This window comes from Streptomyces sp. NPDC058872 (assembly GCF_042743065.1).
GTDB lineage: Bacteria > Actinomycetota > Actinomycetes > Streptomycetales > Streptomycetaceae > Streptomyces.
This window is the reverse complement of record NZ_JBHYMK010000001.1, coordinates 237,531-289,332: the sequence shown is the minus strand read 5'-3', so window position 1 is coordinate 289,332 and position 51,802 is coordinate 237,531. Positions and strand designations below refer to the sequence as shown.

48 protein-coding genes and 1 pseudogene (1 of these 49 running past the window's edge) are annotated in these 51,802 nt (G+C 71.9%); 21 read left to right on the top strand and 28 right to left on the bottom strand.

The features are described 5' to 3' along the window. Nucleotides 1–62: 62 nt before the first annotated feature. From ACFW22_RS01310 to ACFW22_RS01300, 3 genes are all read right to left on the bottom strand, one after another. Nucleotides 63–1,049: an SCO1860 family LAETG-anchored protein gene (locus tag ACFW22_RS01310; RefSeq protein WP_386397063.1), complete on the bottom strand. Its 987-nt coding sequence runs from the start codon at nt 1,047–1,049 to the stop codon at nt 63–65. 347 nt (nt 1,050–1,396) lie between these two features. Then, on the bottom strand, nt 1,397–1,978 hold the full coding sequence (locus tag ACFW22_RS01305) for a TetR/AcrR family transcriptional regulator (protein WP_386397061.1): 582 nt from the start codon (nt 1,976–1,978) through the stop codon (nt 1,397–1,399). After that, complete coding sequence (locus ACFW22_RS01300) at nt 1,971–2,318, bottom strand: darcynin family protein (RefSeq protein WP_386397058.1); 348 nt, start codon at nt 2,316–2,318, stop codon at nt 1,971–1,973. Before ACFW22_RS01300 ends, ACFW22_RS01305 begins: the two co-directional genes overlap by 8 nt. Before the next feature lie 90 nt (nt 2,319–2,408). Between ACFW22_RS01300 and ACFW22_RS01295 the strand changes: the two genes are divergently transcribed. After that, on the top strand, nt 2,409–3,149 hold the full coding sequence (locus ACFW22_RS01295) for an SDR family oxidoreductase (RefSeq protein ID WP_386397055.1): 741 nt from the start codon (nt 2,409–2,411) through the stop codon (nt 3,147–3,149). A gap of 438 nt (nt 3,150–3,587) precedes the next feature. Here the strand turns inward: ACFW22_RS01295 and ACFW22_RS01290 are convergent, their stop codons facing one another. After that, a complete protein-coding gene (locus ACFW22_RS01290) occupies nt 3,588–3,899 on the bottom strand; it encodes a calcium-binding protein (protein WP_386397053.1) in 312 nt (103 codons plus the stop codon). Nucleotides 3,900–3,999: 100 nt separating this feature from the next. On the opposite strand from ACFW22_RS01290, the pseudogene ACFW22_RS01285 reads away from it, so the two are divergent. Continuing rightward, nucleotides 4,000–4,242: pseudogene (locus ACFW22_RS01285) on the top strand (LLM class flavin-dependent oxidoreductase); the annotation flags it as partial. Nucleotides 4,243–4,292: 50 nt separating this feature from the next. Here the strand turns inward: ACFW22_RS01285 and ACFW22_RS01280 are convergent. Next, nucleotides 4,293–4,694 carry a DNA-binding protein gene (locus ACFW22_RS01280; RefSeq protein ID WP_386397051.1) on the bottom strand — a complete coding sequence of 134 codons (402 nt, stop codon included), beginning with the start codon at nt 4,692–4,694 and terminating at the stop codon, nt 4,293–4,295. After that, complete coding sequence (locus tag ACFW22_RS01275) at nt 4,691–4,939, bottom strand: hypothetical protein (RefSeq protein ID WP_360220940.1); 249 nt, start codon at nt 4,937–4,939, stop codon at nt 4,691–4,693. Before ACFW22_RS01275 ends, ACFW22_RS01280 begins: the two co-directional genes overlap by 4 nt. A 223-nt stretch (nt 4,940–5,162) precedes the next feature. On the opposite strand from ACFW22_RS01275, the gene ACFW22_RS01270 reads away from it, so the two are divergent. The 4 genes from ACFW22_RS01270 to ACFW22_RS01255 all read left to right on the top strand — a co-directional run bounded on the left by ACFW22_RS01270 (nt 5,163) and on the right by ACFW22_RS01255 (nt 10,545). After that, nucleotides 5,163–6,656, top strand: coding sequence for a hypothetical protein (locus tag ACFW22_RS01270; RefSeq protein ID WP_386397047.1), 1,494 nt, complete (start codon nt 5,163–5,165; stop codon nt 6,654–6,656). 136 nt (nt 6,657–6,792) lie between these two features. Then, nucleotides 6,793–7,689, top strand: a complete 897-nt coding sequence (locus ACFW22_RS01265) for an LLM class flavin-dependent oxidoreductase (RefSeq protein WP_386397044.1) — start codon at nt 6,793–6,795, stop codon at nt 7,687–7,689. A 181-nt stretch (nt 7,690–7,870) separates the two neighbouring features. Next, nucleotides 7,871–9,988: a penicillin acylase family protein gene (locus tag ACFW22_RS01260; protein WP_386397042.1), complete on the top strand. Its 2,118-nt coding sequence runs from the start codon at nt 7,871–7,873 to the stop codon at nt 9,986–9,988. After that, nucleotides 9,985–10,545 (top strand): GNAT family N-acetyltransferase, encoded by a 561-nt coding sequence (locus tag ACFW22_RS01255; RefSeq protein ID WP_386397039.1) that lies wholly within the window; start codon nt 9,985–9,987, stop codon nt 10,543–10,545. Before ACFW22_RS01260 ends, ACFW22_RS01255 begins: the two co-directional genes overlap by 4 nt. Nucleotides 10,546–10,557: 12 nt before the next feature. Here the strand turns inward: ACFW22_RS01255 and ACFW22_RS01250 are convergent, their stop codons facing one another. Next, entirely contained in the window at nt 10,558–11,643 is a 1,086-nt protein-coding gene (locus ACFW22_RS01250; RefSeq protein ID WP_386397037.1) for an amidohydrolase family protein, read from the bottom strand. 208 nt (nt 11,644–11,851) lie between these two features. Between ACFW22_RS01250 and ACFW22_RS01245 the strand changes: the two genes are divergently transcribed. Next, the gene (locus tag ACFW22_RS01245; protein ID WP_386397104.1) at nt 11,852–12,952 is read left to right on the top strand and encodes a pyridoxal-phosphate-dependent aminotransferase family protein; all 1,101 of its coding nucleotides are present in this window, start codon (nt 11,852–11,854) and stop codon (nt 12,950–12,952) included. 48 nt (nt 12,953–13,000) lie between these two features. Here the strand turns inward: ACFW22_RS01245 and ACFW22_RS01240 are convergent, their stop codons facing one another. After that, complete coding sequence (locus ACFW22_RS01240) at nt 13,001–14,059, bottom strand: aminotransferase class V-fold PLP-dependent enzyme (protein ID WP_386397034.1); 1,059 nt, start codon at nt 14,057–14,059, stop codon at nt 13,001–13,003. 106 nt (nt 14,060–14,165) lie between these two features. After that, entirely contained in the window at nt 14,166–14,873 is a 708-nt protein-coding gene (locus ACFW22_RS01235; RefSeq protein WP_386397032.1) for a DsbA family oxidoreductase, read from the bottom strand. 240 nt (nt 14,874–15,113) lie between these two features. On the opposite strand from ACFW22_RS01235, the gene ACFW22_RS01230 reads away from it, so the two are divergent. The 5 genes from ACFW22_RS01230 to ACFW22_RS01210 all read left to right on the top strand — a co-directional run bounded on the left by ACFW22_RS01230 (nt 15,114) and on the right by ACFW22_RS01210 (nt 22,922). Beyond that, nucleotides 15,114–16,562: a peptidoglycan D,D-transpeptidase FtsI family protein gene (locus ACFW22_RS01230; RefSeq protein WP_386397029.1), complete on the top strand. Its 1,449-nt coding sequence runs from the start codon at nt 15,114–15,116 to the stop codon at nt 16,560–16,562. A 147-nt stretch (nt 16,563–16,709) separates the two neighbouring features. Next, a complete protein-coding gene (locus ACFW22_RS01225) occupies nt 16,710–17,093 on the top strand; it encodes a hypothetical protein (protein ID WP_386397101.1) in 384 nt (127 codons plus the stop codon). Nucleotides 17,094–17,344: 251 nt separating this feature from the next. After that, a complete protein-coding gene (locus tag ACFW22_RS01220) occupies nt 17,345–18,007 on the top strand; it encodes an MFS transporter (RefSeq protein WP_386397027.1) in 663 nt (220 codons plus the stop codon). A 50-nt stretch (nt 18,008–18,057) separates the two neighbouring features. Beyond that, nucleotides 18,058–20,124 (top strand): SpoIIE family protein phosphatase, encoded by a 2,067-nt coding sequence (locus ACFW22_RS01215; RefSeq protein WP_386397025.1) that lies wholly within the window; start codon nt 18,058–18,060, stop codon nt 20,122–20,124. Then, a complete protein-coding gene (locus ACFW22_RS01210) occupies nt 20,121–22,922 on the top strand; it encodes a SpoIIE family protein phosphatase (protein ID WP_386397023.1) in 2,802 nt (933 codons plus the stop codon). Before ACFW22_RS01215 ends, ACFW22_RS01210 begins: the two co-directional genes overlap by 4 nt. Nucleotides 22,923–23,202: 280 nt before the next feature. Here ACFW22_RS01210 and ACFW22_RS01205 read toward each other — a convergent pair whose 3' ends face one another. Then, nucleotides 23,203–24,207, bottom strand: coding sequence for an AraC family transcriptional regulator (locus tag ACFW22_RS01205; RefSeq protein WP_386397020.1), 1,005 nt, complete (start codon nt 24,205–24,207; stop codon nt 23,203–23,205). Between the two features lie 163 nt (nt 24,208–24,370). On the opposite strand from ACFW22_RS01205, the gene ACFW22_RS01200 reads away from it, so the two are divergent. Continuing rightward, nucleotides 24,371–25,582, top strand: a complete 1,212-nt coding sequence (locus ACFW22_RS01200; RefSeq protein WP_386397018.1) for a TerD family protein — start codon at nt 24,371–24,373, stop codon at nt 25,580–25,582. 125 nt (nt 25,583–25,707) lie between these two features. Here the strand turns inward: ACFW22_RS01200 and ACFW22_RS01195 are convergent, their stop codons facing one another. From ACFW22_RS01195 to ACFW22_RS01185, 3 genes are all read right to left on the bottom strand, one after another. Further along, the gene (locus ACFW22_RS01195; RefSeq protein ID WP_386397015.1) at nt 25,708–26,430 is read right to left on the bottom strand and encodes a GntR family transcriptional regulator; all 723 of its coding nucleotides are present in this window, start codon (nt 26,428–26,430) and stop codon (nt 25,708–25,710) included. A gap of 52 nt (nt 26,431–26,482) precedes the next feature. After that, the gene (locus tag ACFW22_RS01190; protein WP_386397013.1) at nt 26,483–27,907 is read right to left on the bottom strand and encodes an alkaline phosphatase PhoX; all 1,425 of its coding nucleotides are present in this window, start codon (nt 27,905–27,907) and stop codon (nt 26,483–26,485) included. Between the two features lie 275 nt (nt 27,908–28,182). Then, entirely contained in the window at nt 28,183–29,634 is a 1,452-nt protein-coding gene (locus tag ACFW22_RS01185; protein ID WP_386397010.1) for a hypothetical protein, read from the bottom strand. Nucleotides 29,635–29,845: 211 nt separating this feature from the next. Between ACFW22_RS01185 and ACFW22_RS01180 the strand changes: the two genes are divergently transcribed. Further along, a complete protein-coding gene (locus ACFW22_RS01180) occupies nt 29,846–31,681 on the top strand; it encodes an endonuclease/exonuclease/phosphatase family protein (RefSeq protein ID WP_386397007.1) in 1,836 nt (611 codons plus the stop codon). Between the two features lie 19 nt (nt 31,682–31,700). On the opposite strand, the gene ACFW22_RS01175 is transcribed toward ACFW22_RS01180, so the two are convergent. Then, the gene (locus ACFW22_RS01175) at nt 31,701–32,414 is read right to left on the bottom strand and encodes an antibiotic biosynthesis monooxygenase (RefSeq protein ID WP_386397005.1); all 714 of its coding nucleotides are present in this window, start codon (nt 32,412–32,414) and stop codon (nt 31,701–31,703) included. Nucleotides 32,415–32,517: 103 nt separating this feature from the next. On the opposite strand from ACFW22_RS01175, the gene ACFW22_RS01170 reads away from it, so the two are divergent. Together ACFW22_RS01170 and dapA are read left to right on the top strand one after the other, a co-directional pair. Beyond that, nucleotides 32,518–32,961, top strand: coding sequence for a GNAT family N-acetyltransferase (locus ACFW22_RS01170; protein WP_386397002.1), 444 nt, complete (start codon nt 32,518–32,520; stop codon nt 32,959–32,961). A 161-nt stretch (nt 32,962–33,122) separates the two neighbouring features. Next, entirely contained in the window at nt 33,123–34,013 is an 891-nt protein-coding gene (gene dapA / locus ACFW22_RS01165) for a 4-hydroxy-tetrahydrodipicolinate synthase (RefSeq protein ID WP_386396999.1), read from the top strand. A gap of 333 nt (nt 34,014–34,346) precedes the next feature. Here dapA and dapD read toward each other — a convergent pair whose 3' ends face one another. Genes dapD through ACFW22_RS01150 form a run of 3 tightly spaced genes read right to left on the bottom strand, consistent with a single transcriptional unit; the run spans nt 34,347 to nt 36,333 of the window. Continuing rightward, nucleotides 34,347–35,330, bottom strand: coding sequence for a 2,3,4,5-tetrahydropyridine-2,6-dicarboxylate N-succinyltransferase (gene dapD / locus ACFW22_RS01160; RefSeq protein WP_386396996.1), 984 nt, complete (start codon nt 35,328–35,330; stop codon nt 34,347–34,349). A 44-nt stretch (nt 35,331–35,374) separates the two neighbouring features. Then, nucleotides 35,375–36,013 (bottom strand): TetR/AcrR family transcriptional regulator, encoded by a 639-nt coding sequence (locus ACFW22_RS01155; RefSeq protein ID WP_386396993.1) that lies wholly within the window; start codon nt 36,011–36,013, stop codon nt 35,375–35,377. Beyond that, nucleotides 36,013–36,333, bottom strand: a complete 321-nt coding sequence (locus tag ACFW22_RS01150; RefSeq protein ID WP_386396991.1) for a DMT family transporter — start codon at nt 36,331–36,333, stop codon at nt 36,013–36,015. The genes ACFW22_RS01155 and ACFW22_RS01150 overlap by 1 nt, the downstream gene beginning before the upstream one ends. Nucleotides 36,334–36,395: 62 nt before the next feature. Between ACFW22_RS01150 and ACFW22_RS01145 the strand changes: the two genes are divergently transcribed. After that, nucleotides 36,396–37,475: an oxidoreductase gene (locus ACFW22_RS01145; RefSeq protein WP_386396988.1), complete on the top strand. Its 1,080-nt coding sequence runs from the start codon at nt 36,396–36,398 to the stop codon at nt 37,473–37,475. A gap of 68 nt (nt 37,476–37,543) precedes the next feature. Here ACFW22_RS01145 and ACFW22_RS01140 read toward each other — a convergent pair whose 3' ends face one another. The 8 genes from ACFW22_RS01140 to ACFW22_RS01105 all read right to left on the bottom strand — a co-directional run bounded on the left by ACFW22_RS01140 (nt 37,544) and on the right by ACFW22_RS01105 (nt 44,095). Further along, nucleotides 37,544–37,882 carry a metal-sulfur cluster assembly factor gene (locus ACFW22_RS01140; RefSeq protein WP_017238620.1) on the bottom strand — a complete coding sequence of 113 codons (339 nt, stop codon included), beginning with the start codon at nt 37,880–37,882 and terminating at the stop codon, nt 37,544–37,546. Then, on the bottom strand, nt 37,879–38,340 hold the full coding sequence (gene sufU / locus ACFW22_RS01135) for a Fe-S cluster assembly sulfur transfer protein SufU (RefSeq protein WP_386396985.1): 462 nt from the start codon (nt 38,338–38,340) through the stop codon (nt 37,879–37,881). Before sufU ends, ACFW22_RS01140 begins: the two co-directional genes overlap by 4 nt. A gap of 10 nt (nt 38,341–38,350) precedes the next feature. Then, nucleotides 38,351–39,619, bottom strand: a complete 1,269-nt coding sequence (locus tag ACFW22_RS01130) for a cysteine desulfurase (RefSeq protein WP_386396983.1) — start codon at nt 39,617–39,619, stop codon at nt 38,351–38,353. Next, nucleotides 39,616–40,380, bottom strand: a complete 765-nt coding sequence (gene sufC, locus ACFW22_RS01125; RefSeq protein WP_041128637.1) for a Fe-S cluster assembly ATPase SufC — start codon at nt 40,378–40,380, stop codon at nt 39,616–39,618. The genes ACFW22_RS01130 and sufC overlap by 4 nt, the downstream gene beginning before the upstream one ends. Before the next feature lie 7 nt (nt 40,381–40,387). After that, nucleotides 40,388–40,705, bottom strand: a complete 318-nt coding sequence (locus ACFW22_RS01120) for a bifunctional 3-phenylpropionate/cinnamic acid dioxygenase ferredoxin subunit (RefSeq protein WP_030692512.1) — start codon at nt 40,703–40,705, stop codon at nt 40,388–40,390. Next, on the bottom strand, nt 40,705–41,886 hold the full coding sequence (gene sufD / locus ACFW22_RS01115) for a Fe-S cluster assembly protein SufD (protein WP_386396979.1): 1,182 nt from the start codon (nt 41,884–41,886) through the stop codon (nt 40,705–40,707). The genes ACFW22_RS01120 and sufD overlap by 1 nt, the downstream gene beginning before the upstream one ends. Nucleotides 41,887–41,957: 71 nt before the next feature. Continuing rightward, nucleotides 41,958–43,373 (bottom strand): Fe-S cluster assembly protein SufB, encoded by a 1,416-nt coding sequence (gene sufB / locus ACFW22_RS01110; RefSeq protein ID WP_386396977.1) that lies wholly within the window; start codon nt 43,371–43,373, stop codon nt 41,958–41,960. Next, the gene (locus ACFW22_RS01105) at nt 43,370–44,095 is read right to left on the bottom strand and encodes a helix-turn-helix transcriptional regulator (protein ID WP_386396975.1); all 726 of its coding nucleotides are present in this window, start codon (nt 44,093–44,095) and stop codon (nt 43,370–43,372) included. Before ACFW22_RS01105 ends, sufB begins: the two co-directional genes overlap by 4 nt. 170 nt (nt 44,096–44,265) lie before the next feature. On the opposite strand from ACFW22_RS01105, the gene ACFW22_RS01100 reads away from it, so the two are divergent. From ACFW22_RS01100 to ACFW22_RS01090, 3 genes are all read left to right on the top strand, one after another. Continuing rightward, a complete protein-coding gene (locus ACFW22_RS01100; protein ID WP_386396972.1) occupies nt 44,266–45,192 on the top strand; it encodes an ABC transporter ATP-binding protein in 927 nt (308 codons plus the stop codon). Then, nucleotides 45,189–45,953: an ABC transporter permease gene (locus tag ACFW22_RS01095; protein WP_386396969.1), complete on the top strand. Its 765-nt coding sequence runs from the start codon at nt 45,189–45,191 to the stop codon at nt 45,951–45,953. The genes ACFW22_RS01100 and ACFW22_RS01095 overlap by 4 nt, the downstream gene beginning before the upstream one ends. 63 nt (nt 45,954–46,016) lie before the next feature. Next, nucleotides 46,017–46,988: a heme A synthase gene (locus ACFW22_RS01090; RefSeq protein WP_386397099.1), complete on the top strand. Its 972-nt coding sequence runs from the start codon at nt 46,017–46,019 to the stop codon at nt 46,986–46,988. Between the two features lie 52 nt (nt 46,989–47,040). Here the strand turns inward: ACFW22_RS01090 and ACFW22_RS01085 are convergent, their stop codons facing one another. From ACFW22_RS01085 to ACFW22_RS01075, 3 genes are all read right to left on the bottom strand, one after another. Further along, nucleotides 47,041–48,135, bottom strand: coding sequence for an amidohydrolase family protein (locus tag ACFW22_RS01085; RefSeq protein ID WP_386396966.1), 1,095 nt, complete (start codon nt 48,133–48,135; stop codon nt 47,041–47,043). Nucleotides 48,136–48,207: 72 nt separating this feature from the next. Then, nucleotides 48,208–48,528, bottom strand: coding sequence for a hypothetical protein (locus tag ACFW22_RS01080; protein ID WP_386396964.1), 321 nt, complete (start codon nt 48,526–48,528; stop codon nt 48,208–48,210). Nucleotides 48,529–48,638: 110 nt separating this feature from the next. Continuing rightward, nucleotides 48,639–49,586, bottom strand: a complete 948-nt coding sequence (locus ACFW22_RS01075) for a heme o synthase (RefSeq protein WP_386396961.1) — start codon at nt 49,584–49,586, stop codon at nt 48,639–48,641. 347 nt (nt 49,587–49,933) lie between these two features. Here ACFW22_RS01075 and tkt point away from each other — a divergent pair, with 347 nt between their 5' ends. Beyond that, nucleotides 49,934–51,802: the 5' portion of a transketolase gene (gene tkt / locus ACFW22_RS01070; protein ID WP_386396958.1), read on the top strand. 219 nt of this gene lie beyond the right edge of the window; the window shows 1,869 of its 2,088 coding nt (coding positions 1–1,869); its start codon is at nt 49,934–49,936; its stop codon lies beyond the right edge, outside the window.

The following is a 51,802-nucleotide window of genomic DNA, read 5'->3' as shown; positions in this document are numbered from 1 at the left end:
CCGTCGCCCTCCCCGGCCCCCGTTTCCGCCCCGGCACCCCCCGGCGCCTCCCCCTCGGGCCGTCAGCTGCGGGAACGGGCTCGCGAGCGGGTCAACGCGAGGGCGCCGCCGCCCGCCAGCAGGAGGGCGAGCGCCCCGGCCGCGATGTACGGGGTGGCGGAGCTGCCACCGGTCTCGGCGAGGTGCTCGGTGGGGGTGACGCCGGCGTTGTTGGTCTTGATGCCACCGGCGTCGCTCGGCTTGGCCGAGGGCTGCTCCGAAGGCCGTTCGCTGGGCTGCCCGGTCGGCTCGTCCGTCGGCTCGTCCGTCGGCTCGTCCGTCGGAACCGTGCCCCCGGGCGTCTCGCAGGCGGCTTCGGCGAGGGTGACCGTGCCGTTGACCTCGGCGACACCGAGCTTCAGCGGGTCGACCTCCACGTGCAGTTCGAGGGCCGTCGCCGCGGCGCTGCGACTGGCGGTGGAGGTACGGGAGAGGTCCAGGGTGACCTGCCCGACGCCCGGCACCCTGACCTGGGTCCGACCACCGGCCGACAGGGTCGTCTTCTTCCCGAAGACGGTCACGTGGCCGAGGACGTTGGACGTGGCGACCGGCTGCTTCCCCACCTCGCACAGCGCCCTGGACGTCACCTCCTCGACCTCGACGAGGGAGAGCAGCGGGATGCCGGGGACGTGGACCCGGGCCCTGACCAGGTTGACGTGCCCCTCTGCCTTCCCTTCGTCCACGGTCGCGTCCGAGGTGGCGACGTCGGCCCTCAGGAGGTCGATCGGCTTCCCGCCCTCGGCCCCCTGCACCTTCACGGAGAGCGCGGTCTCGTCGTCGCTCTCCGGCGCCTCGACCTCGTTGAGGGAGGCCCGCACCGGTACTTCCACGGCCTTGCCCAGGAGGGAGACGTCGAGGCCGGCCCGCAGCACTGAGGCGGTGGCACGCCCTTCGCCGCCCGAGGCGTGCGCCACCGGAGCCGCCAGGAGCACGGGGCCGACGGCCAGGGCGGCGACGGTCACGGCAGCGGCAGTACGGCGCACCGGCATGCGGAAGGTGTTGCTGTTCACGATGGTGGAACCCCCACGGAAGACATGGCGTCGCCGACCGCTCACCTCGGGGACGGTGGGTCGCTGCGGCTCCGGCGACTTGAGACACCGAAATCTTTACGCACGGAGAGTGAACCGACAGTCGCCTGGGGTGAGTTCACCCCAACGGGGGGTTTCCGTGTTCATTTTCGATTCTTTTCGGCACAACCGTTCCCGCCCCCCCCGCACGCCTCGTACGGGGCGGCCCACACGGCTTGGGTGGAAACGATCCACGATGCGGTCGGGTCACGGAACGTCAACCCGGCGCGCACGCACGGAGAGAGGGGTCACCGCGCCGAAATCGTCAGCGGCACCGCACCCCTCGACGCTCACCGATCCGGAAGGACCACCACTTCGACGAGTTCCCGAACGAGCCCTTCGGAGACGGGATCGCCGGTGACGAGCAGTCTGAGGTAGACCGGGCCGAGCAGCAGGTCGACGGCCAACTCCACATCGGGAAGATGCAGCCGCCCCTGTTCCTCGGCCCGCCGCAGCACCTGCCGGAGGATGGTGCGCCGTTCCCGCTCCACCTCGTGCAGCGCCGCGGCGAGTTCGGGGGATCGGGGTCGCTCGCTGACCAGCCCGGCGATGACGCGGCCGAGTTCGGTGCCGGTGAGCAGGCGGACGGTGTTGGACAGCACGGTGACGAGGTCCGCCCGCACGTCGGCGGTGTGCGGGGCTTCGGGATTGGCCAACGCGAAGGAGTGCCGCACCGCGGCGGCGATCAGCTCGGTGCGGCCCTTCCACCGCCGGTAGACCGTGGGCCGGGAGACGCCCGCGCGAACCGCCACCGCGTCGACCGACACCCCCGCCGCCCCGCCCTCCGCCAGCAGTTCGACCGCGGCCCGCAGGATGCGCGCCGAGGCCTCGTCGCTGCGCGGTCGCCCCGCCGCGGACGCCCGCTCAGCCACCGGCCACCGCCCCCCGGGCGGCAACGGCCCCGTCGTACGCGACGAAGCCGTCTTCGATCCCCATGGCGACCTGCTTCACCACGACGTACGGGACCGAGAAGAGCTCGGTGTCCCGGACCGCCTCCCAGAACATGTAGTAGGCGGAGAGGTCTTCGGTCTCGACGAAGAGGATGTCGCTGTAGTCGGCGCAGAAGGCCTCCGAGTCGAACCAACGGAGACGGACCCCGTCGGCCCGGGCGGCGAGGGCCCTGACCGCCTCCCAGGTACGGGCCCGCTCGCTGCGCTCCAGACGGAGCCAGGCGGGCTGGAACTGCAGCATGTTCATCACCACGTACGTCACGACGCTCCTCGCGCTGGATGGGACCCCTGGGGTCGTGGAATTAGATTACACTACTGCTCTGTAATTTAATTTCCACACGAGGAGGTCGGCATGTCCGGTACGGATCGCACGGGAATCGCCGTGATCACCGGTGGCACCGCGGGCGTGGGCCTGGCACTGGCCCGAAGGCTCGCGGAGCGCGGCGAGCGGGTCGTCGTCTGCGGCCGCGACCGGGACCGCCTGGCCGCCGCCGACGCCCTTCCGGGGATCGAGGCCGTCCGGTGCGACCTCTCGGTGGAGAGCGAGGTGGTCTCCCTGACCGAGCAGTTGCGCACCAGAGGGGGCATCAGGCTCCTGGTCAACAACGCGGCGGTCCAGTTCGAGTACCGGCTGACCGCACACGACCCCGCCGACCTGCTCCGCACCATGGACACGGAGATCGGGACCAATCTGGCCGGCCCGGTCAAGCTCACCGCGCTCGCCCTGCCCCTGGTGCTGCCGGGGGGCCTGATCGTCAACGTCACTTCGGCGCTGGCCCTGTCCCCGAAGCGCAGCGCTCCCCTGTACTGCGCCACCAAGGCCGCGCTGCGCAGTTACACCACCGCCCTGCGCCACCAACTCGCCGAGGACGAGCGGGGCATCCGGGTCACGGAGGCCGTGCTGCCCCTCGTCGACACGGCCATGACGGCCGGCCGGGGCAGCGGCAAGATCAGCCCGGAACGGGCGGCCGCGGAACTGCTGCGGGGCATGGACCGCGCCCGACCCGTCATCCGCGTGGGCAAGGTGCGCGCCCTGACCGTGCTGCACCGGTTGTCGCCCGCGCTGGTGGCACGTCTGCTCCGGGACGGCTGACCGCACCACCGGAAGTCGGCCCGCCCCCGCACGGTGCGGCACGCGCTCCGCCCACCGGCTCGACCGGGTCACGCCAGCCGAGCAGCACCTCCCGGTCGGCCGTGGTCACGTCCTTCCGGCCGGCGGCGAACCGGTCCACCACGGTCGACCCGTCCGGCAGGCGTGATCGAAGGATGAACTGATCGGCGACCCGGATCGCCTCGCCCTCGTCCAACAGCCCTTCAGGCCCGGCGGCCTCCAGCAGGAGGTGCGTCAACCAGCGGTCGAAGCGGGCGCTCTGCGCGAAGGTGACCAGCCGCCCCTTACGATTCGGCGCTGCGCTCGACGAGATCGCCCCATGAAGGTTCGTGGGCACCCCGATGCGCGCCCCGTGCGGCCTCAGCCACGTTCAACCCTTTCGTACGAGCCGGTTCCGCATGAAGTGATAGGTGTCCGGCCTCAACCGGCCCAGTGGCGGTACGCCTCGATCCACTCCGCCCCCTCGGGAGCGGGGCTGGGCAACGGCAGATCCAGGATCCCGATCGACTGCCGGACGCGACCGCGAGAGCACGAGGCGACGATCCTGCCGTCGGGCGTGAGGTCGAAGCCGCGCACCGTCACCTCGACGCCGAGAACCGTGGTGGTGAAGGGCAGAGCGAGGTGTTCCTCAAGCATGGTGAACAGACCGGTCCGCTGCTCGTCCTCGCCGTAGGCGTCCACCGTGACCTCGTCGATCATGGCCTCAAGCTCGGCCCTGTCCAGCATGCCCATGACGCCACGGTAGCGGCCCGCATCGCGACGTCAGCGTGGCTTCCCCATCTGCTCCGTCGGCACATCCGTGACAGCGGGAGGTCCGCGTATCGTCGGGGTCATGCGTCTGAGCACAGTGATCCTCCCCATCCACCGGTGGGCCGAAGGACAGAAGATCTGGCGGCGGGCCGAAGACCTCGGCTTCCACGCCGCGTACGCGTACGACCACCTGTCCTGGCGGTCGTTCCGGGACGGGCCGTGGTTCGGCGCCCTCCCCACCCTCACCGCCGCGGCGACCGCCACCGGGCGGATGCGCCTCGGCACCCTCGTGACCTCAGTCAAGCCTTGTCCACCCATCACGGTCTGACCTGGGAAGACGTGCGTCAGGGGCGTCTTGGTCCCGCCCGGAGCAGATCAGATCGCGATGAGTCGGACGCGGTTACCGCACAGCTTGGCCATGTCGTCGACGTCCGACGTGAGCATGGCCACCGGGCCTGGCCGGCGGAGCGCCAGCTCGGCGACAGTGGCATCGATCGCGTACTTGTGGCCGTGCAGTCCGGCCTCTTTCAGCAGCCCGGCGGCGGCCCTGGCCGCCTGCTCGGTCACCGCTTCGACCTTGACCTGGGAGAGGATCCAGTTCAGTCGGGCGGTGTTCACCCGGGCGTGCATGACCTCCACGACGGTGTTGGCGCAGACAACGAGATCGGCAGCCATCGAATGGAAGGACCGGATCATCGCGAGCACGGCCCGGTCCTGCGAGATCCAGGCGGACAGCCCTTGGGAGTCCAGTACGACGGTCTCGATGCGGTGGTTCACGCGGCGCTCGCCGGCTCCTCGTGCTCGGCCGGGCCGAAGATCCTGGCCTGGGCCGCGGCCAGCTCCTCGTCGGTGAACGCGCCGTGCTCCTCCTCGTAGCGGCGCAGCTCCTCACCGAGCAGCTGGTGTCTGATCTGGCGGGCGACCGCCTCCGCGACGTAGCCGGAGACGTTGTCCGTGAGCCTCTTCAGCTCCGCCACCTGTTCGGTGGGCAGAGTGACCGTGATGCGGGTCGTATCAGCCATGGAGTCAGCATACTGCGGTATGCGCGCCATCTCCCGGGCTTCTCCGCATCGGCACGCGATCCCGACACGCCGTGCCAGAGACCGCAGTTTGCCGGGTACCGGCAGCCTGGGGCCGCCGTAGCGGCAAGGAGCGGTCCTACCCCGCCCGGCACGGGAGACGGATCATGGCAGCGGGCGGAGAGTGCTTCGGGCCGATCTCCGTCCGTCGGCAGGAGGGGAGCCTGTGTCACGCACACGCAACGTCGTCCGTCCTTCGGTGGCGATACCGCCTTGGCCGGTGGCCGGACCGGTCGCGGCCGTCATCGCCCTGCCGGGCGGGGCGGCGGCAGGAGCGCTTCTGGCCGGAGGCGTGATGTGGTTGCTGGGCCTCGGTGACGGTAGTGAGACGGCGTACACCATCGGAGGTGCCCTCGGCCTGTGGATCACCTGGTGGCCGTTGCTCCGCGCCGTGCGGGCCCATCGCCTCTGGGCCTGGGCCGGTGCTCTCGTCGCGGCCGTCCTGGTCGCGTTGGCCGCCGTCTCCTCATCGGGAGAGTTCGTCCGGCCCGTATGGTCGGCCCCGCATGACACCCAGGCCGGTGCGTTGGCTGTGGGCAGCTGGCACGATGCCGACGTCGTCGTTCGGGTACGGGAAGACAGAGCAACCGCGTTCCGGGTCGACGACGGCAGTGTCGCGTGGAGTTGGAGCCCTCCAGGCCGGGAGACGATCTGCACACTGAGCCGTCGGACCTCAAGAGGTATCGGTGTCATCGGACACACCACGGACGGCCCGTCCTGCTCGGCCGCGACCGCCCTGGACGTGGGCACGGGGCGGGAGATCTGGCGCTCCTCCATGGCACCGGTGGGCCGCATCCTGGAAGAGCCGGTGCCCGACCTGCTCGCGGTCACCAGTGAGACCGTGGTCCTGCCCGAGGAGCGGGGGTGGCGGGCCGTCCGACTGTCGGACGGGAGCGACCGCTGGCGCGCCGCGAGCAAGGAGGGCTGCTCCCCTCTTCTTTCCGACAGCGACGACAGCACCGTGGTCACCGTCGATGAGTGCGGTGAGCGCGCCGCACCCACCCTGGCCACGTACGCGGGTCACGACGGCCGACGACTCAGCAGCGGCCACGTGCCCGCTGTCGGCACCCCGCGGTTCCTGATGGTCCTGGCGGTCACCCCCCTGACCCTCTGGGCGCACGAGGGAGATCTGCGCGGTACCCGCGCGGTGCTCCGCTACGACGAACGGGGAGACGTCCGTGTCACGCTGCCGACGGACGGACCCACGGGGGAGATCCGGATCCTGCCCGGATACTCCGGCGCCTACCTCGACGTGCTGAAGGCCCGGCCGGTCCGCTCAGCCGCTGTGATGGGCGACACCTTGGTGGCCGCCGAGGTGCGACCCGGTGACCGGCGGTGGGTGTCCAGCGGAAACAAGCCGGGATACCAGGCGACACGGGGCCGGATATCCGGGTTCTCCCTGACCAGCGGCACCCGGCTCTGGAGCATCGACACCGACGACGAGATCGAAGGGGTGATCCGCCACAAGGACGAGATCTGGGCGATCGGCGGCAGCGAGCTGACGGCCGTCTCCCCCGGTACCGGTCTGCGGACCCACCAGATCGCAACGCGGGACACCCGCAGCGGGTTCCCCGCTGACCTGTGGATCCTCGAATCGGGCGGGTACGCCTTGGTTCACGCGGACGGAGGCAGCGCGGCACCCGTCACCGTTCTGCGCTGAACGCCACCCGGCCGCCCCCTCAAGGACGCCACGCCGTCGGCAGTGCAGGCGTCATCGCTCTGCTCGTGGTCCGGCCCGGCGGCTCTTGGGGATCGGACCCCTGGCGCTCAGGTCTCCTGGGCTTAGGGTCGTCACCATGCGACTGAGTACTGTGATTCTGCCCATCGACCGCTGGCACGAGGGAGGCGGCGAGAAGTGGCGGCGTGCCGAGGAGCTCGGCTTCCACGCCGCGTACACGTACGACCACCTGTCCTGGCGTTCCTTCCGGGACGGACCGTGGTTCGGCGCGATCCCCACGCTCACGGCCGCGGCGACCGCCACCGGGCGGATGCGCCTCGGCACCCTCGTGACCTCCCCCAACTTCCGGCACCCGGTGACCTTGGCCAAGGAACTGATCACGCTGGACGACGTCTCCGGCGGGCGGGTCACGCTCGGTATCGGGGCCGGGGGGAACGGCTTCGACGCCACCGCGCTCGGCCAGGAGGCGTGGACGCCGAAGGAGCGGGCGGACCGGTTCGGCGAGTTCGTGCCGTTGCTCGACCGGCTCCTCACCGAGGGGGCGGTCTCGCACGAGGGCGACTTCTACTCGGCACAGGAGGCGCGGAACGTCCCGGGCTGCGTCCAGCGGCCCCGGCTCCCCTTCGCCGTGGCGGCCACCGGGCCGCGCGGGCTGAAGCTGGCCGCCCGGTACGGGCAGGCATGGGTGACGACCGGCGACCCGAAGCTGTACGAGACGGGCACCCCGGAGCAGTCGGTGGCGGCCCTGCGCGGGCAGGTCGAGAGGCTCGGCAAGGCGTGCGCGGAGTTGGGTCGGGACGTGGCCGGGCTGGACAAGGTCCTGCTCCACGGCTTCACCCCGGACCGGAACGGACCGCTGGAGTCCGTGGACGCCTTCGTCGACTTCGCGGGACGCCACCGCGAGCTCGGCTTCACCGAGATCGTGGTCCACTGGCCGATCCCCGACTCGGACTTCGCCACCGACCCGGCGGCCTTCGAACGGATCGCCACCGAAGCGGTCGCCCAGCTCGACTGAGCGCCCGAGCCGTTCGCCGCCCCGCACCCCGTGGGGCGGCGGGGCACGTGCGGGCGGCTCACCCCCGCGTCCACCCCACTGCTTCGGCCCTCCCGGACTCCTGTAGTTTAATTTAGGCCAGCCTAACCTAACAAGGACTGGTCGTACGGGTACGACGGACAGGAACGGGATCGGGGTCTCCGTGAGCATCGAGGTCTACCGGGACGCCTGGGGCGTTCCCCATCTGCGCGCCGCGGACCCGGACGAACTCGCCTTCGCCCAGGGGCGGACCACCGCCCACGACCGGGCCTGGCAGTTGGAGGTCGAGCGGCACCGGGCCCGGGGCACCACCGCCGCCTTCCTCGGCCCCGCGGAGCTCGGCTGGGACGTCTTCGCCCGGCAGGCCCGGCTCGCCGACACCGCCCGCCGCTGCTTCGAGCGGCTCGAAGCGACCGATGCACCCACGGCCTCTTGGGTCCGCGCCTACGTGTCCGGGGTCAACGACGGGCTCCCGGAAGGGGCGGGCCGTGCACCCGAGTTCGCGGAAGCCGGACTGGCTCCCGGTCGCTGGGAACCTTGGACCCCGCTCGCCGTATGGCTCTCCACCCACGTCCTCTTCGCCGGCTTCCCCACCAAGCTGTGGCGGGAGGAGGTGGCCCGACGGCTCGGCGAGGAGTGGACGGAACTCTTCGCCACGGACGGCCCCGGCACCGCCGGTTCCAACGGCTGGATCGTGTCGGGCGACCGGACCGCCACCGGGGCCGCCCTGGTGGCCGGCGATCCGCACCGGTTCATCGAGGCCCCCGGCGTCTACCAGCAGGTCCGACTCGCCTGTCCCGCGTACGACGTGGTGGGCCTCGCCGTGCCGGGCGTCCCCGGCATCGCCCACTTCGGTCACACCGGGCCGGTGGCCTGGGCCATCACCAACGCGATGGCGGACTACCAGGACCTGTACCGGGAGCGGTTGCGCCGGCTCCCCGACGGGAGCACGGTGGCCCTCGGCCCGGACGGTTGGGCCCCGGCCGCCGCACACACGGAGACGATCGAGGTCGCGGGTGCCGAGCCGGTCGTGATCGAGGTGGTCGAGACCGCGCGGGGTCCGGTGATCATCGGCCTGGACGGAGAGCCCGACCCCACCGATCCGACCGGCACCCGGGAGGCCATCAGCCTGCGGCATCCGCCACGGGTCACCGGCGAGCTGGGCTTCGGGACGCTGCCCGCACTGCTGCGCGCCCGGACCGTCGCCGATGTGGACGCGGCCCTCGACGGCTGGGTCGAGCCGGTGAACGTCGTCCAGGCCGCCGACACCCGGGGCGGCCTGCTCCATCGGGTCGCCGGCCACGTGCCCGTCCGGGGCCGTGCCAACTCCCTGCGGGTCGTGCCCGCCTGGGACCCGGCGCACGCCTGGGACGAACGGCCCGCGTCGCTCCCCCGCGCCGAGGTGCACGGCCACGCCGTCATGGCCAACGCCCGGGACCTGGCCGCCCCCCTGGGCGTGGAGTTCGCCCCGCCGCACCGGGCGACGCGGATCGACGGGCTGCTCGGTGCCTCGGCGTCCTGGACCGCAGGGGCGATGGCCGCGATCCACACGGACACCGACAACCCCTCCGCGGCCCCCCTCCTGGAGGCGGTGCGACGCGCGGGGCAGGACCCGACGGCCGTCGCCGACCGCCTCTCCCCCGCCGGCGCGAACGTGCGGGAGCAACTGCTCGGCTGGAACCGGCGGATGGACGCGGACAGCCAGGACGCCGGACTCTACGCAGCCGTGCGCGGGGCCGTCGTGCGCCGGCTGGCCGGGCACCGGGCCTTCGCGGCACTGCGCGAACCCGCCCCGTACCCCGAGCTGTTCCGCCCCTGGCTGGCGCTCGGGCCCCGGGTCGCCTTCGCCCTGGAAACACTGCTCGTGACCGGCCCCGTGCCCGCCGGGGACGTCGACCGGATCGTGGGCGAGGCGCTCGACGAGGTCGGCTCCGGCGGACCGCCCGCGGCCTGGGGCGTGACGCACCGGCTCGCCCCCTGGCAGGCGCTGCCCGATCCGGACGACGAGCGGTGGCCGGGGCTCGGCGGGGACCACGACTGCGTGCTCTCCACGTCCAGTGTGCCGGGGTGGACCGATCGCAGCGCCCGCGCCTCCGCCGCCCGGTACGTGTGGGACCTCTCCGACCGCCGGCGGAGCCGCTGGATCGTGCCGTTCGGCGCATCGGGCGTTCCCGGCGACCCGCACCACCAGGACCAATTCCCCCTGTGGTTGCGGGGCGAGCTCGCCCCCGTCACCACCGACTGGCAGCACCTCACCGAGGAACCAAGGAGCAGGGCATGACCGCCGCCGCACACGTCCAGGCCGTCGAGGGCTTCGGGACCGTCACCATCCGCCCCGTCGACCCCGAGGGCGACGCCCCGCTCATCCACGGCTGGGTGAACGAGGAGCGGGCCCGGTTCTGGGGCATGCTCGGGACCACCCTCGAACAGGTCCGGGAGGTCTACGGGCACCTCGACTCGCTGACCACCCACCACGGCTACCTCGTCGACCGGGACGGGGAGCCGGTCGCGCTCCTCCAGACGTACGACCCCGCGGCCGACCGGGTCGGCGAGTGCTACCCGGTGCGACCGGGGGACATCGGCCTCCACCTGCTCATCGCGCCGGGCCTGGCCCCCGAGCCCGGCTTCACGGGCCGGTTGCTCATCGCGATCGTCGCCTTCTCCTTCAAGGACCACCACCGGATCGTGGTCGAACCCGACGCGGCCAACGAGAAGGCCGTCGCCCGCATGCGACGGGCCGGCTTCGAACTGGGCCCCGAGGTGGTGCTCCCCGAGGTGGACCTGCCCGAGGTCTTCATCCCGGAGAAGCGGGCGCGGCTCGCGTTCCTGAGCCGCTGATCCCGCCGGGGGTCAGGCCAGGACCCGGCCGTTGACGACGACCCGGCGCGGCGCGGCGAGGACGCGCACGTCCGCACGGGGGTCTTCGCCGTAGACGACCAGGTCGGCCGGGGCGCCCTCCTCCAACGAGGGCCGGCCGAGCCAGGCCCTGGCCCCCCACGTGGTGGCGGCGAGCGCCTCGATCGGCGGGATCCCCGCCTTGGTGAGCTCCTCGACCTCCTCCGCGACCAGGCCGTGGGCGAGGGAGCCGCCCGCATCGGTGCCGACGAAGACGGGCACGCCCGCGTCGAAGGCCGCGCCGACGGTGTCGTAACGGCGCTCGTGCAACCGGCGCATATGGGCCGACCAGCGGGGGAACTTCTCCTGACCGCCGTCGGCGAGGTGCGGGAAGGTCGCGATGTTCACCAGCGTCGGGACGATGGCCACGCCCCGCTCGGCGAAGAGCGGAATCGTCTCCTCGGTGAGCCCGGTCGCATGCTCGATGCAGTCGATGCCGGCCTCGACGAGGTCCCGGAGCGAGTCCTCGGCGAAGCAGTGCGCGGTGACCCGGGCGCCGAGCCGGTGCGCCTCGGCGATGGCCGCCTCGACCTCGGGGCGCGGCCAGCAAGCGGTGAGATCGCCCGCTTCCCGGTCGATCCAGTCGCCGACGAGCTTGACCCAGCCGTCACCGCGGCGGGCTTCCCGACCGACGTACGCGACGAGGTCGACGGGCTCGACCTCATGGGCGTAGTTGCGGATGTAGCGGCGGGTGCGGGCGATGTGGCGGCCCGCCCGGATGATCTTGGGCAGGTCCTCGCGCCCGTCGATCCAGCGGGTGTCGGAGGGCGAACCCGCGTCCCGGATCAGCAGGGTCCCGGCGTCCCGGTCGGCCAGGGCCTGCTTCTCGCTGGTGGCCTCGTCGACGGGGCCGTGCCGGTCGAGACCGACGTGGCAGTGGGCGTCGACGAGTCCGGGCAGCGCCCACCCCTCGACGGTCACCGTCTCGGCGGCGGGCCGGTCGAAGGTGATCCGCCCGTCGACGCACCACAGTTCGTCCCGTACGTCCTCCGGGCCGACGAGCACCCGCCCCTTCACGTGCAGCACCTCGTGATCGCTCATGCCTGCACTGTACGAGGGCGGGAACACCGCCGGGGCGAGGGAGGGGCCCCGGGGCCGGGGTGCCCGAGGGGCTGTGCCACACGGCCGGAAGGGAGCGCGCACGGAGAGCGGCTCCCGGGGTCGTGCGGTCACCGCTCGGTACCCTGATCAGGAGCTTCGCCCGTGTCGAAGCGAGTCGCACCGAACCGAAGAAGGCACCGCCGTGACCGTGACACATCCGCTGCTGGACCTGGCCCCGCTGACCGCCGCGCGCTTCGCGTCCATCGAGCGCCGGGTGGCCGCCCTGCTCTCCACGGAGCAGGACGTGGTGATCACCCAGGGCGAGGCGCTGCTGCCGCTGGAGGGGTGCATCCGCAGTGGCGCGCGGGCCGGTTCGACCGCGCTGAACGTGGTCACCGGTCCGTACGGGCAGACCTTCGGGAACTGGCTCCGGGACTGCGGTGCGACGGTCGTCGACCTGGTGGTGCCCTTCCACGCGGCGGTGACGGCGGAGCAGGTGGAGCGGGCGCTCTGCGAACACCCGGAGATCGACTTCGTCTCGCTGGTGCACGCGGAGGCGGCCACCGGCAACACCAACCCGGTCGCCGAGATCGGTGGGGTCGTGCGGGCGCACGGCGCGCTGTTCTACCTGGACGCGGTGGCGTCGATCGGCGCCGAGCCGGTGCTGCCGGACGCCTGGGGCGTCGACATGTGCATCATCGGCGCGCAGAAGGCGATGGGCGGGCCCGCGGGGGTGTCCGCGGTGTCGGTGAGCGAGCGGGCGTGGCAGCGGTTCGCCGCCAACCCGGCCGCGCCGCGCCGCTCGTACCTCTCCCTCCTGGACTGGAAGGAGCGCTGGATCGACGGGGGCCGCAGGACGCTGCTCCACGCCCCGGCCCAGTTGGAGATGCTGGCCCTGGAGGCCTGTGTGGAGCGGATCGAGTCGGAGGGGCTGACCGCGCTGACGGCTCGGCACGCCTCGGCGGCGGCTGCGACCCGCGCGGGCGCCCTGGCGCTGGGCGGTGGTCTCGAACCGTACGTGCACCGCGAGGAGGACGCGGCCCCGGTGGCGACGACGCTGCGGGCTCCCGCGGGCGTCGACGCCTCGGAGCTGGTGACGAAGGCGCTGGCGACGGATGCGTCGGTGCCGCTGGTCGCGGGCGGTGGTGCACTGTCCCGGGAGATGATCCGGGTCAACCACTACGGCGTGGACGCGAGCCCGGAGGCGGTGCTGTCGTCGCTGGCCGCCCTGGGGACGGCGCTCGATGCTGCGGGACGGGCGGTGGACCCGGAAGGTGCGCGCCGGGCGGCTGCGGGGGCCTGGGGGTAAGCGGCGCGCGGAAGGGGCGGAGGCCGGACGCCGGGCCTCCGCCGGGCATCAGCCCGCCAGCGCCTCCAGGGCGCGGTCCACGTCCGCCGCGGTGTTGTACAGGTGGAAGGAGGCCCGCAGGTTGCCCGCACGGGTCGAGAGCAGGACGCCCGCTTCATGGAGGGAGTCCGCCCGGTCCCCGAGACCGGGAACGGCGACGACCGTCGAGTCGTCCATGACCGGCACGTGCCCGAGGTCGAGGAGCCCGGAGCGGAAGCGGGCCGCGAGTCCCTTGTCGTGGGCCTCGATCCGTTCGATGCCGATTTCCTCCAGGAGGGCGAGCGAGCGGGCCGCCCCGTGGTACGGGAGGAAGGCCACCGGCTCGTCGAAGCGGCTTGCGGAGCGGGCCAGTTCGCGGACCGGTCCGTAGACGTTCGCCCACAGCTCCTCACCGGTGACCCAGTTGGCGTGGATCGGGAGCAGCGAGTCCTGCGCCTCCTCGGTGACGGTGAGGAAGGACGCCCCGCGCGGGCAGAGCAGGTACTTGTAGCCGCCGGTGACCGTGTAGTCCCACCGTCCCGCGTCGAGCGGCAGCCAGCCCGCGGACTGGGTGGCGTCCAGGAGGGTGCGGGCACCGTGGGCGGACGCCGCTTCCCGGACCGCCGCGAAGTCCGCCGTGCGTCCGTTCGCGGATTGGACGGCGGAGAAGGCGACGAGTGCGGTCTCGGCACGGACGGACTCGGCCAGTCGCTCCAGCGGAACGAAGCGGGTCTTGAGGTCGCCGCGGATCGTGAACGGGGTGATGAGCGAGGAGAAGTCCCCTTCGGGGAACAAGACCTCGGCCCCGGCCGGCATCGACTGGGCGATCATTCCGCAGTGGACGGCGACCGAGCTGCCGACGGCGACGCGTTCGGGGGCGACGCCGGCGATGCGGGCGAAGGCGGCACGGGCCTGGGCCACCACTTCGAAGCTGCCGGCGCCGCCCGGTCGGCCGTCGGCGGTCTCCTGGGCGAGGAGCGTGACGGCTTCGACGGTCCGGCGGGGCAGGAGTCCGCAGCTGGAAGTGTCCAGATAGGTGCGCTTGGGCGCGAACTCGGCTCCGCCGAGCGGCTGGTCAAGGGGGTCCATGCCCCCCAGCCTGGGCTCCCCGCGATCACCCGTCAATGGCGGCCTGACCGTGGGGAATCTCCAAGCGCTGCTTATCTCTGCAGGTCAGAGCAGTGACCGGGGGTGGTCACTGCTGAGGAACCTCGCAGGTTCCGTCCGGGCCGCAGACCTCCGCACCGGCGCCGACCGGCTGCAGGACGCGTCCCTGCCAGGCCTGCTCCAGGGCTTGGGTGAAGACTTCGGCGGGCTGGCCGCCGGAGACGCCGTAGCGTCGGTCCAGGACGAAGAACGGGACGCCGTTGGCACCGAGTTCGGCAGCCTCGCGTTCGTCCTCCCGCACCGCCTCGGCGTAGGCGGACCCATCGGCGAGGACGGCGCGCACCTCGGTCTCGTCGAGGCCCGCCTCGATCCCGAGGGCGACCAGGGTCTCCGGGTCGAAGACGGAGCGCTCCTCGGCGAAGTTGGCCCGGTAGGCCAGGTCCAGGAGCTCGCCCTGCCGTCCGCGCTCCTTGGCGAGGTGGAGCAGGCGGTGGAGGTCGAAGGTGTTGCCGTGGTCGCGCCCCTCGGTGCGGTAGTCGAGGCCCTCCGCGTGCGCGTTCGAAGCGACGTGCGCCTCCATGGCGCGGGCTTCGTCGAGGGTGCGGCCGTACTTCTTCGCCAGCATCTCCAGGACCGGTCCCGTGTCGCCCTTGGCGCGGTGCGGGTCGAGCTCGAAGGAGCGGTGCACGACCTCGACGTCGTCGCGGTGGGCGAAGGCCGCGAGCCCCTTCTCGAAACGTGCCTTGCCGATGTAGCACCACGGGCAGGCGATGTCGCTCCATATCTCGACGCGCATGGGTGATCTCTCCGAAAGGGGTCGGGGTGGTGTTCTTCCCCGCGGGGAACACCACGGCGGGCCGGTTCATTCCGCTCCTGGCCGTCCGGTCGGGCGCTCCGGGGAGCGCCGGTCCGGGGAGCGCCGGTCCGGAGGGGAGGTCGCGCAGCGTTGCGGCGGGCGGCGCGGACATGAAGGTTCACTGAGAAACGGGCCACATCCGGAACATCCCCCACGTGCCCGTTCGTCCCCATGGGTGCGATGAACAAGACGATCAGGAACGCGTCGGTCTTCGTGCTGGTCCTGGTGCTGGCCCTGCTGGGGCGGGCGACCTGGGTACAGGCGTACGAAGGCAAGGCGCTCGCGGACGACTCGAAGAACCGGCGGAAGACCATCGCGCAGTACGCGCAGCCGCTCGGGAACATCGTCGTGGCCGGCTCCCCGGTCACCGGCTCGACGAGGACGGAGGGATCGGACCTCGCGTACAAGCGGACCTACACGGAGGGCGAGCTGTACGCGGCGGTCACCGGTTACAGCTCGCAGGCGTACGGCGCCACCCAGCTGGAGGGCATCTTCTCCGACGTCCTCGACGGCACCGACGACCGGCTGAAGAACCCCTTGGACGCCGTCACCCGCAAGCAGCAGGAGCCGGGCACGGTCGTCACCACGATCGACCCGGACGTCCAGGAGGCCGCCTACCGGGCGCTCGGGAGCAAGAAGGGCGCGGCCGTCGCCGTCGACCCGGCGAGCGGCCGGATCCTCGCCATGGTCTCCACCCCGTCGTACGACCCGTCGAAGATCGCCGGGACGAACGACGGGGACGTCTGGAAGGAGCTGACCTCCGACGAGGACAAGCCGCTGGTCAACCGGGCGCTGCGGCAGCCGCTCCCCCCGGGTTCCACCTTCAAGCTGGTCGTCGCGGCGGCGGCCCTGGAGAACGGCCTGTACGGCTCCGTGGACGTGGCGACGGAGAGTCCCGACCCGTACACCCTGCCGGGCACCCGGACCGTGCTGAAGAACGAGAACCCCTCCGCCCCCTGCGAGAACGCCACGATCCGCACCGCGCTGCAGTACTCCTGCAACAACGTCTTCGGCAAGATGGCCGCCGACCTGGGGCAGGACGAGGTGCGGGCGATGGCGGAGAAGTTCGGCTTCAACGACGCCGAGAGGGACGTCCCGGTCCGCGCCTACGCGAGCGTCTACCCGTCCGGCATGGACGCGGCGCAGACGGCGCTCACCGGCATCGGCCAGTTCGACGTGACCGCCACCCCGCTCCAGATGGCCCTGGTGTCGGCCGTGCTCGCCAACGACGGCCTGCTCGCCGCTCCGCACATGGTCTCGGAGGTCGTCGACTCCGACGGCGACCCGCTCCGGACGTACCGGGACGGGGACGCGGAACGGATCGTCTCCGCCTCGACCGCGGAGCAGTTGCGGAGCGCGATGGTGACCGTGGTGGAGAAGGGCACCGGCACCAATGCGGCCGTGGCGGGGGCCGAGGTCGGCGGCAAGACCGGCACCGCGCAGCACGGCGAGAACAACAGCAAGACCCCGTACGCCTGGTTCACCTCTTACGCGAAGGACCCCTCGACGGAGAAGCAGGTCGCCGTCGCCGTGATGATCGAGGACTCGGGCGCGGCCCGTTCCGAGGTCAGCGGCAACGGACTGGCCGCGCCGGTGGCGCAGAAAATGATGGAGGCGGCGCTGAAGTGACGTGCGACGGGGAGCGACTGGCCGCGGGGCCCCGTCACGCGATATGCAGGATCACGCTCCTCGTCGAGCACACATTCGACGTGCCGAACCTGCTGTCACCTCGCGGAGGATCCCGTGCGCCTGCCCCGTTCCCTGTCCGGCTGGACCATGGCGGTCTTCGGCGTGCTCGCCGCCGCCCTGGGCGTGGTGGGTCTGGTCACTCCGGACGCACTGCTCACGGTCATGGGCTTCGAGCCCGTCCCCGCGGGCGGCCGTGCGGACGGGGACCACACCCTGGTCTTCCTGACCGCTTCCTCGATGGCCGCGCTCAACATGGGCGTCTACTACGTCCTGGCCTCCCTCGCCGACTGGAAGCCCTTCTTCCGTTGGACGGTTCCGTTTCGGCTGCTGACCTGTGCGGTCTTCACCCTGGCGGTCGCCACCGGCCGCGCGCCCACCGGCTTCCTCGGGGTCGGGCTGTGGGAGGGGCTCGGCGCCGTGGTGACCGGGGTCGCACTGCGGTACGAGGCGCGCGGGGGCGGCGAACGGTGACCCCCGGCGATCGGTCGTGCGCGGCGGCCCCGGCCGCGCTGCGGCCCGCTCCGGCGCCTGCACACCGGCCCGGCGCCCCGTGGACGGGGCCGACGGCGCCGGTGCGACACCGCTCGCGTAGGGCGATCACCGGATGCCCCGGCACCGGTGGTGGGGACGTCGCACCCGTTTCCTAGGTGTATTGCCCGGTCCGCGCGGCCCTCCTCGGGCGACAGCCTTCGGCCATGCGCGGGTAGCCGGTCGCGGCCGGCGTGTTCGCACGGCTGCGGGTCCGTGAGGTGCCGCCCGCCCGGCCGGAGGTCCGGAGCTGGCGGCGGGAGACCGCCGAAGGCGTGCGGCTGTTGCGCACCTCGCGCGCACGGCGGCGACTGGTGGCGACGGGTGCGTTCACCATGGTGCTCACCGGGGTGAACGGGGCCGCGCTCTACGCCGTGGTGGACGGTGGGCTCGGGAAGCCGCCGGCGTACGTCGGGGTCCTCTACGCAGCGCAGGGCCTCGGTTCGATCCTTGCCGGTCTGCTCACGGGTCCGCTGTTGCGCCGGGTTCCGGAGCGGACGCTGGCCGTCGTCGACCTGGCGCTCTTCTCGGTGGCGGTGGGGGTGCGGGCCCTGCCCCGCGGGGCCACGGCCCTCGCGGCGAGCGTGGTGATCGGCCTGGGGTTGCCGTGGGTGCTGATCGCGGTGACGACGGCGGTCCAGCGGGAGGCCCCGCCGGAGGCCGTCGGGCGGATGGCGGCGACCGCACACGCCCTGGTCATGGCGTCGACCGCCCCGGCCATGGCCCTCGGCGCCGGTCTGGTCGCCGTGGTCGACGTCCGGGTCCTGCTGCCGCTGCTCGCCCCGGCGGGCCTCGGCAGGGTCGTCGCGCTGCTCCTCGGGGCGTACCGTGGCGGGCTCCTGGTGCGGGGCGGCTGACCGGCAGGGAGCATGGAGGAAGGCGCGTGGCGCGGCGGGAGGAGGGCAGTGTGACGGCCGGTTCCTTCTCTGGGACGACAGGACGGTTGGGGTTGCCCCTGGACGGCAAGGGGCTCCTCGACGTGCTCGGGGTCGCGGCCGTCGTCGTGGACGGCCAGGGACGGATCGTGCTGTGGAGCCCCCAGGCCGAGGGGCTCTTCGGTTTCCGCGCCGACGAGGCCCTCGGGCAGTACGTGGCCCGGCTGATCGTCGGCGAGGAGCACCGCGAGGAGGCCGTGCGCCTCTTCCGCGAGGTCCTGCACGGCGGTGCGACCTGGGCGGGGACCTTCCCCGTGCGGCACAAGGACGGGTCCACCCGACGGGTGGAGTTCCGCAACATGCGGCTCACCGACGACCTGGGCGGTCTGTACGCCCTGGGGGTGGCGGCCGACAGCGCGGCCGTCGAGCGGATCGAGACCGAGCTCGCGCTCTCCGACCGGCTGGTCTCCCAGTCGCCGATCGGCCTCGCCGTGCTCGACACCGAGCTGCGCTACGTCCTGGTGAACCCGGCCCTGGAACGGATCAACGGCATTCCGGCCGAGCTGCACCTCGGACGGCGGATCGGCGACATGCTGCCGATGCTCGACGCCATGGCCCTCGACACCGCGCTGCGGACGGTGCTCACCACGGGGACGCCGCTGCTCGACCAGGCCACGGTGGGGCGGACGCCCGCGGACCCGGACCACGACCACGCCTGGTCCGTGTCCCTCTACCGGTTGGAGGGTTCCGAGGGCCGGGTCCTGGGCGTCGCCGCCTCGGTGATCGACGTGACCGAGCGGCACCGGGCGGACGCCGCCGCGGACCGGTCCCGCCGGCGGCTCGCGCTCGTCGCCGACGCCTCGGCCCGGGTGGGCACCACCCTGGAGGTGGAGCGGACGGCGGACGAACTGGCCTCGGTCGTGGTGCCGGAGCTCGCGGACGTCGCCGCCGTCGACGTCCTGGACTCCGTGCTGGCCCTGCGCAGGCCGGGGGCCCCGGAGGAGGGTCCGGCGCTGTTCCGGGCGCTCGCCGTGAAGGCCGAGGGCGATACGGAGGCCCTGCCGGCGGCGGACCCGCCCGGGGAGGTCGCCATGTACGGGGCCGACCGGCTCGTCACCCGGTGCGTGCACACCGGGCGGCCCGTCCTGGTGGAGCACGTCGGCCCCGGGGACCTGTCGCGGATCGCCCGGAGCCCGGAGGCCGCCGAGCTGCTCGCCAGGGCCGGGGTCCACTCGTACCTGGCGGTGCCGCTGATCGCGCGCGGCGAGGTGCTGGGCGCGCTGGACCTCAAACGGGACCGGAACGCACTGCCCTTCGACGGCGACGACGTGTTGCTCGCGACCGAGCTCGCGGCCCGCGCCGCCGTCAGCATCGACAACGCCCGCTGGTACCAGAGCGTGCGGAACTCGGCGGTGACGCTCCAGCGGAGCCTGCTGCCCGTGGTGCCGCCGGAACGGGCGGGCCTGGAGGTCGCCGCCCGCTACCAGCCGGCGCACGCGTCCAGCGAAGTCGGGGGCGACTGGTACGACGTGATCGCGCTGCCCGACGACAAGACGGCGCTCGTCGTCGGGGACGTCATGGGCAGCGGCATCGACGCGGCGGCGACGATGGGCCGGCTGCGGACCGCGACCTGTGCGTTCGCGGACCTCGACCTGTCCCCCGCACAGGTGCTGCGGCACCTGGACCGGATCACGGCGGGGCTGGAGCACTACATCGCGACCTGTCTCTTCGCCGTGCACGATCCGGTGCGACAGCGCTGCCGGATCGCGAACGCGGGCCATCTTCCGCCCGTGCGGATCCCGGTGGACGGACCGGCGGAGTTGGTGCGGCTCTCCACCGGGGTGCCGCTGGGCGTCGGCGGCGGCACCTTCCGGACGGCCCGGGTGCCGTTCCGCCCCGGGGACCGCCTGGTGCTGTACACGGACGGGCTGATCGAGACCCGCGCCGATGCGATCGACGAGCGGCTCGCCCTTCTCGTCGGCCTCCTGGACGAGGCACGCGGGCCCCTGGAGGAGACCTGCGACCAGCTGCTCACGGCGCTGCGCCGGCCGGGCGCGCCGGACGACGTGGCCCTGTTGATCGCTCGGAGCACGGGATGATCCGGGGCCGTGGACGGGTCTGGCGCAGGTGGCGGGGGCGGAAACGGGTGGGCGGAAACGGCGCGGAGAAGGGGCGGGGCACGGGGCTGCGGAGCGTCGCGGGTCAGGTGTTCGCGCTGGAGGCGCTGATCGCGCTCCTGGTGATCGCGGTGGCTGCCTTCGTGACGTTCCAGCAGGAGCGGCGGGACACCGAGCGGGACGCCCGGGTCCGTTCGCTCGCGGTCGCCGAGGCCTTCGCACACGCACCCGGCATCGACACGGCACTGGCCTCGCCCGATCCGACGGCGGAGCTGCAGAAGCGGGCGGAGGCGACCCGGCTGGCCACGGGCGTGGACTTCATCGCGGTGCTGAGCCCCTCCGGGGTGCGGTACACCGACTCCCAGCCGGAGCTGATCGGCCAGAAGGCGACCGGTGACCTCTCGCGGGCCGCGGTGGACGGGGAGTCGTTCACGGAGCTCTTCCGCGGAGCGCCGAACGACGCCGTGCGGGCCGTGGTCCCGGTGGTGGACGCACAGGGCAGGATCGTGGGCCTGGTCAGCAGCGGCATCGAGGTCGAGAGCATTGCGCACGCGGTGGAGGAGCGGCTGCCGTTGCTCCTCGGCGCAGCCGGCGGTGCCCTGGCGGTGGCGGTGGGCGGCGCGGCGTTGGTGAGCCAGCGGCTGCGGCGACAGACGCACGGCCTGGGGCCTGCGGAGATGACCCGGATGAAGGAGCACCACGAGGCGGTGCTGCACGCCGTGCGGGAAGGCGTGCTGATCGTGGACGCCGACCACCGGCTGCTGCTCGCCAACGACGAGGCGCGCCGGCTGCTCGGCCTGACGGCGGCGGCGGAGCGACGGCACGTCTCGGAGCTCGGTCTCGATCCGCGGACGGTGGAGCTCCTGGAGTCGGGGCGGGCCGCGACCGACGAGGTGCACCGGGCGGGCGACCGGCTGCTCGCGGTGAGCGTGCGGCGGACCTTGCCGCACGGTTCGGAGTCCGGGTGCGTGATGACGATGCGGGACACCACCGAGCTGGCCGCCGTGACCGGGCGGGCCGCGGTGGCCCGTGGCCGTCTGCAACTGCTGTACGAGGCGGGGGTGCGGATCGGGACGACCCTGGAGGTCGTGCGCACGGCGGAGGAACTGGCGGAGGTCGCGGTGCCCCGGTTCGCGGACTTCGCGACGGTGGAGCTGCCCGAAGCGGTGTTGCGCGGGGAGGAGCCGCCGCAGGCCGCGTCGGCCTCCACCGAAATGCGGCGGACGGCGTTGAGCGGGCTGCGCCCCGACCAGCCGCTCCAGCCGGTCGGGGACGTCGTGCGCTTCGACGTCCGCAGCACTCCGATGGCGACGGCGCTGCACGCGGGCCACGCGGTGGTGCAGGCGGAGCTGGCCTCGGCGGAGGGGTGGCGGGCGCAGGACCCGGAGGCGGCGGCGCAGGCCCTGGCGTACGGGATGCACTCGCTGCTCACGGTGCCGCTGCTGGCCCGTGGGGTGGTGCTGGGAATGGCGAACTTCTGGCGTGCGGACACTCCGGAGCCGTTCGGGGAGGAGGACCTGTCGTTCGCGGAGGAGTTGGCGGCGCGGGCGGCGGTCGCGATCGACAACGCGCGCAGGTTCACACGGGAGCACGCGATGGCGGTGACGCTCCAGCGGAGCTTGCTGCCGCGGGTGCTGCCCGAGCAGAGCGCGGTGGAGGTGGCGTACCGCTACCTCCCGGCGAAGGCCGGAGTGGGGGGTGACTGGTTCGACGTGATCCCGCTGCCGGGCGCACGGGTGGCGCTGGTGGTGGGGGACGTGGTGGGACACGGTCTGCACGCGGCGGCGACCATGGGGCGACTGCGGACCGCGGTGCACAACTTCTCGACCCTGGACGTGCCGCCGGACGAGCTGCTCGGCCACCTCGACGAGCTGACCGGCCGGATCGAGGACCGCGATGCGGAGGAGACGGACGGCGAGGGAAGACGGCGGGACGAGGGCATCACCGGCGCGACCTGCCTGTATGCGATCTACGACCCGGCGTCCGGGCTCTGCACGGTGGCGAGCGCGGGGCACCCCGGTCCGGCCCTGGTGGGTCCCGACGGGCGGGTCGAGTTCCCCGAGCTGTCCCCGGGCCTGCCGCTGGGGCTCGGCCTGGGGGACGTGCCGTTCGAGGCGACGGAGCTGCGACTGCCGGAGGGGAGCAAGCTGGTGCTCTTCACGGACGGGCTCCTGGAGGACCGCGGTCGGGACCTGAACGCGGGACTCGGGCTGCTGCGGTCGACGCTCTCCCGGCCGGACCGGAGTCCGGAGCAGACCTGCTCGGACGTGCTGGCGACGCTCCTCTCACCGGCGCCGCGCGACGACATCGCCCTGTTGGTGGCACAGACCCGACTGCTCGATCGGGAGCGGATCGCGGAGTGGACGGTGCCGCGGGACCCTTCGGCGGTCTCTCCGGTGCGGAACGCGGCGGCGGCGAAGCTCTCGGAGTGGGGCCTCGACGGGCTGGCGTTCACGGCGGAGCTGATCCTCAGCGAGCTGATCACCAACGCGGTGCGGTACGGCGCCGACCCGGTGACGGTGCGGCTCCTGCACGACCGGACGCTGATCTGCGAGGTGTCGGACGGCAGCAGCACCTCGCCGCACCTGCGGCACGCGGCGGCGACGGACGAGGGCGGGCGGGGGCTCTACCTGGTCGCCCAGTACGCGGAGCGGTGGGGCACGCGGTACGCCCGGCGCGGCAAGACGATCTGGGCCGAGTTGCGGGTGGGCGCGGAGGACGCCGAGCCGATGGCGGTGGCGGTGCCGGACCTGGACGCGCTGGAGGACTTGGCCTGGTGACGCCTCGGTGCGGGTCCCGGGGGTACCCGGTGCGCGGGAGCGGAGCCCTCGCCGCTTCGGCAGGGCTCCGGGGCGGGGCCGGCCGGGAGCAGGGCGTGTGGGCCCCGGCCGGACTGATACGGGGGAACCCGGCCGGGGCCTGGGCCGTGTGCGCCAGGGCGCACACGGCCCCCTCACGGTAGGTCCGCCCCGAGATCACCGCGAGCCGCGGAACGCGGCTCCTGTCCGGAATGCGCGACGGCTTGGTGCACGGAAGCACGGACCGGCGCACACATCGCCGTCAGCCGCCCGCCCGTAGCGTCCGGGACGGCGACTCGCCGAACTTCTCCCGGTAGCGGGCGGCGAACCGCCCCTGGTGGGCGAAGCCCCAGCGCCAGGCCACCTCGCTCACGGCGGCCTCGTCCGGCGCCGCCCGCCGCAGTTCCTCGTGGACCCGGTCGAGCCGGACCTCCCGCACGTACGCCATGGGCGACATCCCGACGTACTCCCGGAAGGACTCCTGGAGGCGGCGCACGCTGACCCGGGACAGGGCGGCGAGCTCGGTGGTGGTGAACGGGTGCTCGGGGTGCTCCCGCACCGCGTCCATCGCGCGTTTGACCGGGGCAGGTCGCCGCGGTTCCCCCGGGTGGGCGAGGTCCTCGCGCCAGGGGTGCTCGGCGGCCAGGAGCAGTCCGTTGAGGAGCGCTTCCTGGAGCGGACGGGCCACCAGGTCGTGCGTGGCGAGCCCGTCCCCGGCGAGCGCTTCGGCGGCGACCTGCCGGGCGAAGCGCACCCAGCTCAGACCGGGGCCGCGCGTGATGTCCAGGCGGGGCTCGAAGGCGAGGGGGGCGCGCACCGCCCGGCCCGTCAGCCGTTCGAGGCGGTCGCGCAGTTCGGCCGCCCCGACCTTCACGGACAGGGTCCGGCAGTCTCCGCTCCAACGGTCGAGGAAGGTGTCCCCCGTCGGGTCGAGCAGCAGGGCCTCGTCCGGTGTCGCGACGATCCGGCCGCCACCGCCCTGGCGCATCTCCATGGTGCCGCTCAGCGGGGCGTTGAGGTGGTAGGCGCCGAGCTCCCCGAAGCTCATGCGCACGTCGGCACCGCAGCTGAGGTCGCCGATGACCAGCGGCCCGAGCGCAACGGTGTCGAAGCGAGCGGCGAAGGGGCGCCGGTCCCGGTCGACGACGGTCATCCGGTTGGCGTAGTAACGCGCGTCGAGTTCCTCCCGCGCCTCGTCCACGTCCGCCGTCCGGAACGAGTTCGCCCCCACGGTCCCCGCGCGCTCCGCGGCCCCCACAGCACCCATGGTCCGAAAGGATATTCATGCGCCGGATCTGGGCATGAACCGCGGGATGCCCGGTATCGGCGCAGGTGCGACGGTTGGCGGTCGGAAGGCGGGCGCATCACCGGAGTGGCCGAACCGCCCGTCGTCGGGGAACGGCGGAGGGACCCGGTTCGTTAGCCGTGGCATGACCGCTATGACCCCCGGCTCGAACATCCCTCTCACCGCCGCGCGCGTGGCGGTGGACGTGGCCGCCCCCGTGCGGCTCGACGTTTCGGGCCTGCTGCTCAGCGCCAACGGCAAGGTGCGCTCGGACGACGACTTCATCTTCTACAACCAGCCGGCCGGGCCCGGCGTCGCCTACCGTTCCGGTGGCGGGGCGGCCCCCGACGCGATCGTGGTGGACACCGGCGCCCTCCCGGCCGGGATCGAGCGGATCGTCGTCACCGCGAGCCCGGACACCGCGGGCCAGACCTTCCAGGGCATCGAGCCCACGGCCACCATCCGGAACGCGGACGACGGCACCGTGCTCGCCACCTTCACCCCGCCCCGGCTGGCGACGGAGACGGCACTGGTGGTCGTCGAGATCTATCTGCGCAACGGCGCCTGGAAGGCCCGCGCCGTGGGACAGGGGTACGCCAACGGGCTGGCCGGCATCGCCACCGACTTCGGCGTCTCGGTGGACGAGGAGCCCGCTGCCGCTCCCGCTCCCGCCCCGGCGCCCGTCGCCCCGCCGGTGCCGCCGGTGCCGCCGGTCGCTCCGATGGACCCGCGCGTCGCCGCCCCGGCACCTCCCGCACCCCCGGCCCCCGTCTCCACCGGCAAGATCAACCTCGACAAGGGGCGGGTCAGCCTCCAGAAGAACCAGACGGTGTCCCTGGTCAAGGGCGGTCGTCCGCTGCTGTCGCAGGTGAAGATGGGCCTCGGCTGGGAGCCCGCCTACCGGGGCAAGGACATCGACCTGGACGCTTCCGTCATCGCGTACGGCCCGCAGCGCAACCACTTGGACAGCTGCTACTTCGGCAAGCTGACCATCCTGGGCGGATCGATCCGGCACTCCGGCGACAACCTCACCGGCGAGGGCGCGGGTGACGACGAGGTCATCACGGTGGACCTCGGCCGCCTCCCCGCCGACGCCACCGGCCTGGTCTTCACGGTCAACTCCTTCTCCGGTCAGAAGTTCACCGAAGTGGCCAAGGCCTATTGCCGTCTGCTGGACGCCACCACGGGCGAGGAGCTGGTCCGCTTCGACCTGACCACGGCCGAGCCACAGACCGGCGTGATGATGGCCAAGTTGATCAAGCAGTTCTCCGGCGAGTGGGAGATGACCGCCATGGGCGAGTTCGTGAAGTCGCGGACCGTCCGCGGGATGGTGAAGCCGGGCGCCCAGGCGCTGTGAGCGATCGTGCCCCCGGAGGGGCACGCCGGGGCCCGGGTGCGGGCTGAGCACCGGACGGGCGCGGAGCACCGTCGGGTCCCGGCAGCTCCTGGGACCGGCGGCGGAGGTCGCCGGTCCGGGACGGGCTACGGAACGGGCGGGGCCGCGGGCGCTCCGGCCTCGGCGACGGGTGCGGGGATGCCGGTGACGTCGGCCACCTCCACCGCTTCGTCGGCGAGTCGTTCGAGCGCTGCCCAGATCTCCCGGGTGACCCGCACCGCGGCCTCCGGATCACCCGCCGCGCACGCCTCGATGAGTTGGGCGTGCAGCTCGACCGATCCGCAGCTCCCGGCGTCGCCGAAGAGCCGCCGCTCGACACGGCGGATCAGCGGGGTGTAGCGGGCGATCGTGGCGGCGGCGGCGTGATTGCCGCTGGCCACGACGAGCACTTGGTGGAGCTCGTCGTCAGCGTCCAGCGCGGCTTCGACGTCGGAGGCGCGGACGGCCGCCGCGAAGCGCTCGTTCGCCTCGCGCATGGCCCGGACGCCCTCGGGGCTGAGCAGCGGCACGCCGGTCCTGGCGGCGAGTTCGTGCATCACGCGCACCACCGAAGCCGCGTCCCGGACGATCCGGCTGACCGGCCGGGTGACCCGGGTGTAGCTCTGCGGCTTGGAGTCGACGAGCCCCTCGTCGCCGAGTCGGGCCAGGGCCTCGCGCACGGGTGTGCGGGAGAGCCCCAGCCGATCGGCGAGCTCGGCGTCCGTGAGCGGGGCGCCGGGCTGGAGGTCGCCGCGCACGATGGCCTCGCGCAGCGCCTCGTAGGCCCGGTCACGCAGCAGGGTCCGGCCCACGGGCCGCAGTGCGTCCATGGATTGACATGTTAAATGTCAATCCATGGACGGACCAGGGTCGATTTCGGCCTCAGCGGCGGGGCTGGCGACGCCAGGGGCCGGTGATCGCGACCATGATCCCCGGGTTCTGGATGTTGGCGAACAGCGTGTCGCCGTCGGGCGAGAAGACGACTCCGGTGAACTCGCTGTCGTTGAGGTCGTTGCGGGCGATCGGGTACGTGCGCCCCGAGTCGGTCGCTCCGAAGAGGTGCTGGACGCCTTCGCCGTCCTCGGCGATGACGAGCCCGCCGTACGGCGAGACGGTGATGTTGTCGGGGCCGTCGAAGGCGCCGTCCTCGTCCGGGGTGGTGTTCACGCCGAGGAGCACCTTGAGGGTCAGGGTGCGGCGCTTCGGGTCGTAGAACCAGACCTGGCCGTCGTGCGAGGCGCCGGGGCTCTCGTCGCGCGCGTAGGAGGAGACGAAGTAGGCGCCGCCGTCGGCCCACCACATCCCCTCCAGCTTGCGGGACCGGGTGACCTCGCCGTCCGTGAACTGCTTGCGGATGGGGGTGGTGCGGGCGTCGCGGTCGGGGACGTCCACCCAGTCCACGCCGTAGACGGTGCCGATCCGCGTGGCGCGGGACAGGTCGTCGACGAAGCGGCCCGAGGAGTCGATGCACTTGAAGGCCTGGAGCGCGCCGGCGTCGTCGGCCAGGGTGCGGAGCTTCCCGCGCCCGTGCTCGAAGCCCTGCGGCGGCACCCAACGGAACAGCAGTCCGTTGGGGCCGGACGCGTCCTCGGTGAGGTAGGCGTGGCCGCGCTTGGGGTCGATCACCACGGCCTCGTGGGCGTAGCGGCCGAAGGCCTTGATCGGCTTCGGGTCACGGTTGGCGCGGGCGTCGCGCGGGTCGACCTCGAAGACGTAGCCGTGGTCCTTGGTCATGCCGTTCTTGCCGGCCAGGTCCTCGGTCTCCTCGCCGGTCAGCCAGGTGCCCCAGGGGGTCCGACCGCCGGCGCAGTTGGTGGAGGTGCCGGCGATGCCGACCCATTCCGCGACGGTGCCGTCGCGGTGCACCTCGACGACCGTGCAGCCACCGGACGCGGCCGGGTCGTAGACGAGGCCCTCGGTCAGCGGGACGGGGTGCTCCCACCTGCTACGGGGCCCCTTGAGCTCGTGGTTGTTGACCAGGTAGGTGGCGCCGCGCGGCCCGGCGAAGGCGGCGGTGCCGTCGTGGTTGGAGGGGGTGAACTCTCCGGACTCCAGACGGGTCACGCCGCTGTGGGTGATGACGCGGTAGGTGAATCCCTCGGGCAGGGCCAGCATCCCGTCGGGGTCGGCGACCAACGGCCCGTACCCGAGCGCGTGGCCGTGCCCGTGCCCGTGGCCGTGCGCCTGCGGCTCGTCGGACGCGAGGGCCTCGGGCGCGGTGGCGAGGGCACCGACGACGCCGGTGAGGGCGAGGCCCGCGCCGGCGACGGCGGACTGCTTGGTGAACTCTCGGCGGTTGAGCGGCATGGTGGTGGGATCTCCCTTGGTGGCCGAATCTCGCGGGCCACCCTCCCGCGCCTCCACGAACACCGCCTGAACTCCGCGGGAACACCGGCCGGGCGTCACGCGCCGGTGCTCCCGTGCGCCCCTTCGCACCGGCGCGGTCTCCGGACCGCCCGGACCGGCCCGTTGCCAGGAGCTCCGGGAGCGGTGGGGCCTCCTCCCCCGGACCCGTACTCCGGGAGGCTCCCCCGGCCCCTTGCGGGCCCGGCGCCCCGTCGAGGCCGAAAGGTCCCTCTCCGTCAGGAGCCGGAACGGGAGCGGGCCTTGAAGGCGGCCTTCCGTGCTTCCTTGGCCGCCGCCTTGTCCCGGTGCAGCCGGCCCATCGCCTCCAAGACGTCCGCGGTCGACGGGTGTTCCACCCGCCAGGCCGTCTCGAAGAAGCCGCTGTGCCGTCCGGTGAGGCCTTCGATCAGCTCCTGGAGCTCCTCCAGGTCGTCGCTCGCATCGAGCTGGGCCGCGATCGTGTCGATGGCGAGCCAGAAGACCATCGACTCAGGCGGCGCCGGCACGTCGGCCGCTCCGTGCTCCGCGAGCCAGACCCGTGCGAGGCCGCCGAGTTCGGCGTCGTCCAGGACTTCCCGCACGGCGGGCTCCGCCTCGGCACCGACCAGGGACAGGGTCTGCTGGCAGTGGAGCCGGCGGAGCGGGGAACCCGCGTCGACACCGCGCGCGGCGTGCAGCAGCTCGCGGGCCGCGTCGAGCGCGTCACGGCCGGCCAGCCAGGCGGCGGTCTCCTCGCGGGCGGCGACCTGCGGGTAGTCGGCGATCCCGTCGAGGAGCACGTCCGCGCCCTTGTCCGCCAGGTCGCCGACCGCGGGCGCGTCCACGCCGGCCTCCAGCATCCGGGTCCGGATGCCGTAGAGCCCGAGCGGGGTGAGGCGGACCATGCCGTAGCGGGTGACGTCCTCGTCGTCGAGGGGCGGCGCCGGCTCCTCGCCCTCTTCGGCCATCAGGGCCTCGTCGACCGGCTGGTACTCGACGAGCCCGATCGGTTCGAGCAGCCGGAACTGCTCGTCGAGGCGCATCATCGCGTCCGAGACCTGCTCCAGGACGTCGTCGGTCGGTTCGCCCATGTCGTCGGGGACGACCATCGAGGCGGCGAGCGCGGGCAGCGGCACGGGCCCCTCGCCGGGGCCGCCCTCGCTGACGGTCAGCAGGTAGAGGTTGCCCAGGACCCCCTCCAAGAACTCGGCCTCCGCCTCGGGGTCCCAGTCGAGCCCCTCGATGTCGATCTCGCCGTCCTCCCCGACGATCGCGTCCAGGTCGTCGATGACGGGCGCGACGGCGTCGGCGAAGACCACGTCGAATCCGTCCAGCCAGAGCCCGAGGACGTCCTGGGGCGAACCGCCCGTGACCAGGGGGAGGTTCTCGCCGGGGCCGGCGCGCCCGGGAACGTCGGCCTCCTCGCCCTCCTGCCCGTCCACGACGGCGACGAGGCCGGTGTCGACGGCGAGCCGCCAGGCGTCACCGGCCCAGATCTCGCCGTCCTCGTCGTCGGTGAGGCCCAGGACCTCGACGGCCTCGGGAAGCTGTTCGTCGACGAGTTCGCCGCCCGCGTCGACCCGGGTTTCGGGTCCGGCCCAGCGTGCGAGCCGCACCGCGTGGGAGAGGAGGGGGGCGGCCAGGGCATCCCGCGCCAGTTCCGCGTCCGCACGCAGCCGAACGGGGGGAAGGGTGGGGTGCTCTGACATCGGATGTGTCTCCTCGACGCGTACGAAGCGAAAGGTGGGTGGGGCTCGGAGAGCCGTCCTCAGCGTAGACGCATCCGGCACCCCGTCCGTCGATTCACGGAGCCGTCAGCCTTCGTACACCCGTCGACCCTTGACAAGTGCACCTCTATACAAAGAGATTGACGCGCGTAGATTCATCTGTCGATCCTCCAAGCACCCTCGGAGCCCCTTGATGTCTTCCTCCATACCGAGATTCGCCGCGGTCTCCGCCGTCGTCGCCTCCGCCCTCGCCGCCGGCCTCCTCGCGGGTTCGTCCAGCGCCGCCGCCGAGGACGCCGCCGGCGTCCGCATCCACGACATCCAGGGCACGACGCGCGTTTCGCCCCTCGTCGGCAAGCAGGTCACCGGCGTCACCGGCATCGTGACCGGTGTCCGCACCTACGGCTCGCGCGGATTCTGGATGCAGGACCCCGAGGCCGACGCGAACCCCGCCACCAGCGAGGGCATCTTCGTCTACACCGGTTCCGCCCCCACCGTCTCCGTCGGCGACGCGCTCAGCGTGAACGGCACGGTCACCGAGTACGTCCCCGGCGGCCTGAACTCGGGCAACCAGTCGCTCACCCAGCTTTCGAGGCCCGTCATCACCGTGGTCTCGCAGGGCAACCCGGTCCCGGCCCCCGTGACGATCTCCGGCTGGTCGGTGCCCGATGCGTACGCCCCCGAGGGCGACCCGGCCGCGGGCGGCTCGATCAACGGCCTGACCCTGGACCCCGAGCGGTACGCCCTGGACTACTACGAGTCCCTGGAAGGCACCAACGTCCGGATCGGCCCCTCGCGCGTGGTCGGCGCCAGCAACGCGTACGCGGAGCTCTGGGTGACGGTGAAGCCCTGGGAGAACCCCAACTGGCGCGGCGGCACGGTCTACGGCTCGTACGAGTCCCAGAACACCGGCCGGCTCAAGGTCCAGTCGCTGACCCCGCTGGCCCAGCAGCCGTTCCCCGCGGCGAACGTCGGTGACCGGCTGAGCGGCCCCACCGAGGGCCCGCTCGACTTCAACCAGTTCGGCGGCTACACGCTGACCGCGCGCACCCTCGGCACGGTCGCCGACCGCGGTTTGAGGCGCGAGACCACGGCCAAGCAGCACAAGAACGAACTGGCCGTGGCGACCTACAACGTCGAGAACCTCGACCCCACGGACCCGCAGGAGAAGTTCGACGCACTCGCGAAGGCGGTCGTCGAGAACCTCTCCTCGCCGGACATCGTCGCCCTGGAGGAGATCCAGGACAACAACGGCGCCAAGAACGACGGCACGGTCGCCGCCGACGTGACGGTGGAGAAGTTCACGGACGCGATCGTGGCGGCGGGCGGCCCGGCCTACGCGTGGCGCGCGGTCGACCCGGAGAACAACCAGGACGGCGGTCAGCCCGGCGGCAATATCCGTCAGGTCTTCCTCTTCAACCCCGAGCGGGTCTCCTTCACGGACCGTGCGGGCGGCGACGCGACCACCGGCACCGCGGTGACGGGGACGAAGGGCCGCCCCGCGCTGACCCTCTCCCCCGGCCGCATCGACCCGGCGAACGCCGCCTGGGAGGACAGCCGCAAGCCGCTCGCGGGCGAGTTCGTCTTCCGCGGCCGGACGGTCTTCGTGATCGCCAACCACTTCGCCTCGAAGGGCGGCGACGAGTCCATCGTCTCCCACCACCAGCCGCCGAGCCGCTCCTCCGAGACGCAGCGACTGCTCCAGGCCCAGGCCGTCAACGCCTTCGTCAAGGACATCGTCGCGGTCGACAAGCAGGCCGACGTCCTGGTCCTCGGTGACATCAACGACTTCGAGTTCTCCGGGACGACGCAGGCGCTGACCGACGGCGGCGTGCTCTACCCGGCCGTGAAGTCGCTGCCGCGCAGCGAGCGCTACTCGTACGTGTACCAGGGCAACAGCCAGGTCCTCGACCAGATCCTGACCAGCCCCGGCGTCCACCACTTCACCTACGACAGCGTCCACATCAACGCGGAGTTCGCCGACCAGAACAGCGACCACGACCCGCAGGTCCTGCGTTTCCGCCCGTAACCGCGGAACCGGTGCCCGGTCACGCGCCCGCGTCGAGGCTCAGCGCGGGCACGTACCGGTGCACCCGGCTGCCGACCAGCCCGGGGCGGCGGAACAACCGCTGCCAGGCTTCGTGGAGCGGGGCGTGCACGGCCTCCCACGCGACGTGGGCCGGCACGCCCTCCCACTCGGTGAAGCCCAGGACGCGGGTGTCGTCCACGGACCGGTGGAAGTGCGCACCGATCCCGCCGGGCACCGAACGGGTCCCGTCCTCGCCGGCCAGTGCGGCGACCGCCGCCTCCACCCAGGCGTCCTGCCGGTCGGCGTCCGGCCCCTCGAAGTCGACCTCGACGACGGCGACCGCTCCGGGCACCGCTGCGGCACCGTCCCCACTGAGGACGGCGCTCCGGTGGGGCGGGGCGTAGCGGTGCAGGGCCACCCGCTCGATGCCGGGAACGGCGGCGTCGATCTCGGCGTTCCGGTCGTCGCGGTGGACGCGGACGAACGCGTCGTAGGCCTCCTGGTCCGTCCACTGCGAGTAGTGCAGGAGCGTGTCCTCGTCCGTCCCGACGTAGACGCTGTACGAGAGCAGCCTGGGGTCGGGCCAGTCGCGCCTCTCCCAGGCGGTCCGGATGGCCTCGATCGCGGCCTGCTGCCGGGCGGCGGTGCCGACGCTCCAGGTGCTGGCCAGGACGGCGCCGAGGGTCGGACGGTAGAGGTCGGGGCGGGCGTCGGGACGGGCAACGGCATTCATGTGGAGGGCCTCCTGGGACGGGATCGACCGGATGCGGTGGATCCACCGTCCTCCCTCAAGCGCGCTTGAGGTCAAGGAAGTCTTCCGTGGGAAACTCCGCATCATGATCCTTCGCCCTGCCACCCGCGCCGAACTGCCCGCCGTCCTCGCCCTGCTCGCCGACGAGGACGAGGTCCTGGACCCCGCATCGGTCACCGTCGGCGAGGCGCACGAGCGGGCCTTCGCCGCCATCGAAGCCGATCCGCGCAATGAGGTGCTGGTCCTGATGGAGGACGCGCTCGTCCTGGGGTGCCTCCAGATCACGTACATCCCGGGTCTCGGCAGGGGCGGCGCCGAGCGGGCCCTGATCGAAGCGGTGCGCATCAGGGCCGACCGGAGGGGCCGCGGACTCGGCCGGGAGTTGATGGAGCGGTCCGTGGCTCGTGCGGGAGACCGCGGCTGCACGCTCGTCCAGCTCACCAGCAACAAGAAGCGGACGAATGCCCACCGTTTCTACGCCTCACTGGGCTTCGCCCGCAGCCACGACGGCTTCAAACGGGCGCTCTGAGCGCCCCTTGACGGCAGACCCGACGGGACGGCCGACCAATCACCTCCGACGGGGCCGTCCGCCGGCCGCACCGGACGACCCAGACCCTTCACTTCCTCTTACGCTTCGGACCAAGAAGATCTAAGTAGACCTTCACCGTCCGTTCCCTCCAGACTTCCGGAATGAGCACTGCTTCCGGAACCACCTCCCCGCGCCCCTTCGGTCGTGCCCTCTGCGCGATGGTCACCCCGTTCGACTCCACCGGGAAACTCGACCTCGGTGCGGCCGGGGACCTCGCCGTCCGCCTCCTCGCAGAAGGCTGCGAGGGCCTGGTCCTCAACGGCACCACGGGCGAGTCCCCGACCACCACGGACGCGGAGAAGGCCGCGCTCGTCCGGGCCGTCCGCGAGGCCGTCGGGCCGACCCCCTCGCTCCTCGCCGGCGTCGGCACCGCCGACACCCGGCACAGCGCACGACTCGCCCGACAGGCCGAGGAGGCGGGGGCGGACGGACTGCTCGTCGTCACCCCGTACTACAGCCGGCCGCCCCAAGCCGCCGTGGAGGCACACTTCCTGAAGCTCGCGGACGCGACCGAGCTGCCGGTGGTGGTCTATGACATTCCGGGCCGCACCGGCACCCGCGTCGAGCCCGCCACACTGCGACGGCTCGCCGAGCACCCGCGGATCGTGGGGGTGAAGGACTGCGCATGCGACCTGCTCGCCTCGGCCCGGTTGATCGCGGAGACGGGGCTCGCGTACTACTCGGGCTCCGAGGAGTTGAACCTGCCGCTGTACGCGGTGGGCGGCGCAGGCTACATCAGCACGGTGGCAAACGTGGCGCCCCGTCACATGCGTGCGGTCCTCGACGCCTTCGACGCCGGCGACACCGAGGGCGCCACCCGGACCCACGCCCGTCTCCTGCCCCTGACCGAGCTGATGATGGCTTCGGGACTGCCGGGCACGGTGACCGTCAAGGCGCTCCTCGGCGGCCCGGTGCGGGAGCCGCTACAGCCCGCCGACCGGGAGACGGTCGCTGCACTGCGGGCGGCGCACGGCGCCCTCATGGGGGCGTAGCCCCCTACGATGCGGCGGTGAACCCCCACGCGCTCGGAGCGCCCACCGGACGGGAACCCGCACCGCGCTTCCGTTGCGTCCCGCGTGCCCGCACGTTCCGCCACTCCCTGCGGGGTTCCGGGCGCACGGGGGTCGCGGGACTCCCGTGGCGCCGTGACCGCCCGTGGCCCGTCCCGAGCGCCCTCCTGCGGTGCTCATGCACGAGCGCCCTCCCGGGCCGTCCTCGGGCCGTGGAAGGGCGCTCACAGGTGATCACGCCAACGACCACCGGCAGCACGGCAGGAGGTCGGAGCCGCGATCGAGCAGGCAGCCGCGGGTCACGGCCGCCCGTCATCAGTTGTGGCTGTGCAGGATGTCGTTCAGCCCGCCCCAGACCGCGTTGTTCGGGCGGGCCTCGACGGCGCCGGTGACCGAGTTGCGGCGGAAGAGGATGTTGTCGCCGCCGGAGAGCTCGCGGGCCTTGACGATCTGGCCGTCGGGCATGGTGACCCGGGTGCCTGCGGTGACGTACAGGCCGGCCTCGACGACGCACTCGTCGCCGAGCGCGATGCCGACGCCCGCCTCGGCGCCGATCAGGCAGCGCTCGCCGATGGAGATGACGACGTTGCCGCCGCCGGAGAGGGTGCCCATGGTGGAGGCGCCGCCGCCGATGTCGGAGCCGTTACCGACGACGACGCCGGCGGAGATGCGTCCCTCGACCATGGAGGTGCCCAGGGTGCCGGCGTTGAAGTTGACGAAGCCCTCGTGCATGACGGTGGTGCCGGCGGCGAGGTGGGCGCCGAGGCGGACGCGATCGGCGTCGGCGATGCGGACCCCGGCGGGCACGACGTAGTCGGTCATCCGCGGGAACTTGTCGATCGACGTGACCTGGAGGTGCAGCCCCTCGGCACGGGCGTTGAGCCGGACCTTCTCGATGTCGTCGACGGCGACCGGGCCGAGCGAGGTCCAGGCGACGTTGGCGAGCAGGCCGAAGACGCCGTCCAGGCTCTGGCCGTGCGGCTTGACCAGCCGGTGGCTGAGCAGGTGCAGGCGCAGGTAGGCGTCGTGGGCGTCGAGCGGCTTCTCGTCGAGCGAGGCGATGACGGTGCGGACGGCGACCACCTCGACGCCCCGACGGGCGTCCACGCCGAGGGCCTTGGCGGCGCCCTCGCCGAGGGCGTTGACGGCCTCGTCGGGGGTGAGCCGCCGGGTGCCGGCGGGGCCGGGGGCGTCGGTCAGCTCGGGGGCGGGGAACCAGGTGTCGAGGACGGTGCCGTCGCCGGCGATGGTGGCGAGGCCGGCGGCGACGGCGCCGGTGGTGCGAGGAGCAGTGGTCATGACGGAAAACCTAACGGTCGGGCCCCTGCCCGGGCCAACCGGTCTCAGGTGTCGGTCGGGCGCGTGGGCGGTTTCGACGAAGTCCGGGACGGCCTTTTGGGGCCTTCCTTCAGGACGGTCGGGCCGGAAGGGGCGGCCCCCTCGCCCGACACCCGGGCGAGGATCCCGCGCGCGTACTCCTCGTCGTAGTCGTCGCCGGCGAGGAGGACCTGGAGGCAGATGCCGTCCATGAGGGCGGCCAGGGCGCGGGCGGTGACGGGATCGGTGCGGTGGGCCAGGGCCGCGGCGACCGACTCGGTCCACTCCGCGGCGACCGGACGCAGGGCGGGGCGGCGGAGGGCCGCGAGGTAGAGCTCGTACTCCAGCTCCACGCGGGCGCGTTCGCCGCCCAGCCACTCGCCCAGGAGCCGGGCGAGCCCGGCGGCGAGGCCGGTGTCCGGGTCGGCGAGGGCGGCGTCGCCGTGGAGCAGCCTTCCGAAGCCCTCGTTGGCCTTGCGGAGCGCTGCGACGAGGAGTTCGTCCAGGGAGCCGAAGTGATAGGTGGTGGAGCCGAGCGGAACATCGGCCTCGGCGGCCACCGTGCGGTGGCTCAGGCCGTCGATCCCGGCGCGCCCGACCACGACGAGCGCGGCGTCGACGATCCGCTCGCGGCGCTCGGGGTCGTACCGCCGGGCCCGTGCCATCAGTGCGCTCCGCCGAGGTTGAGGACGGCGACCCCGACGATGATGAGGACGATCCCGGCGACCTTGGCGGGGTTGAGGCTCTCGCCGAGGAAGAGGAAGCCGATCCCGGCGACGGCAGCGGTGCCGACTCCGGACCAGATGGCGTAGGCCGTGCCGACCTGGAGGGTCTTGAGCGCTTGGGCCAGGAGGGCGAAGGCGATGAGGTAGCCGGCGCCGGTGACGAGCGAAGGCCAGAATTTGGTGAAGCCCTCGCTGTACTTCATCGAGGTGGTGGCGAGTATCTCCGCCACGATGGCGCCCGCCAGCAGTCCGTAACCCATGCGTACGAGCGTACACAATCCTGCGTACGGGCGTACACAGGACGCCCGATACGGTGTCCCGCATGACGTATTCCCCAGGTCAGCCCCATGGTTACGGCTATCCGCCGCCCCCGCCCCCGAAGCCGGGCGTCATACCCCTGGCGCCGCTGAGCTTCAGCGACGTCCTGACCGGCGCCTTCACCACGTACGGCCGGTACTGGAAGCCGCTGCTCGGCGTCGCCGTCACCGCCTACGCCTCCGTCTTCGTGCTCCTCGGTCTGGCGGCGTTGGCCGCCTGGGGCGTCGTCGGCGACGACGTCCAGCGGCTCTTCGACCTGCCCGAGGGCCAGGACCCCGTCTTCGCCGACTTCCAGCCCCTCATCGTGGCCTTCGGCTGCCTCTGGACCTTCGCCATGGCCGCCTACGTGGTCTGCACCGGACTGGTCAACGCAGCCGTCCCGGCCGTGGTCCAAGAGGCGGTGCTCGGCCGCCCGATCACCTTCGCCACCGCCTGGCGGCGCGCTTGGTCCCGGCTCGGCGCGGTGGTCGGCGCGGTGTTCCTGACGATGCTGGCCGTGATCACTTCGATGCTGTTCCTCTTCGTCGGCTTCTCCGCCCTGATGGTGGCCCTGATCGCCGGCATCACGGCCTCCGCCGGCGACCACGCCGACGGCGGCCCCGGCATCGCGATCACCGGTCTGCTGTTCTTCCTCATCGCCCTCGCGATGGTTCCGCTGGCCCTGTGGATCATGATCAGGTTCAGCCTCGCCCCGGCGGTCGCCGTCATCGAGGGCCAAGGCGCGATGGCCTCCCTGCGCCGCTCCGCCGCCCTCGTCAAGGGATCCTGGTGGCGGATCTTCGGCTGCACCATCGCCACCGGCATCATGGTGGGCATCGCCAGCGGCATGCTCCAGCAGGTGATCACCCAGCTGGGCGTCCTCCCCGTGTCCACGGTGGACTTCGGGCAGAACCCGACCCCGGGCGAGGTCTTCGGCCTCATCGGCGGCGCCCTGGTGGCCCTGGTGATCGCCCAGCTCCTCGTCCAGGCCGTCGCGGCCCCCTTCCAGCCCCTCGTCTCCGGCCTCCTCTACGTCGACCAGCGCATCCGCAAGGAGAACCTGGCCCCGACCCTGGCCCTGACGGCGTCCGCGCCGACCCCCTGAACCACGGGCGGACACACGAGAAGGGCCGCACCCGGTGGGGTGCGGCCCTTCGTCGCGTACGGCGTCGGTCAGACGTTGAAGCCGAGCGCGCGGAGCTGCTCGCGGCCGTCGTCCGTGATCTTGTCCGGACCCCACGGCGGCATCCAGACCCAGTTGATCTTCAGCTCATTGACGATGCCGTCCGTCGCGGACTTCGCCTGGTCCTCGATCACATCGGTCAGTGGACAGGCCGCCGACGTCAGGGTCATGTCCAGCGTCGCGACGTTGGAGTCGTCGATGTGGATGCCGTAGATCAGGCCCAGGTTGACCACGTCGATGCCCAGCTCGGGGTCGACGACGTCGTACAGCGCCTCGCGGACCTCTTCCTCGGAGGCCGGCTTCATCGTGGCCTCGGCGTTCTCGGTCATGCCGACTTCCTCTCCGCGTCGCCCAGCACCTGGGCCGTCGCGTCCTTCCACGCCATCCAGCTGAGCAGCGCGCACTTCACACGGGCCGGGTACTTGGAGACCCCGGCGAACGCGACCGCGTCCTCCAGGACCTCCTCCATCGCGTCGTCGGGCTCGATCTGACCCTTCGACTGCATCAGCTCCAGGAAGGTGCCCTGGATCTTCTGCGCATCGGCCAGTTCCTTGCCGACGAGCAACTCGTTGAGCACGGAGGCCGAGGCCTGGCTGATGGAGCAGCCCTGGCCCTCGTACGACACGTCCGCGATGCGGGTGCCGTCGTACTTCACACGGAGCGTGATCTCGTCCCCGCAGGTCGGGTTGACGTGGTGCACCTCGGCGTCGCCGTCCCGAAGACCGCGCCCGTGAGGGTGCTTGTAGTGGTCCAGGATGACGTCCTGGTACATCGAATCCAGCTTCACGAGCGGTCCCCTAGCCGAAGAAGTTCCGGACGTGCTCCAGCCCCTCGACCAAGGCGTCGACCTCGGCCGGAGTGGAGTACAGATAGAACGACGCCCGCGTGGTCGCAGGAATTCCGTACCGCAGGCAGACCGGCCGCGCGCAGTGGTGGCCGACCCGGACCGCGATGCCCTGCTCGTCGAGGACCTGACCCACGTCGTGCGGGTGGATGTCGCCCAACGTGAAGGAGATCGCCGCGCCCCGGTCCTCGGCCGTGGTGGGGCCGATGATCCGCAGGTCGGGCACCTCCTGGAGGCGCCGGACGGCGTACTCGGTGATCGCGTGCTCGTGGCGCGCGATGTTCTCCATGCCGATCGCCGAGAGGTAGTCCACGGCCGCACCGAGGCCGACGGCCTGGGCGATCGGGGGCGTGCCCGCCTCGAACTTGTGCGGCGCCGGCGCATAGGTCGAGGAGTGCATCGAGACCGTCTCGATCATCTCGCCGCCGCCGAGGAAGGGCGGGAGGTCCTCCAGGAGCTCCTGCCGTCCCCACAGCACGCCGATGCCGGTCGGGCCGCACATCTTGTGGCCGGTGAAGGCCACGAAGTCGGCCTGGAGCGCCTGCACGTCCAGGACCATGTGCGGAGCCGCCTGGGAGGCGTCGATGCAGACGAGCGCACCGACCTCCTGGGCGCGGCGGATGATCGTCTCCACCGGGTTGACCGTACCGAGCAGGTTCGAGACCAGCGTGAACGAGACGATCTTGGTCTTCTCGGTGATGACCTCCTCGATGTTCGAGAGGTCGAGGCGACCGTCGTCGGTGAGGCCGAACCACTTCAGCTTCGCTCCCGTGCGCTGCGCGAGCAGCTGCCACGGAACGATGTTGGAGTGGTGCTCCATCTCCGTGATGGCGATCTCGGTCTCGTGGTCCACCCGGTAGGGCTCGTCGGCCCAGCCCAGCATGTTGGCCACGAGGTTGAGCGACTCGGAGGCGTTCTTGGTGAAGATCACCTCGTCGCGGCTCGGCGCGTTGATGAAGGCCGCGACCTTGTCACGGGACCCTTCGTACAGCGCCGTCGCCTCCTCGGCGACCGTGTAGACGCCGCGGTGGACGTTGGCGTTGTGCCGCTCGTAGTACTCGTTGAGGGCGTCCAGTACCTGCCTCGGCTTCTGCGAGGTCGCCGCGGAGTCGAGGTACACGATCTTCTTGCCGTCGTGGACCACGCGGTCCAGGAGCGGGAAGTCCTTGCGGATCGCCTCGGAGTCGAGGAGGCCGGTCAGCCCCTGATGGGCGGAAGTCACGCGGATGCGCCACCCTTCACGTACTTGTCGTAGCCCTCGTTCTCCAGCTGGTCGGCGAGCTCGGCACCGCCGGACTCGACGATGCGGCCGTTCGCGAAGACGTGCACGAAGTCGGGCTTGATGTAGCGGAGGATCCGCGTGTAGTGCGTGATCAGCAGGGTGCCGACCTCGCCGGTCTCGCGGACGCGGTTGACGCCCTCGGAGACGATGCGGAGCGCGTCGACGTCCAGGCCGGAGTCGGTCTCGTCGAGGATCGCGATCTTCGGCTTGAGCAGTTCGAGCTGGAGGATCTCGTGGCGCTTCTTCTCGCCGCCGGAGAAGCCCTCGTTGACGTTGCGCTCGGCGAAGGCCGGGTCCATCTGGAGCTGCTCCATCGCGGACTTGACCTCCTTCACCCAGGTGCGCAGCTTGGGCGCCTCGCCGCGGACGGCGGTGGCGGAGGTGCGCAGGAAGTTGGAGACCGAAACGCCGGGAACCTCGACCGGGTACTGCATGGCGAGGAAGACGCCGGCGCGGGCGCGCTCGTCGACCGACATCTCCAGGACGTCCTCACCGTCGAGGGTGACGGTGCCGCCGGTGACCGTGTACTTCGGGTGGCCGGCGAGGGAGTACGCCAGGGTCGACTTGCCGGAGCCGTTGGGGCCCATGACGGCGTGGGTCTCGCCCTGCTTGATGGTCAGGTCGACGCCCTTGAGGATCTCGCGGGGGCCGTTCTCCGCCTCGACGGAGACGTGCAGGTCGTGGATTTCGAGCGTTGCCATGGGTGACTCAGGACTCCTGGGTGACGGAGACGAGCACATCGTCCCCTTCGATCTTTACGGGGTATACGGGGACGGGGCGCGTCGCGGGAAGGCCGGAGGGCTTGCCGGTGCGCAGGTCGAAGCTGGAGCCGTGCAGCCAGCACTCGATCGCGCAGTCCTCGACCTCGCCCTCCGACAGGGAGACGTTCGCGTGCGAGCAGATGTCGTTGATCGCGTACACCTCGCCCTCGGTGTGCACGACCGACACCGGCGTTCCGTCGACCTCGACCCGCTTGGGGGTGTCGGCCTCCAGCTCGCTCAGCGCGCAGACTCGGACGAAGGCCATCAGACGGAGGCCTCCAGCTCGGCCTCGATCTTGGCGAGGAGACGCTCCTGGACGTCGGGCAGGCCGATCTGCTGGACGAGCTCGGCGAAGAAGCCACGGACGACGAGGCGGCGGGCCTCGGCCTCCGGAATGCCGCGGGACATCAGGTAGAAGAGCTGCTCGTCGTCGAAGCGACCGGTGGCCGAGGCGTGACCGGCGCCGGCGATCTCGCCGGTCTCGATCTCCAGGTTCGGCACGGAGTCGACCCGGGCGCCGTCCGTGAGGACCAGGTTCCGGTTGAGCTCGTACGTGTCGGTGCCCTCGGCGGCGGCCTGGATGAGCACGTCGCCGATCCAGACGGCGTGCGCGTCCTGGCCCTGCAGCGCGCCCTTGTAGGCCACGTTGGACTTGCAGTGCGGGGTGTTGTGGTCGACCAGGAGGCGGTGCTCCTGGTGCTGGCCGGCGTCCGTGAAGTACAGGCCGAAGAGCTCGGCCTCGCCGCCGGGGGCCGCGTACGAGACGCGCGGGTGGATGCGGACGACGTCGCCGCCGAAGGTGACGACGACCGACTTGAAGGAGGCGTCGCGGCCGACCAGGGCGTTGTGCTGGGCGACGTGGACGGCCTTCTCGTCCCAGTCCTGGACGGAGACGACGGTCAGCTTGGCGCCGTCGCCGAGGACGTAGTCCACGTTGGCGGCGAGCACCGCGTCACCGGTGTGGTCGATGACCACGACGGCCTCGGCGAAGGCGCCGAGCTCGATGACCTGGTGGCCGAAGGCGACCCCGCCGGCGCCGTGCACCAAGATGCGGATCGGCTCGGTGAGGACGGCCTCCTTGGCGACGGTGACGACCGAGGCCTTCTCGAAGGAGGAGTACGCCTGGGCGGCGACGCGGTCGACGGGCGTGCCGGCCTTGCCGAGGCGCTGGTCCTCGCGGCCGACGGTCTCCACGGTGACCCCCTCGGGGGCCTCCACCTCGACCTTGACGCCTTCCCCGGAGGAGACGGCGGTGCCGTCGTGGAGACCGCGCAGGCGCGCCAGCGGGGTGAACCGCCACTCTTCCTCGCGGCCGTGCGGCACCGGGAAGTCCGCGACGTCGAAGGACGGCGGGGCGCTCATGCGGGTGGCGACGGTGGACTCGGCGGCCACCGCGATCGAGCCCGCGGTGGTGGAGCCCGCGGGGATGTTCTGAGCCTCAGCCATGGCTGTCGTCTTGCTCTCTTCCTGCGTACGTAAAGAAAATCGGTCGCTGCTCGGGCGGCGGTGCGGTGCGGCTAGCCGACCGCGCCTTCCATCTGCAGCTCGATCAGCCGGTTGAGCTCCAGGGCGTACTCCATCGGGAGCTCCTTGGCGATGGGCTCGACGAAGCCGCGGACGATCATCGCCATGGCCTCGAACTCGGTGAGGCCGCGGCTCATCAGGTAGAAGAGCTGGTCCTCGGAGACCTTGGAGACGGTGGCCTCGTGGCCCATGGAGACGTCGTCCTCGCGCACGTCCACGTAGGGGTACGTGTCGGAGCGGGAGATCGTGTCGACGAGCAGCGCGTCGCAGAGCACGTTGGACTTGGCGCCCGGGGCGCCCTCGCCGATCTCGATGAGTCCGCGGTAGGAGGTGCGGCCGCCGCCCCGCGCCACCGACTTGGAGACGATGTTGGAGGAGGTGTTCGGGGCCATGTGGACCATCTTGGCGCCGGCGTCCTGGTGCTGGCCCTCGCCCGCGAAGGCGATGGACAGGGTCTCGCCCTTGGCGTGCTCGCCCATGAGGTAGACGGCCGGGTACTTCATGGTGACCTTGGAGCCGATGTTTCCGTCGACCCACTCCATGGTGGCGCCCTCGTAGGCGACGGCGCGCTTGGTCACCAGGTTGTAGACGTTGTTCGACCAGTTCTGGATGGTCGTGTAGCGGCAGCGCCCGCCCTTCTTCACCACGATCTCGACGACCGCGGAGTGCAGCGAGTCCGAGGAGTAGATCGGGGCGGTGCAACCCTCGACGTAGTGGACGTAGGCGTCCTCGTCGACGATGATCAGCGTCCGCTCGAACTGGCCCATGTTCTCCGTGTTGATGCGGAAGTAGGCCTGGAGCGGGATCTCGACGTGCACGCCCTTCGGCACGTAGATGAACGAGCCGCCGGACCAGACGGCCGTGTTCAGGGAGGCGAACTTGTTGTCGCCGACCGGGATGACGGTGCCGAAGTACTCCTTGAAGAGCTCCTCGTGCTCCTTCAGCGCGGTGTCGGTGTCGACGAAGACGACGCCCTGCTCCTCCAGGTCCTCGCGGATCTGGTGGTAGACGACCTCGGACTCGTACTGGGCGGCGACGCCGGCCACGAGGCGCTGCTTCTCCGCCTCCGGGATGCCGAGCTTGTCGTAGGTGTTCTTGATGTCCTCCGGCAGGTCCTCCCAGGACTCGGCCTGCTTCTCGGTGGACCGTACGAAGTACTTGATGTTGTCGAAGTCGATGCCGGAGAGGTCGGAGCCCCAGGTCGGCATGGGCTTCTTGTCGAAGAGGCGCAGACCCTTGAGACGCAGCTTCAGCATCCACTCGGGCTCGTTCTTCTTGGCGGAGATGTCGCGGACGACGTCCTCGTTCAGACCGCGCTTGGCCGCGGCGCCGGCCGCGTCGGAGTCGGCCCAGCCGTACTCGTACCGACCCAGGCCCTCGAGCTCGGGGTGGCTGATCTCGGTGGTCATGCGGGGTTCCTCCCGGCCGTGCTTGCGGATGCTGGTTCAGTGGTCTGCGGGGTGCCGTGCGGGATGAACGTGGTGCAGACGCCGTCACCATGCGCGATGGTGGCCAGACGCTGGACGTGCGTTCCCAAGAGGCGGGAGAAGAACTCCGTCTCCGCCTCGCACAGCTGGGGGTACTGCTCGGCTACGTGGGCGACCGGGCAGTGGTGCTGGCATAGCTGCTCGCCGACCGGCGCGTTCCGCGCAGTGGCAGCGTACCCGTCCGCGGTGAGGGCCTTGGCCAGTGCCGCGGTCCGGCGGGCGGGCTCGGCCGACTCGACGGCCTCGCGGTACGCACCGGCCTGGGCCTCGATCCGGTCGCGGGCGAAGGCGGCGACGGCCGCTTCCCCTCCGGCATTGCGCTCGATCCAGCGCAGCGCCTCGACGGCGAGGGAGTCGTACGACTGGTCGAAGGCGTCCCGACCGCAGTCGGTGAGCGCGAAGACCTTGGCGGGGCGACCACGGGCCCTGGTGCCGTAGACGCGCTTCTCGCGGGCTTCGACGACGTTCTCGGCGACCAGCGAGTCGAGGTGGCGACGGACGGCGGCCTGGGTGAGGCCGAGCCGTTCGGCCAGGTCGGCAACGGTCGACGGACCGTGGTCCAGGATCGACCGCGCGACCCGGTTGCGCGTGGAGCGCTCTCGGGTCGCGAGTTCCTCCGCCGGAGCCGCGCCAACGTTTTTCACAACGCCATTGTTGCGTAATTAATCGAGGAGTGACAAGCGGCGCCGGAGCCGACGGCGGTGCCATGCGTCACTCAGGTAAGCCTTACCTGACCTGCGGAAACGATCATTGATGGGATGAATGCGACGCCCCGCGCACCACGGACCCGCGCCGGCTCTCTAGACTTCCCGGCATGTCACACGAGTCCGTCGTCCAGGTCCGCGGCCTGGTCAAGCGGTACGGAAGCAAGACCGCCGTCGACGGCCTCGACCTCGACGTGCGGGCCGGCACCGTCACCGCCGTCCTCGGCCCCAACGGGGCCGGCAAGAGCACCACCGTCGAAACCTGCGAGGGCTACCGGAGGCCGGACGCCGGCACCGTTCGCGTGCTCGGCCTCGACCCCGTCGCCGACGCCGGCGCCCTGCGGCCCAGGATCGGCGTCATGCTCCAGTCGGGCGGCGTCTACTCCGGTGCCCGCGCCGACGAGATGCTCCGCCACATGGCGAAGCTGCACGCGCACCCCCTCGACGTCGACGCCCTCGTCGAACGGCTCGGCCTCGGCTCCTGCGGTCGCACCGCCTACCGACGCCTCTCCGGCGGTCAGCAGCAGCGCCTCGCGCTCGCCATGGCCGTCGTCGGCCGTCCCGAACTGGTCTTCCTCGACGAACCCACCGCCGGCCTGGACCCACAGGCCCGGCACGCCACCTGGGACCTCGTCCGCGAGCTGCGCTCCGACGGCGTGACCGTCGTCCTCACCACGCACTTCATGCAGGAGGCCGAGCAACTCGCCGACGACGTCGCCATCGTCGACGCCGGCCGGGTCGTCGCCCAGGGCAGCCCCGAAGAGCTGTGTCGCGGCGGCGCCGAGAACACCCTGCGCTTCACCGGACGCCCCCACCTCGACCTGGGCTCCCTGCTCAAGGCGCTGCCGGACGGGTCGGCCGCCGCGGAAACGCTCCCCGGCACGTACCGGATCACCGGCACCGTCGACCCCCAACTGCTGGCCACCGTCACCACCTGGTGCGCCCAGCACGGCGTCATGCCGGACGGCATCTCGGTGGAGCGCCACACCCTCGAAGACGTCTTCCTCGAACTGACGGGCAAGGAACTGCGGTCGTGAGCACTGGTACCCACTCCCCGCGGCCGGGGGCGGCCCCCGTCGGCCGGATGATCGCCGCGCAGACCGCCCTGGAGACCAGGATGCTGCTGCGCAACGGCGAGCAGCTGCTCCTGACGGTGATCATCCCCTCGCTCCTCCTGGTGCTGTTCTCCACCGTCGACGTCGTCGACACCGGCGCCGACGAGGCGGTCGACTTCCTCGCCCCCGGCGTCCTCGCCCTGGCCGTGCTGTCCACCGCCTTCACCGGCCAGGCCATCGCGACCGGCTTCGAGCGGCGCTACGGGGTGCTCAAGCGGCTCGGCGCCTCGCCGCTCCCCCGTTGGGCGCTGATGACGGCCAAGACGCTCTCCGTCCTGGTGACCGAGGTCCTCCAGATCGCCCTCCTGACGGCGATCGCCCTGGCGCTCGACTGGTCCCCGCGGGGCAACCCGCTGTCCGTGCTGCTCCTGCTGGCCCTCGGCACGGCCGCCTTCTCCGGGCTCGGACTGCTGATGGCCGGCACCCTGAAGGCCGAGGCCACCCTGGCCGCCGCCAACCTGGTCTTCCTCCTGCTCCTGGTCGGCGGCGGGGTCATCGTCCCGCTGGAGAGGTTCGGGGCCGCGGGCGACCTGCTCGCCCTGCTGCCGATCTCCGCCCTCTCGGACGGGCTCCGGGAGGTCCTGCAGAACGGGGCGACGATGCCGTGGGGCGACGCCCTCGTCCTGGCGGTCTGGGCGCTGCTGGGCCTCGGCGCGGCGGCCAGGTTCTTCCGCTGGGAGTAACCGTAAGGTTCCGTTCCGCCATATACGCCCCCCTCGTGAAAGCGCGCACAAGCGCCACCTACGATAGGGGCCGTGCTGACCCCCTTCGCCTCCCTCGCCCAGCGCTGGACCCCGTCCCCCCGGACGCTCCGGCGCGCCGCGCTCTCCGCAGTCGTGATGAGCGTGCTCATCATCGTCACGGGCGGCGCGGTCCGGCTGACCGGTTCCGGCCTCGGCTGCGACACCTGGCCGAAGTGCACGGACGACAGCCTCATCGTGACGCCCGAGCAGGGCTACCGCGGTGCGATCGAGTTCGGCAACCGGATGCTGACGTACGTGCTGTCGGCAGCGGTGGGCTGGGCGATCGTCGCCGCCCGTTGCACCAAGCCCTGGCGGCGCGGGCTGACCCGGCTCGCCTGGGCCCAGTTCTGGATCGTCATGAGCAATGCCGTCCTCGGCGGCATCACCGTGTGGATGGGCCTCAACCCCTGGACGGTGGCCGGTCACTTCCTGGCCGCGAACTCCCTGCTCACGGTCGCCGTCATCACCTGGCACCGCACCGGTGAGGGCGACACGGCCCCCCGGCCGAGGGCCCCGCGCCCGGTCCGGAAGCTGTCCTGGGCGATCACGATCGTCTCCGCCCTGCTGATCGTGCTCGGCACGACGGTCACCGGCGCCGGCAAGCACGCCGGGGACAGCAGTGACGTCCCGCGCATGCCGTGGGACTGGACGAACGCCGCCCACGTCCACGCGATCGCCGCGTGGATCGTCTGTGGCCTCGCGCTCGCCATGTGGCTGGTCCTGCGGGTGGTGGACGCCCCGGACGACACCCGGAACCGCGCCCGCGACCTCCTGATCGTGCTGCTCCTCCAGGGCGGGATCGGTTACGTCCAGTACTTCACCGGGGTGCCCGAGCTGCTGGTGTCGGCCCACATGCTCGGCTCCTCGCTGATGTGGATCGCGGTGCTGCGGCTCGCCCTGAGCCTGCGCGAGCGCCCGCTCGCCACGCCGGGGATCCCCGCCCAGGCGGACCCGGAACTGGCCGCCAGGGCCTGACCCCGGTCCCGGCGCGCCCGGCCCCCGGCAGCCCTGGCGACTCCCGTCGGCCCTAACGGCTCCCCGCGAGCCGGTAGAGCCGGCGGGCGTTCTCCGCCGCGATCATCGCCGCGACCCGCCGGGCGTCCGTGCGGGACCAGGAACCGTCCGCGGTCCACTCGCCCAGCACGCGGCCGAGGGCCAGGCGGAGGGTGCTCGCCGCCACCACGTGCAGCTCGGGCAGTCCCCGTGCGCCGCTGGAGAACAGCAACTTGCCGAAGGGCGCCCGCTCCAGCACCTCGGCCAGGACCGCGGTCGCCCTGGCCCCGGTGTGGGCGAGGACGGGACCGAGATCGGCGTACACGTGCGGGTGGTGTCCGGTGAGGTGGGCCGCCGCCCGGTGCCGCGGATAGGCGTGCAGCAGGACGAGGGCGGCGCCGAGCCCCGTGGTGGCGGCGGCGAAGCCGGCGAGGGCGGCCGGGTCCTGGTCCCCCGTGTGCAGTTGGAGCGGGCGCCCGGCGGTGACCGCGATCCACAGCAGGTGGCGCAGCAGGACGGGGTCGGTCAGCCTGCCACCGGCCGGACGGCCGGCCAACCAGCGACCCGCGGCACCGCGCACCTCTCCGGGACCGGGCGGTGCGGGCGCACTCGCGAGGCCGCGGGGCACTCCCGCCGCGAAGGCCACGGCGAGGTCGGCGGCGCCGTGGACGGCCTCGGCGAGGTTGGCGAGGAAGGCCTCGACGGTCCCCGAGGTGTCGGCCACCTGCTCGGCGAGGGGTTCGAGCCGGACGATCTCGTGCGCCTCGGCGGCGCCCGCGGCCCCCAGCTCGGCGGGGGGCGTGAGGTCCCCGGCAAGCCCGGTGTCGACCAGATAGGTGGAGATGCCGGAGGCGCGCAGCAGACGGCGGCCCACTTCGGCGGCCCCGAGCTCCCGCCGGCGGGCCAGGTAGCGGGCGGGCGGGCAGTGGGGCTCCAAGCCGAGGAGCGGCGGGCACCAGCGGCGCACGGCGAAGCCGGTCTGGGTGTCGAAGAAGGTGGTGCCCGCGGCCGGCAGCACGGCCGCTCCGCCCAGTTGGGCACCGAGGTGGGCCTCGAACGTTCCGAGGCCGAGCTCCGTACGGAGCACCCCGTGGCAGTACTGGTCCACCAGACTCGGCGTGTCGATCATCTCGGGGGGCTCTCCCTGCCTGGACGCGTCTCCACACGTCCTAACGGGTGAGCCCCGCCCGAGGTTGTTGCCTCAGCGGTTGGAGGGGCCGCCGATCTGGATGCCGGCCATCCGGGTCCACTCGTACGGGCCGGTCTCCACCTTGGCGGCGAAGTCGCCGTCGAACTCCTCGTGGAGGGTCAGCCCCGCCTTCTCGGCGGCCTGCCGGGCGACGGCGTAGGTCGGCGCGACGAGGTCGCCCCAGCCGCCGTCGGTGCCGACCAGGACGATCCGGGTGCCCGCCTGGCCGATGTGCGCGAGGTGCCCCTCGGAGCCGCCGTGCTCCTTGGAGAAGGCCCGGATCTCCTTGGCCAGCTTGGCCGCCCTGCGCTCTTCGTGCTTCGTTTCTGCCATGACACGGATGCTACCGAGGGGTAGATCCACTGGCGACGGCCGGGCCGTGTGGGCTGTCCCACGTGACCCGGCCGTCGGCCTCCGCGCCTCAGATGAGCGCGCGTGCCGTCCTAGCGGAGGAAGGGGTCCACCGCGACGGCGACGAAGAGCAGCGACACATAGGTGATGGACCAGTGGAAGAGGCGCATCTCCTTGAGCTTGGCACCCGCCACCTCCGCCTTGGCGCGGTTCAGGAGCGCGTGCGCCTCCCAGAGCCACCAGCCGCCGGTGAGCAGCGCCACCGCGGTGTAGAACCAGCCCGTGTAACCCAGCGGGGTGAGCAGCAGGGAGACGGCGACCATGACCCAGCTGTAGACCACGATCTGCTTGGCGACGACCTTGTTGGAGGCCAGCACCGGAAGCATGGGGACGCCCGCGCGGGCGTAGTCGTCCTTCACCTTCATGGACAGCGGCCAGTAGTGCGGCGGCGTCCAGAAGAAGATGACCATGAAGAGGATGACGGCGGCCCAGGACATCGAATTGGTGACGGCCGACCAGCCGATGAGCACCGGGAGGCAGCCGGCGATGCCTCCCCAGACGATGTTCTGCGCGGTGCGCCGCTTCAGGATCATCGTGTAGACGACGACGTAGAAGAGGAGTGCGCCGAGGGAGAGCCAGGCGGAGAGCCAGTTGACGAGGAGGCCGAACCAGAGCGTGGAGACCACGGCGAGGGTGAGGCCGAAGACCAGGCCCTCCCGCGGCGACACCATGCCGGTGACCAGGGGACGCTGGGACGTGCGCTCCATCAGGGCGTCGATGTCCCGGTCGATGTACATGTTCAGCGCATTGGCGCCGCCCGCCGACAGGTAGCCGCCGAAACAGGTGGCGAGCACCAGCCAGAGGTTGGGCACGCCCTGCTCGGCGAGGAACATCACCGGAACGGTCGTGATGAGCAGCAGCTCGATGATCCGCGGCTTGGTCAGCGCCACGAATGCCTTGACGCGGGCCCCGAACGGCCGATGGCCCCCCGGGCTGGGAGTCAAGACGACCCCTGCGGGTCGGGACTCGACGGCCGTCACGCACACCCCTGACAGAGAAATTCCCAGCAAGCTCCCCGAGTGAAGACGGGGTAAAGCTTGCGCGTACCACGCCACTGTAGACGTTGCCCAGACGCCGATCTTCGCGGGGGTGGGGTCGTGTTGGAGGGGTACGTCCCAAGGGGTGGACGCGGTTCGGGGCCGCTCCGGGCGGCACTCGGGAGGCGAACGGCCGGATCCACCGGCACTCTTGCTGTGTCCCGTCATTTCTCCGCTCATTTGAGGGGCCAGGACACGAAAAGAGGGGCGTACGGCGGGGGTAGGCTCGACAACGCCGGTACACCCTCAGTCACCGGCTTCAGACATGTGGAGAGGAGCCCTGACCCAGGGTGAGCACTAAGCCGACCACCACAGACCTCGAGTGGACCGAATTGGACCAGCGGGCCGTTGACACCGCCCGCATCCTGGCCGCGGACGCCGTACAGAAGGTCGGCAACGGCCATCCCGGTACGGCGATGAGCCTTGCACCGGCCGCGTACACCCTCTTCCAGAAGGTGATGCGACACGACCCCGCCGACCCCGAGTGGGTCGGGCGGGACCGGTTCGTCCTCTCCGCCGGGCACTCGTCCCTGACCCTCTACACCCAGCTGTACCTGGGTGGTTTCGGTCTCGAACTGGACGACCTGAAGACCTTCCGCACCTGGGGCTCGAAGACCCCCGGTCACCCGGAGTACGGCCACACCGCCGGTGTCGAGACGACCACGGGCCCGCTGGGTCAGGGCGTCGCCAACGCCGTGGGCATGGCGATGGCGGCCCGCTTCGAGCGCGGTCTGTTCGACCCGGAGGCCGCTCCGGGCGCCTCCCCGTTCGACCACCGGGTCTACGTGATCGCCGGTGACGGCTGCCTGCAGGAGGGCATCTCCGCAGAGGCCTCCTCGCTCGCCGGTCACCAGAAGCTCGGCAACCTGGTCCTGCTGTGGGACGACAACCACATCTCGATCGAGGGCGACACCGAGACGGCCGTGTCCGAGGACACGATGAAGCGGTACGAGGCGTACGGCTGGCACGTCCAGCGCGTGGAGCCGAAGTCCAACGGCGACCTGGACCCGGCCGCGCTGTACGCGGCGATCCGCGCCGCCGAGGCCGAGACCGAGCGTCCGTCGTTCATCGCGATGCGTTCGATCATCGCCTGGCCCGCCCCGAACGCGCAGAACACCGAGGCCGCACACGGCTCGGCGCTCGGCAACGAGGAGATCGCGGCCACCAAGCGAGTCCTGGGCTTCGACCCGGAGCAGACCTTCGAGGTCGGCGACGAGGTCATCGCGCACACCCGTGCGCTCGGTGACCGCGGGCGCGAGGCCCGTGCCGCGTGGGAGAAGCAGCTCGCCGAATGGCGTACGGCCAACCCGGAGCGCGCGGCGGAGTTCGACCGCATCCAGGCGAACGAGTTGCCGGCCGGTTGGGCCGAGAAGCTCCCGGTCTTCGAGCCCGGCAAGGGCGTCGCCACCCGTGCCGCCTCGGGGCAGGTGCTCAAGGCGCTGGGCGCGGTCATCCCGGAGCTCTGGGGCGGCTCGGCCGACCTCGCCGGCTCGAACAACACGACGATCGACAAGGACTCGTCGTTCCTGCCCGAGGGCAACCCGCTGCCGGAGGCCGACCCGTACGGCCGCACCATCCACTTCGGCATCCGCGAGCACTCCATGGCCGCGGAGATGAACGGCATCGCCCTGCACGGCAACACGCGCATCTACGGCGGCACCTTCCTGGTGTTCTCCGACTACATGCGCAACGCGGTGCGACTGTCCGCGCTGATGCACCTGCCCGTGACGTACGTCTGGACCCACGACTCGATCGGTCTGGGCGAGGACGGCCCGACCCACCAGCCGGTGGAGCACCTGGCTTCGCTGCGCGCGATCCCGGGCCTGAACGTGGTCCGGCCGGCCGACGCCAACGAGACGGCGCTCGCCTGGCGCGAGATCATGCAGCGCCACACGCGGGTGTTCGGCAAGGGTGCCCCGCACGGCCTCGCGCTCACCCGCCAGGGCGTGCCGACGTACGCGCCGAACGAGGACGCCGTCAAGGGCGGCTACGTGCTCTTCGACGCCGAGGGCGGCGACGCGCAGGTCGTGCTGATCGCGACCGGTTCCGAGGTGCACCTGGCCGTCGAGGCCCGCGAGCAGCTCCAGGCCGCCGGCGTTCCGACCCGTGTGGTCTCGATGCCGTCCGTGGAGTGGTTCGAGGAGCAGGACCAGGCGTAC

Coding starts and splice junctions, on each gene's coding strand:
- ACFW22_RS01295 (WP_386397055.1), top strand. CDS start 2,409: ATGTCCGGTACGGATCGCACGGGAATCGCCGTGATCACCGGTGGCACC.
- ACFW22_RS01290 (WP_386397053.1), bottom strand. CDS start 3,899: ATGGGCATGCTGGACAGGGCCGAGCTTGAGGCCATGATCGACGAGGTC.
- ACFW22_RS01275 (WP_360220940.1), bottom strand. CDS start 4,939: ATGGCTGATACGACCCGCATCACGGTCACTCTGCCCACCGAACAGGTG.
- ACFW22_RS01265 (WP_386397044.1), top strand. CDS start 6,793: ATGCGACTGAGTACTGTGATTCTGCCCATCGACCGCTGGCACGAGGGA.
- ACFW22_RS01255 (WP_386397039.1), top strand. CDS start 9,985: ATGACCGCCGCCGCACACGTCCAGGCCGTCGAGGGCTTCGGGACCGTC.
- ACFW22_RS01250 (WP_386397037.1), bottom strand. CDS start 11,643: ATGAGCGATCACGAGGTGCTGCACGTGAAGGGGCGGGTGCTCGTCGGC.
- ACFW22_RS01240 (WP_386397034.1), bottom strand. CDS start 14,059: ATGGACCCCCTTGACCAGCCGCTCGGCGGAGCCGAGTTCGCGCCCAAG.
- ACFW22_RS01235 (WP_386397032.1), bottom strand. CDS start 14,873: ATGCGCGTCGAGATATGGAGCGACATCGCCTGCCCGTGGTGCTACATC.
- ACFW22_RS01230 (WP_386397029.1), top strand. CDS start 15,114: ATGAACAAGACGATCAGGAACGCGTCGGTCTTCGTGCTGGTCCTGGTG.
- ACFW22_RS01225 (WP_386397101.1), top strand. CDS start 16,710: ATGGCGGTCTTCGGCGTGCTCGCCGCCGCCCTGGGCGTGGTGGGTCTG.
- ACFW22_RS01210 (WP_386397023.1), top strand. CDS start 20,121: ATGATCCGGGGCCGTGGACGGGTCTGGCGCAGGTGGCGGGGGCGGAAA.
- ACFW22_RS01205 (WP_386397020.1), bottom strand. CDS start 24,207: ATGGGTGCTGTGGGGGCCGCGGAGCGCGCGGGGACCGTGGGGGCGAAC.
- ACFW22_RS01200 (WP_386397018.1), top strand. CDS start 24,371: ATGACCGCTATGACCCCCGGCTCGAACATCCCTCTCACCGCCGCGCGC.
- ACFW22_RS01195 (WP_386397015.1), bottom strand. CDS start 26,430: ATGGACGCACTGCGGCCCGTGGGCCGGACCCTGCTGCGTGACCGGGCC.
- ACFW22_RS01190 (WP_386397013.1), bottom strand. CDS start 27,907: ATGCCGCTCAACCGCCGAGAGTTCACCAAGCAGTCCGCCGTCGCCGGC.
- ACFW22_RS01185 (WP_386397010.1), bottom strand. CDS start 29,634: ATGTCAGAGCACCCCACCCTTCCCCCCGTTCGGCTGCGTGCGGACGCG.
- ACFW22_RS01180 (WP_386397007.1), top strand. CDS start 29,846: ATGTCTTCCTCCATACCGAGATTCGCCGCGGTCTCCGCCGTCGTCGCC.
- ACFW22_RS01175 (WP_386397005.1), bottom strand. CDS start 32,414: ATGAATGCCGTTGCCCGTCCCGACGCCCGCCCCGACCTCTACCGTCCG.
- ACFW22_RS01170 (WP_386397002.1), top strand. CDS start 32,518: ATGATCCTTCGCCCTGCCACCCGCGCCGAACTGCCCGCCGTCCTCGCC.
- dapA (WP_386396999.1), top strand. CDS start 33,123: ATGAGCACTGCTTCCGGAACCACCTCCCCGCGCCCCTTCGGTCGTGCC.
- dapD (WP_386396996.1), bottom strand. CDS start 35,330: ATGACCACTGCTCCTCGCACCACCGGCGCCGTCGCCGCCGGCCTCGCC.
- ACFW22_RS01155 (WP_386396993.1), bottom strand. CDS start 36,013: ATGGCACGGGCCCGGCGGTACGACCCCGAGCGCCGCGAGCGGATCGTC.
- ACFW22_RS01150 (WP_386396991.1), bottom strand. CDS start 36,333: ATGGGTTACGGACTGCTGGCGGGCGCCATCGTGGCGGAGATACTCGCC.
- ACFW22_RS01145 (WP_386396988.1), top strand. CDS start 36,396: ATGACGTATTCCCCAGGTCAGCCCCATGGTTACGGCTATCCGCCGCCC.
- ACFW22_RS01140 (WP_017238620.1), bottom strand. CDS start 37,882: ATGACCGAGAACGCCGAGGCCACGATGAAGCCGGCCTCCGAGGAAGAG.
- sufC (WP_041128637.1), bottom strand. CDS start 40,380: ATGGCAACGCTCGAAATCCACGACCTGCACGTCTCCGTCGAGGCGGAG.
- ACFW22_RS01120 (WP_030692512.1), bottom strand. CDS start 40,705: ATGGCCTTCGTCCGAGTCTGCGCGCTGAGCGAGCTGGAGGCCGACACC.
- sufD (WP_386396979.1), bottom strand. CDS start 41,886: ATGGCTGAGGCTCAGAACATCCCCGCGGGCTCCACCACCGCGGGCTCG.
- sufB (WP_386396977.1), bottom strand. CDS start 43,373: ATGACCACCGAGATCAGCCACCCCGAGCTCGAGGGCCTGGGTCGGTAC.
- ACFW22_RS01100 (WP_386396972.1), top strand. CDS start 44,266: ATGTCACACGAGTCCGTCGTCCAGGTCCGCGGCCTGGTCAAGCGGTAC.
- ACFW22_RS01085 (WP_386396966.1), bottom strand. CDS start 48,135: ATGATCGACACGCCGAGTCTGGTGGACCAGTACTGCCACGGGGTGCTC.
- ACFW22_RS01080 (WP_386396964.1), bottom strand. CDS start 48,528: ATGGCAGAAACGAAGCACGAAGAGCGCAGGGCGGCCAAGCTGGCCAAG.